The organism is Pedobacter superstes, from assembly GCF_037622515.1.
Lineage (GTDB): Bacteria > Bacteroidota > Bacteroidia > Sphingobacteriales > Sphingobacteriaceae > Paradesertivirga > Paradesertivirga superstes.
The window spans coordinates 1-57,671 of record NZ_JBBJCN010000007.1 but is presented as its reverse complement, the minus strand read 5'-3'; the positions used below and the strand labels follow the sequence as shown (position 1 = coordinate 57,671).

The 57,671-nt window shown below is 38.7% G+C and carries 63 protein-coding genes and 1 tRNA gene (1 of these 64 running past the window's edge); 10 read left to right on the top strand and 54 right to left on the bottom strand.

From position 1 onward, the window contains the following. From WG906_RS16705 to WG906_RS16690, 4 genes are all read right to left on the bottom strand, one after another. Positions 1–2,042 carry the 5' portion of a PKD domain-containing protein gene (locus WG906_RS16705; protein WP_339993983.1) on the bottom strand. The gene continues 505 nt to the left of window position 1, outside the view, so the window shows 2,042 of its 2,547 coding nt (coding positions 1–2,042); it begins with the start codon at positions 2,040–2,042; its stop codon lies off the left edge, out of view. A gap of 204 nt (positions 2,043–2,246) precedes the next feature. Then, positions 2,247–4,517: an aconitate hydratase gene (locus tag WG906_RS16700; protein ID WP_339993982.1), complete on the bottom strand. Its 2,271-nt coding sequence runs from the start codon at positions 4,515–4,517 to the stop codon at positions 2,247–2,249. Positions 4,518–4,703: 186 nt separating this feature from the next. Then, positions 4,704–7,475: a bifunctional aconitate hydratase 2/2-methylisocitrate dehydratase gene (locus tag WG906_RS16695; RefSeq protein ID WP_339993981.1), complete on the bottom strand. Its 2,772-nt coding sequence runs from the start codon at positions 7,473–7,475 to the stop codon at positions 4,704–4,706. Between the two features lie 421 nt (positions 7,476–7,896). Further along, positions 7,897–8,514, bottom strand: a complete 618-nt coding sequence (locus WG906_RS16690) for a polysaccharide deacetylase family protein (RefSeq protein WP_339993980.1) — start codon at positions 8,512–8,514, stop codon at positions 7,897–7,899. Between the two features lie 120 nt (positions 8,515–8,634). Between WG906_RS16690 and WG906_RS16685 the strand changes: the two genes are divergently transcribed. Together WG906_RS16685 and WG906_RS16680 are read left to right on the top strand one after the other, a co-directional pair. Beyond that, positions 8,635–9,639, top strand: coding sequence for an NAD(P)H-dependent glycerol-3-phosphate dehydrogenase (locus tag WG906_RS16685; protein ID WP_339993979.1), 1,005 nt, complete (start codon positions 8,635–8,637; stop codon positions 9,637–9,639). Between the two features lie 52 nt (positions 9,640–9,691). Beyond that, complete coding sequence (locus WG906_RS16680; RefSeq protein WP_339993978.1) at positions 9,692–9,964, top strand: hypothetical protein; 273 nt, start codon at positions 9,692–9,694, stop codon at positions 9,962–9,964. Positions 9,965–10,011: 47 nt separating this feature from the next. Here the strand turns inward: WG906_RS16680 and WG906_RS16675 are convergent, their stop codons facing one another. Both WG906_RS16675 and WG906_RS16670 read right to left on the bottom strand, forming a co-directional pair. Further along, positions 10,012–11,847, bottom strand: coding sequence for a DEAD/DEAH box helicase (locus WG906_RS16675; RefSeq protein ID WP_339993977.1), 1,836 nt, complete (start codon positions 11,845–11,847; stop codon positions 10,012–10,014). Positions 11,848–11,947: 100 nt separating this feature from the next. Then, on the bottom strand, positions 11,948–12,415 hold the full coding sequence (locus tag WG906_RS16670) for a DUF4293 domain-containing protein (RefSeq protein ID WP_339993976.1): 468 nt from the start codon (positions 12,413–12,415) through the stop codon (positions 11,948–11,950). A 77-nt stretch (positions 12,416–12,492) separates the two neighbouring features. On the opposite strand from WG906_RS16670, the gene truA reads away from it, so the two are divergent. The 3 genes from truA to WG906_RS16655 all read left to right on the top strand — a co-directional run bounded on the left by truA (position 12,493) and on the right by WG906_RS16655 (position 15,500). Next, positions 12,493–13,242, top strand: coding sequence for a tRNA pseudouridine(38-40) synthase TruA (gene truA / locus WG906_RS16665; protein WP_339993975.1), 750 nt, complete (start codon positions 12,493–12,495; stop codon positions 13,240–13,242). 64 nt (positions 13,243–13,306) lie between these two features. Next, on the top strand, positions 13,307–14,416 hold the full coding sequence (locus WG906_RS16660; RefSeq protein WP_339993974.1) for a M42 family metallopeptidase: 1,110 nt from the start codon (positions 13,307–13,309) through the stop codon (positions 14,414–14,416). 184 nt (positions 14,417–14,600) lie between these two features. Further along, a complete protein-coding gene (locus tag WG906_RS16655; RefSeq protein WP_339993973.1) occupies positions 14,601–15,500 on the top strand; it encodes a nucleotidyltransferase family protein in 900 nt (299 codons plus the stop codon). 68 nt (positions 15,501–15,568) lie between these two features. Here WG906_RS16655 and rplQ read toward each other — a convergent pair whose 3' ends face one another. From rplQ to rplC, 29 genes are all read right to left on the bottom strand, one after another. Then, positions 15,569–16,123 carry a 50S ribosomal protein L17 gene (rplQ, locus tag WG906_RS16650; RefSeq protein ID WP_339993972.1) on the bottom strand — a complete coding sequence of 185 codons (555 nt, stop codon included), beginning with the start codon at positions 16,121–16,123 and terminating at the stop codon, positions 15,569–15,571. Between the two features lie 76 nt (positions 16,124–16,199). Next, positions 16,200–17,192: a DNA-directed RNA polymerase subunit alpha gene (locus WG906_RS16645; RefSeq protein ID WP_339993971.1), complete on the bottom strand. Its 993-nt coding sequence runs from the start codon at positions 17,190–17,192 to the stop codon at positions 16,200–16,202. A 62-nt stretch (positions 17,193–17,254) separates the two neighbouring features. Further along, a complete protein-coding gene (rpsD, locus tag WG906_RS16640; protein WP_339993970.1) occupies positions 17,255–17,863 on the bottom strand; it encodes a 30S ribosomal protein S4 in 609 nt (202 codons plus the stop codon). 61 nt (positions 17,864–17,924) lie between these two features. After that, positions 17,925–18,314, bottom strand: coding sequence for a 30S ribosomal protein S11 (gene rpsK, locus WG906_RS16635; protein WP_339993969.1), 390 nt, complete (start codon positions 18,312–18,314; stop codon positions 17,925–17,927). 12 nt (positions 18,315–18,326) lie between these two features. Then, positions 18,327–18,704, bottom strand: a complete 378-nt coding sequence (gene rpsM, locus WG906_RS16630) for a 30S ribosomal protein S13 (RefSeq protein WP_255903589.1) — start codon at positions 18,702–18,704, stop codon at positions 18,327–18,329. 78 nt (positions 18,705–18,782) lie between these two features. Beyond that, positions 18,783–18,899 carry a 50S ribosomal protein L36 gene (rpmJ, locus tag WG906_RS16625; protein ID WP_008506259.1) on the bottom strand — a complete coding sequence of 39 codons (117 nt, stop codon included), beginning with the start codon at positions 18,897–18,899 and terminating at the stop codon, positions 18,783–18,785. Between the two features lie 8 nt (positions 18,900–18,907). Further along, entirely contained in the window at positions 18,908–19,126 is a 219-nt protein-coding gene (gene infA / locus WG906_RS16620; protein ID WP_021071231.1) for a translation initiation factor IF-1, read from the bottom strand. A gap of 70 nt (positions 19,127–19,196) precedes the next feature. Further along, complete coding sequence (gene map / locus WG906_RS16615) at positions 19,197–19,982, bottom strand: type I methionyl aminopeptidase (RefSeq protein ID WP_339993968.1); 786 nt, start codon at positions 19,980–19,982, stop codon at positions 19,197–19,199. Positions 19,983–19,991: 9 nt separating this feature from the next. Further along, complete coding sequence (gene secY / locus WG906_RS16610; RefSeq protein WP_339993967.1) at positions 19,992–21,314, bottom strand: preprotein translocase subunit SecY; 1,323 nt, start codon at positions 21,312–21,314, stop codon at positions 19,992–19,994. Between the two features lie 3 nt (positions 21,315–21,317). Continuing rightward, positions 21,318–21,764 carry a 50S ribosomal protein L15 gene (rplO, locus tag WG906_RS16605; protein WP_339993966.1) on the bottom strand — a complete coding sequence of 149 codons (447 nt, stop codon included), beginning with the start codon at positions 21,762–21,764 and terminating at the stop codon, positions 21,318–21,320. A gap of 2 nt (positions 21,765–21,766) precedes the next feature. After that, positions 21,767–21,946, bottom strand: a complete 180-nt coding sequence (gene rpmD / locus WG906_RS16600) for a 50S ribosomal protein L30 (protein ID WP_339993965.1) — start codon at positions 21,944–21,946, stop codon at positions 21,767–21,769. Positions 21,947–21,951: 5 nt separating this feature from the next. Continuing rightward, complete coding sequence (gene rpsE, locus WG906_RS16595) at positions 21,952–22,470, bottom strand: 30S ribosomal protein S5 (RefSeq protein WP_431844488.1); 519 nt, start codon at positions 22,468–22,470, stop codon at positions 21,952–21,954. A 96-nt stretch (positions 22,471–22,566) separates the two neighbouring features. Next, on the bottom strand, positions 22,567–22,920 hold the full coding sequence (gene rplR / locus WG906_RS16590; RefSeq protein ID WP_339993964.1) for a 50S ribosomal protein L18: 354 nt from the start codon (positions 22,918–22,920) through the stop codon (positions 22,567–22,569). A gap of 5 nt (positions 22,921–22,925) precedes the next feature. Then, positions 22,926–23,483: a 50S ribosomal protein L6 gene (gene rplF / locus WG906_RS16585; protein ID WP_339993963.1), complete on the bottom strand. Its 558-nt coding sequence runs from the start codon at positions 23,481–23,483 to the stop codon at positions 22,926–22,928. A 17-nt stretch (positions 23,484–23,500) separates the two neighbouring features. Continuing rightward, positions 23,501–23,899 carry a 30S ribosomal protein S8 gene (rpsH, locus tag WG906_RS16580; protein WP_339993962.1) on the bottom strand — a complete coding sequence of 133 codons (399 nt, stop codon included), beginning with the start codon at positions 23,897–23,899 and terminating at the stop codon, positions 23,501–23,503. A 144-nt stretch (positions 23,900–24,043) separates the two neighbouring features. Continuing rightward, complete coding sequence (gene rpsN / locus WG906_RS16575) at positions 24,044–24,313, bottom strand: 30S ribosomal protein S14 (RefSeq protein WP_339993961.1); 270 nt, start codon at positions 24,311–24,313, stop codon at positions 24,044–24,046. After that, entirely contained in the window at positions 24,306–24,872 is a 567-nt protein-coding gene (gene rplE / locus WG906_RS16570) for a 50S ribosomal protein L5 (protein ID WP_339993960.1), read from the bottom strand. The genes rpsN and rplE overlap by 8 nt, the downstream gene beginning before the upstream one ends. Continuing rightward, the gene (gene rplX, locus WG906_RS16565) at positions 24,869–25,213 is read right to left on the bottom strand and encodes a 50S ribosomal protein L24 (RefSeq protein ID WP_339993959.1); all 345 of its coding nucleotides are present in this window, start codon (positions 25,211–25,213) and stop codon (positions 24,869–24,871) included. Before rplX ends, rplE begins: the two co-directional genes overlap by 4 nt. Position 25,214: 1 nt before the next feature. Next, positions 25,215–25,583, bottom strand: coding sequence for a 50S ribosomal protein L14 (rplN, locus tag WG906_RS16560; RefSeq protein ID WP_339993958.1), 369 nt, complete (start codon positions 25,581–25,583; stop codon positions 25,215–25,217). Between the two features lies 1 nt (position 25,584). Further along, complete coding sequence (gene rpsQ / locus WG906_RS16555; RefSeq protein ID WP_339993957.1) at positions 25,585–25,839, bottom strand: 30S ribosomal protein S17; 255 nt, start codon at positions 25,837–25,839, stop codon at positions 25,585–25,587. A 13-nt stretch (positions 25,840–25,852) separates the two neighbouring features. After that, complete coding sequence (gene rpmC / locus WG906_RS16550; protein ID WP_339993956.1) at positions 25,853–26,062, bottom strand: 50S ribosomal protein L29; 210 nt, start codon at positions 26,060–26,062, stop codon at positions 25,853–25,855. A gap of 21 nt (positions 26,063–26,083) precedes the next feature. Then, positions 26,084–26,506: a 50S ribosomal protein L16 gene (gene rplP, locus WG906_RS16545; protein WP_255903619.1), complete on the bottom strand. Its 423-nt coding sequence runs from the start codon at positions 26,504–26,506 to the stop codon at positions 26,084–26,086. A 41-nt stretch (positions 26,507–26,547) separates the two neighbouring features. After that, positions 26,548–27,426, bottom strand: coding sequence for a 30S ribosomal protein S3 (gene rpsC, locus WG906_RS16540; RefSeq protein WP_339993955.1), 879 nt, complete (start codon positions 27,424–27,426; stop codon positions 26,548–26,550). Between the two features lie 3 nt (positions 27,427–27,429). Continuing rightward, complete coding sequence (gene rplV, locus WG906_RS16535) at positions 27,430–27,792, bottom strand: 50S ribosomal protein L22 (protein WP_339993954.1); 363 nt, start codon at positions 27,790–27,792, stop codon at positions 27,430–27,432. A 3-nt stretch (positions 27,793–27,795) separates the two neighbouring features. Continuing rightward, positions 27,796–28,062 carry a 30S ribosomal protein S19 gene (gene rpsS, locus WG906_RS16530; RefSeq protein ID WP_339993953.1) on the bottom strand — a complete coding sequence of 89 codons (267 nt, stop codon included), beginning with the start codon at positions 28,060–28,062 and terminating at the stop codon, positions 27,796–27,798. Continuing rightward, positions 28,062–28,886 (bottom strand): 50S ribosomal protein L2, encoded by an 825-nt coding sequence (rplB, locus tag WG906_RS16525; protein WP_339993952.1) that lies wholly within the window; start codon positions 28,884–28,886, stop codon positions 28,062–28,064. The genes rpsS and rplB overlap by 1 nt, the downstream gene beginning before the upstream one ends. 7 nt (positions 28,887–28,893) lie before the next feature. Then, positions 28,894–29,184 (bottom strand): 50S ribosomal protein L23, encoded by a 291-nt coding sequence (gene rplW, locus WG906_RS16520; protein ID WP_339993951.1) that lies wholly within the window; start codon positions 29,182–29,184, stop codon positions 28,894–28,896. A 1-nt stretch (position 29,185) separates the two neighbouring features. Further along, on the bottom strand, positions 29,186–29,815 hold the full coding sequence (gene rplD, locus WG906_RS16515; RefSeq protein ID WP_339993950.1) for a 50S ribosomal protein L4: 630 nt from the start codon (positions 29,813–29,815) through the stop codon (positions 29,186–29,188). A gap of 4 nt (positions 29,816–29,819) precedes the next feature. Continuing rightward, positions 29,820–30,437, bottom strand: a complete 618-nt coding sequence (rplC, locus tag WG906_RS16510; RefSeq protein ID WP_339993949.1) for a 50S ribosomal protein L3 — start codon at positions 30,435–30,437, stop codon at positions 29,820–29,822. A gap of 329 nt (positions 30,438–30,766) precedes the next feature. On the opposite strand from rplC, the gene WG906_RS16505 reads away from it, so the two are divergent. Beyond that, on the top strand, positions 30,767–31,318 hold the full coding sequence (locus WG906_RS16505) for a hypothetical protein (protein ID WP_339993948.1): 552 nt from the start codon (positions 30,767–30,769) through the stop codon (positions 31,316–31,318). Positions 31,319–31,379: 61 nt separating this feature from the next. Here WG906_RS16505 and WG906_RS16500 read toward each other — a convergent pair whose 3' ends face one another. Both WG906_RS16500 and WG906_RS16495 read right to left on the bottom strand, forming a co-directional pair. Then, a complete protein-coding gene (locus tag WG906_RS16500; RefSeq protein WP_339993947.1) occupies positions 31,380–32,636 on the bottom strand; it encodes an NAD(P)-binding domain-containing protein in 1,257 nt (418 codons plus the stop codon). A gap of 42 nt (positions 32,637–32,678) precedes the next feature. Beyond that, positions 32,679–33,770 carry an alkaline phosphatase family protein gene (locus tag WG906_RS16495; RefSeq protein ID WP_339993946.1) on the bottom strand — a complete coding sequence of 364 codons (1,092 nt, stop codon included), beginning with the start codon at positions 33,768–33,770 and terminating at the stop codon, positions 32,679–32,681. Between the two features lie 104 nt (positions 33,771–33,874). Here WG906_RS16495 and WG906_RS16490 point away from each other — a divergent pair, with 104 nt between their 5' ends. Then, the gene (locus WG906_RS16490; RefSeq protein WP_339993945.1) at positions 33,875–34,657 is read left to right on the top strand and encodes a hypothetical protein; all 783 of its coding nucleotides are present in this window, start codon (positions 33,875–33,877) and stop codon (positions 34,655–34,657) included. 68 nt (positions 34,658–34,725) lie between these two features. Here WG906_RS16490 and rpsJ read toward each other — a convergent pair whose 3' ends face one another. The 4 genes from rpsJ to rpsL form a co-directional block, all read right to left on the bottom strand. Next, the gene (rpsJ, locus tag WG906_RS16485) at positions 34,726–35,031 is read right to left on the bottom strand and encodes a 30S ribosomal protein S10 (RefSeq protein ID WP_040627320.1); all 306 of its coding nucleotides are present in this window, start codon (positions 35,029–35,031) and stop codon (positions 34,726–34,728) included. 74 nt (positions 35,032–35,105) lie between these two features. Further along, entirely contained in the window at positions 35,106–37,217 is a 2,112-nt protein-coding gene (gene fusA, locus WG906_RS16480) for an elongation factor G (protein ID WP_339993944.1), read from the bottom strand. Positions 37,218–37,316: 99 nt separating this feature from the next. Continuing rightward, a complete protein-coding gene (gene rpsG, locus WG906_RS16475) occupies positions 37,317–37,784 on the bottom strand; it encodes a 30S ribosomal protein S7 (protein ID WP_339993943.1) in 468 nt (155 codons plus the stop codon). A gap of 18 nt (positions 37,785–37,802) precedes the next feature. Next, the gene (gene rpsL, locus WG906_RS16470) at positions 37,803–38,225 is read right to left on the bottom strand and encodes a 30S ribosomal protein S12 (RefSeq protein WP_339993942.1); all 423 of its coding nucleotides are present in this window, start codon (positions 38,223–38,225) and stop codon (positions 37,803–37,805) included. Between the two features lie 385 nt (positions 38,226–38,610). Between rpsL and WG906_RS16465 the strand changes: the two genes are divergently transcribed. Further along, positions 38,611–41,055: an HRDC domain-containing protein gene (locus WG906_RS16465; RefSeq protein WP_339993941.1), complete on the top strand. Its 2,445-nt coding sequence runs from the start codon at positions 38,611–38,613 to the stop codon at positions 41,053–41,055. A 374-nt stretch (positions 41,056–41,429) separates the two neighbouring features. Here WG906_RS16465 and WG906_RS16460 read toward each other — a convergent pair whose 3' ends face one another. From WG906_RS16460 to WG906_RS16435, 6 genes are all read right to left on the bottom strand, one after another. Beyond that, on the bottom strand, positions 41,430–43,409 hold the full coding sequence (locus tag WG906_RS16460; protein WP_339993940.1) for a M1 family metallopeptidase: 1,980 nt from the start codon (positions 43,407–43,409) through the stop codon (positions 41,430–41,432). A 115-nt stretch (positions 43,410–43,524) separates the two neighbouring features. Next, the gene (locus WG906_RS16455; RefSeq protein WP_339993939.1) at positions 43,525–43,869 is read right to left on the bottom strand and encodes an ArsC family reductase; all 345 of its coding nucleotides are present in this window, start codon (positions 43,867–43,869) and stop codon (positions 43,525–43,527) included. A gap of 28 nt (positions 43,870–43,897) precedes the next feature. Then, entirely contained in the window at positions 43,898–44,458 is a 561-nt protein-coding gene (gene pth / locus WG906_RS16450) for an aminoacyl-tRNA hydrolase (protein ID WP_339993938.1), read from the bottom strand. A gap of 127 nt (positions 44,459–44,585) precedes the next feature. Next, positions 44,586–45,167, bottom strand: a complete 582-nt coding sequence (locus WG906_RS16445) for a 50S ribosomal protein L25/general stress protein Ctc (protein ID WP_339993937.1) — start codon at positions 45,165–45,167, stop codon at positions 44,586–44,588. A gap of 92 nt (positions 45,168–45,259) precedes the next feature. Continuing rightward, on the bottom strand, positions 45,260–46,207 hold the full coding sequence (locus WG906_RS16440) for a ribose-phosphate pyrophosphokinase (protein WP_339993936.1): 948 nt from the start codon (positions 46,205–46,207) through the stop codon (positions 45,260–45,262). A 93-nt stretch (positions 46,208–46,300) separates the two neighbouring features. Beyond that, positions 46,301–46,371: transfer RNA gene (locus tag WG906_RS16435), tRNA-Gln, on the bottom strand. A 201-nt stretch (positions 46,372–46,572) separates the two neighbouring features. Between WG906_RS16435 and WG906_RS16430 the strand changes: the two genes are divergently transcribed. Then, a complete protein-coding gene (locus WG906_RS16430; protein WP_339993935.1) occupies positions 46,573–49,590 on the top strand; it encodes a glycosyltransferase family 117 protein in 3,018 nt (1,005 codons plus the stop codon). An 82-nt stretch (positions 49,591–49,672) separates the two neighbouring features. On the opposite strand, the gene WG906_RS16425 is transcribed toward WG906_RS16430, so the two are convergent. Further along, positions 49,673–50,626: an acetyl-CoA carboxylase carboxyltransferase subunit alpha gene (locus WG906_RS16425; protein ID WP_339993934.1), complete on the bottom strand. Its 954-nt coding sequence runs from the start codon at positions 50,624–50,626 to the stop codon at positions 49,673–49,675. 136 nt (positions 50,627–50,762) lie between these two features. Between WG906_RS16425 and WG906_RS16420 the strand changes: the two genes are divergently transcribed. Beyond that, on the top strand, positions 50,763–51,743 hold the full coding sequence (locus WG906_RS16420) for a glycoside hydrolase family 43 protein (RefSeq protein ID WP_339993933.1): 981 nt from the start codon (positions 50,763–50,765) through the stop codon (positions 51,741–51,743). A 109-nt stretch (positions 51,744–51,852) separates the two neighbouring features. Here the strand turns inward: WG906_RS16420 and phoU are convergent, their stop codons facing one another. From phoU to WG906_RS16390, 6 genes are all read right to left on the bottom strand, one after another. Further along, positions 51,853–52,530: a phosphate signaling complex protein PhoU gene (gene phoU, locus WG906_RS16415; protein WP_339993932.1), complete on the bottom strand. Its 678-nt coding sequence runs from the start codon at positions 52,528–52,530 to the stop codon at positions 51,853–51,855. A 12-nt stretch (positions 52,531–52,542) separates the two neighbouring features. Beyond that, the gene (gene pstB / locus WG906_RS16410; RefSeq protein WP_339993931.1) at positions 52,543–53,295 is read right to left on the bottom strand and encodes a phosphate ABC transporter ATP-binding protein PstB; all 753 of its coding nucleotides are present in this window, start codon (positions 53,293–53,295) and stop codon (positions 52,543–52,545) included. A gap of 8 nt (positions 53,296–53,303) precedes the next feature. Further along, positions 53,304–54,161: a phosphate ABC transporter permease PstA gene (gene pstA, locus WG906_RS16405; protein ID WP_339993930.1), complete on the bottom strand. Its 858-nt coding sequence runs from the start codon at positions 54,159–54,161 to the stop codon at positions 53,304–53,306. After that, complete coding sequence (gene pstC, locus WG906_RS16400) at positions 54,154–55,032, bottom strand: phosphate ABC transporter permease subunit PstC (protein WP_339993929.1); 879 nt, start codon at positions 55,030–55,032, stop codon at positions 54,154–54,156. Before pstC ends, pstA begins: the two co-directional genes overlap by 8 nt. A gap of 104 nt (positions 55,033–55,136) precedes the next feature. Then, positions 55,137–56,156 carry a PstS family phosphate ABC transporter substrate-binding protein gene (locus WG906_RS16395; protein ID WP_339993928.1) on the bottom strand — a complete coding sequence of 340 codons (1,020 nt, stop codon included), beginning with the start codon at positions 56,154–56,156 and terminating at the stop codon, positions 55,137–55,139. Positions 56,157–56,603: 447 nt separating this feature from the next. Beyond that, positions 56,604–57,017: a DUF4890 domain-containing protein gene (locus tag WG906_RS16390; protein WP_339993927.1), complete on the bottom strand. Its 414-nt coding sequence runs from the start codon at positions 57,015–57,017 to the stop codon at positions 56,604–56,606. Between the last annotated feature and the right edge of the window lie 654 nt (positions 57,018–57,671).

Sequence of the window (57,671 nt, the reverse complement as noted above, 5' to 3'; positions counted from 1 at the left end):
GAACTAAATGCTGCGGTAGGATTTTTTAAGATTGGAGGAATTATGATGGAATCAGGCCTTGTACTACATCTCCCCATCGAAACAACCAATGTATATCGGCCAGCTACCCCATATCCGTTCACTGGTATCCTTACAGCTGGTTCGCTCGAACTAAAATTATTAGGGCCCCTCCATTGATATGTTGCACCAGCTTGGACTTCGGTACTCAAGAAGATAGTGTCCTTTAAACAAAAGTCTGGCTTATTTGACGAAATAACAGGTTGCTGAGGAACAGCGGGAACTTCCAGAGTTTTAACAAGGGATACAACGCAGCCTGCATCGCCTTGAGCTTCAAGACCAATACTTCTTACACCGGGCGAGTTGTACGTGATGGTAAAAGGACCCTGACCGGTACCACTAGCCTGGCTGGCCCCGCTTCCAAAATCCCACTTTAAGCTATTGAAATCCGTTGATAAATTATTAAAAGTAAACGATTGCTGATTTGTGCAAGAATTGTTTTCGGTAATACTAAAATTGTTAACCGGGGTCTTACTTATTGGGGGAATGATAATTGTCTCAGCATCACTTGTACATCCAAATATAGTTACAGTTAAGGAATAGACGCCTGCAACATTATAGGTGGCTACCGGTATCAAGACCTCCCGTAAGGACGAGATAAAACCATTAGGGCCAGTCCATTTGTAAACGGCATTTGTCTGATTTGGGGTATTGAGTGTAATGATTTCACCGAGGCAATAGCCAGATTTGGTATTATTTATGATTGGTAATGGAGGCTTAAAGCCAACACTAAAAGTTTGGGACGATACAGTAAAACAGCCTTTGTCACCTATTGCTTCGAGTACAACGGTTTTAATTCCAGGGGTAGAATAAGTAATAGTATGAGGACCAGGGTCTGTCGAATTCGGGATATTGGCGCCGCTTCCAAAAGTCCACCTTAAGCTGCCATAATTAGTTGACTGATTAGTAAATACATAATTCTGGCCTGAGGTGCATGGTTGATTAATATCTAAACTAAACTTGGATTCCGGGCCAAGGAATTGTCCGGTCCCTGAAAAATCTATCGTAAACCCATTATTTGAACTCGAGAAATTATCCACAAGTAAGGCATAGACATGTCCCTGCTGCATATCAATGTATTTAACAAAACCATTTTGACCGGCTCCACAACCACCGGCCTCGTTAAAATCGGTCTCTGTCATATTTAAACCAGTTTTATAATAAAGCGCTTCATTTCTGCAACCCGAATTATCAACTCCATGCCCGGCAGCACAGCGGATTGCATTAGCAGCAGTGACGTTACCACAATTCCCTATGATTCCTAAATCATACAAAATCCAGTCAATATCATCATTGGAAACTGTTGGAGTGATAGTAAAAGCAAGCGTTCCATTATTTTCAGCCGTCCATTTATACCATGCACTATTTGCTTCGGTCCCCAGACAAGTTCCCGCAGCTTCATGATTATTTATACCGGCTCCTGTAACATTCAACTCCGTAAAACTTGTGCGGCTGCACAAAACAGCCGCTGTAGAACAGTCCTGTCCGGGCTTAAGAATGGGGTTGTAATTGTTTACACAAAGCTTAAAAGTACCAGTACTGTTCGATGAACTTATCCGGATGTAATACTCGCCTCCTATCGTTAATCCACCTTTGTAAAAAGTGGCTGCATTATTAGCTGAAGACATATTACCGACTATTGTGCTGAAGTTCTGACAATCGGGAGTTGAATACAACGCTACCAGAGGCGACTGAAGCGTTCCGCCCGTACTTCCCCCTCCGGTAACGTTTCCACTGACAGAAATGTTAATATCGTAAGCTATTGCAGTAAACTTTAACCATATATCTTTCCCCGCGCCAGGCCAATTAGGGGCTGCAGGCAGTCCGCTTTCCGTAGCGTTTACTGTAGTAAACTGGGCGTCAGCAGAGCAGTAGTTGCGTATGTTGTTTAATACGATGGCTGTACTGCATTCATCATTTGGATGCTGCTGTGCCCGAACAATTATACTTAAGAAAACCAATGCCAGAAGGCAAACGTATTTCACAGATATCTTAAAATTAGTTAACTAACATACGAATAATTAATGCCATGCGATACACTTCATAACACTTACACCATTCCATCCAGCAAACAAGGATATTAAATAAAAACGTCGCACAACCCTCCTTCAATGAACTCAGAATCTAAATCTAACAAGAAACCCCAGCCGTCTCCGATTGGGGTTTCCATTAAGCCTGAAATCTTATGATTAAGCCTGTTGTTGGTTCATTCTGATAATGTTCAACGCGGCACCAGCCTTAAACCATTCTATCTGCTGCTCATTATAGGTATGATTCACATGGAATGAATCTTTAGATCCATCAGCGTGGTGTAAAATAACCTTGAGCTGTTTACCAGGGGCAAAACTAGTTAATCCTTCAACATCAATCACGTCATCTTCATAAATCTTGTCATAATCAGCAGGATTTGCAAAAGTTATACCCAACATACCTTGTTTTTTAAGGTTAGTTTCATGAATACGGGCAAAAGATTTAACCAATATAACCCTCACTCCTAAATGGCGGGGCTCCATTGCAGCATGCTCACGAGATGACCCTTCTCCGTAATTCTCGTCACCAACTACAATCGTTCCGATTCCGGCTGCTTTATAAGATCTTTGTGTAGCCGGAACAGGTCCATACTCACCCGTTATCTGATTCTTAACTAAATCGGTTTTGTCGTTGAAATAGTTAACAGCACCAATTAGCATATTATTCGAAATATTATCAATGTGACCACGAAATTTCAACCATGGGCCAGCCATTGAAATATGATCGGTGGTACATTTACCTCTGGCTTTAATCAGCAGGCGTAACCCTTTTAAATCGGTTCCCTCCCAGGCTGGGAAAGGCTCAAGAAGTTGCAAGCGGCTTGACCGAACATCAACCAATACACTTACACCACTTCCGTCTTTTGCGGGGGCCTGATAACCTGCATCTTCAACGGCATATCCTTTAATCGGCATTTCCAATCCCTGAGGCTCATCTAATTTAACCTGTTGGCCATCCTCGTTTGTCAGTGTATCAGTCATTGGATTAAAAGTAAGATCCCCGGCAATAGCCAAAGCCGTTACAATTTCCGGAGAAGCTACGAAAGCGTGGGTATTAGGATTTCCATCCTGACGCTTAGCAAAGTTTCTGTTGAACGACGTAATAATAGAGTTTTTACGGGTCGGATCATCCGTGTGACGAGCCCATTGTCCGATGCACGGACCGCATGCGTTCGCCAATACAACCCCACCTATTTTATCAAAAGTATCTAAATACCCATCGCGTTCTACAGTATAACGAACAAGCTCAGAGCCCGGTGTAACTGTATATTCAGCTTTAGTTTTAAGGTTTTTATCAACTGCTTGCTGCGCCAGAGAAGCCGCACGGGTAATATCTTCGTATGAAGAATTGGTACATGAACCAATTAAGCCAACTTCTAGTTTTGCCGGCCAGCCGTGCTCTCTTACTGCATCTGCGAATTTAGAAAGAGGCCATGCTAAATCCGGAGTAAACGGACCATTAATATATGGTTCAAGTTCTGATAGGTTTATTTCAATTACCTGATCGAAATATTGCTCAGGATTTGCATATACTTCATCATCACCTGTTAAATGTTGTTTTACCTGATTTGCAAGTTCAGCGATATCGCCTCGCTCTGTTCCACGTAAATAAACTTCAGATTTTTCATCATATCCAAAAATAGATGTAGTGGCGCCAATTTCAGCACCCATATTACAAATAGTCGCTTTGCCTGTTGCGGACAGAGAACGGGCCCCTTCACCAAAGTATTCTACTATTGCACCTGTACCACCTTTTACGGTAAGAATACCTGCTACTTTTAAAATAATATCCTTAGCTGAGGTCCAGCCAGAAAGTTTACCCGTTAATTTAACCCCAATAAGTTTAGGAAATTTAAGCTCCCACGCAAAACCTGCCATTACATCGCAGGCATCTGCTCCGCCAACTCCGATCGCTATCATACCCAAACCACCAGCATTAGGTGTGTGTGAGTCAGTGCCAATCATCATTCCTCCCGGAAAAGCATAGTTTTCAAGAACAACCTGATGTATAATACCTGCACCTGGTTTCCAGAAACCAATGCCATATTTATTAGATACAGATGCAAGGAAGTCATACACCTCTTTATTTGTATCATTAGCTATTTGCAGATCTTCGGCCGCTCCAACCTTTGCCTGGATTAAGTGATCGCAATGTACTGTTGATGGTACCGCAACCTGAGGCCTTCCCGCCTGCATGAATTGCAAAAGAGCCATTTGAGCGGTAGCATCCTGCATAGCTACTCTGTCCGGAGCGAAGTCAACATAAGAGGTGCCACGAGCATACGCTTGTTGGGCATTACCTTCCCACAAATGGGAATAAAGAATTTTTTCAGTTAAAGTAAGTGGTTTACCAACTGCTTTTTTAGCCGCTTCTACTCTATCGCCGAAACGAGAATAAACAGCTTTAATCATTTCCAAATCAAAAGCCATAATCTACTTCAATATAAACAAAAGTATTAACCATTGAACACAGAAAAAGTTGCAGACGAAAAACCTGCGATAAAAAATGACATTATTTTCGCAATAGCTTTAAAAAAAACACAAAAAAAACCATTCTGTTTTTCAGAATGGTTTTGGAGATATTATACTCAGGCTCTCACCTGATGTATACTAAATTTAGTTTACTAACTCCTTGTGGGAAGGTGCAAACTTAGTAAGGTTGATACCTTCTACCGCTGTTCTATATTCATCAATTGTAGGAGTTCTGCCAAGTATTGTAGAAAGAACCACAACCGGCGTAGACGAAAGCAAAGATTCTCCTTTTTTACCCTCAGTATCTTCCACCACTCTTCCCTGGAAAAGACGTGTCGAAGTTGCCATTACGGTATCTCCTTTAGCTGCTTTTTCCTGGTTACCCATACAAAGGTTACATCCCGGACGCTCGAGGTACAACATCTTTTCGTATTCGGTACGTGCCGCACCTTTAGGGGCATTATCGTCAAATTCGAAACCCGCGTATTTCTGTAAAACATCCCAGTCGCCTTCAGCCTTCAACTCATCTACAATATTATAAGTAGGCGGAGCTACTACAAGAGGAGCTTGAAACACTACCTTACCTTGTTGTTCTTCGATGTTTTTAAGCATTTGAGCAAGAATCTTCATATCTCCTTTGTGAACCATACAGGAGCCGATAAATCCAAGATCTACTTTTTTATCTCCACCATAAAAAGATAGCGGTCTGATTGTATCGTGAGTATATCGTTTAGAAACATCAGTGTTGTTCACATCCGGGTCAGCAATCATTGGTTCTACAATCAGATCAAGATCAACAACCAGGTCAGCATAATACTTCGCATTTGCATCTGGAGTAAGCGCTGGTTTTTCACCAGATTTAATTTCCGCAATTCTCTTATCTGCTTTATTGATCAATCCCTGAAGAACTTGCTTCTCGTTGTCCATTCCCTTATCGATCATGATCTGGATTCTACCCTTCGCAATTTCCAATGATTCGATCAACGTGTCATCTTCAGAAATACAGATGGAAGCTTTTGCCTTCATCTCTGCAGTCCAGTCGGTAAAGGTAAATGCCTGATCAGCTGTAAGCGTTCCAATGTGCACCTCAATGATTCTACCCTGGAAAACATTCTCGCCACCAAATTTCTGAAGCATCTGAGCTTGTGTTGCGTGAACAACATCACGGAAATCCATGTAACTTTTCATTTCTCCCTGGAACGTTACTTTCACAGATTCAGGAATTGGCATAGAAGCCTCGCCAGTAGCAAGAGCCAAAGCAACAGTCCCTGAGTCGGCACCAAAAGCAACACCTTTAGACATTCTCGTATGCGAGTCGCCACCGATGATGATAGCCCACTCATCCACAACAATATCATTAAGAACCTTGTGAATTACATCCGTCATCGAGTGATAAACGCCTTTCGGATCACGAGCAGTGATCAAACCGAAGTCGTTCATGAATTTCATCAGTTTTGGAATATTTGCCTGAGCTTTTTTATCCCATACTGAAGCAGTATGGCAACCTGATTGATATGCACCATCAACTATTGGCGAAATTACTGTAGCAGCCATAGACTCCAATTCCTGAGCGGTCATCAAACCAGTAGTATCCTGAGAACCTACTATGTTAACCTGCACACGAACATCCGAACCAGCGTGCAACACTTTGCCTGAAATCGTGCCAACAGCGTTTCTATTAAATATTTTTTCTACTGCTGTAAGACCTTGTCCCTCATAAGAAATCTCTTTTGATGGAGCAAATACAAGAGGAGTTTCGATTTCCAGAAGCTTAGCAGCGAATGTCTGTAGTTTTTTACCAAATACAATTGCGTATGAGCCACCAGCTTTGATGAACTCCATCTTTTGAGGAGTGAATGCCTTAGAGATGTCAATCAGCTCTTGGTCGCCATTGTAAAGTTTCTTCGTTTTAGTATTGATTGTAAGAACAGTTCCAGTAGCTACAGAGTACGTCTGTTCAAGAACTGGCTCACCTTTTTCATTCCGAACAACGTTTCCCTCTGCATCCAGCTTTTTCACCCAGTTTTTCAGGTCAATGCCGATACCACCGGTAACATCAACGGTTGTAAGGAAAATTGGAGATATGCCGTTTGTGCCTCCAACAATTGGAGCGATATTTACAAACGGAATGTATGGACTTGCTTGTTTACCAGTCCAAAGAGCCACGTTATTTACGCCCGACATTCTTGATGAACCAACACCCATGGTGCCTTTCTCAGCAATCAACATCACACTCTTGTCGGGATGCTGTGCCTGCAATGCCTTAATTTCAGCTTGTGCCTGAAGAGAAATCATGCATTTACCGTGCAATTCACGATCTGAACGGGAGTGAGCCTGATTACCCGGAGAAAGCAAATCAGTCGAAATATCACCTTCGCCAGCAATAAAAGTTACTATTTTAATTTCTTCAGCTATCTCAGGAAGTTTGGTGAAAAATTCGGCCTGAGCGTAACTTTCAATAAGTTCTTTAGCTGTTTCATTACCGTTTTTGAATGCCTCCTTTAACCGATCTGCATCGGCGTCATAAAGGTAAACTTGTGTTTTAAGTACGTTTCCAGCTTCTTTTGCAATAGAGGCATCATCACCTAATGCCAGATCTAACAAAACTTCAATAGAAGGTCCGCCTTTCATGTGAGATAATAACTCAAATGCAAAAGCAGGTGTGATTTCGTTTACTACAGACTGACCAAGAATGATTTCTTTTAAAAATTTAGCTTTCACACCAGCAGCACTCGTAGTACCTGGTAAAGTATTGTAGATAAAAAAGTTAAGAGAATCTTCGCGATAGGCGTTACCTGGATCTTTAATTTGCGTAATAATTTCGCTTAATAATTCAGCACCGTCAATTGGCTTTGGATGAAGGCCCTGGCTTGCTCGTTCTTCGATCTCTTTTATGTAATCCTTATAAGTGTTCATATATAATTATAGAAAGGCTTTCAATGTTAAAAAACAGTATTATTAACAGCGCAGTACAGCTAATTTTCTCGATAAGAGCCTGCGCATACTGCATTGCGAAACGGCCAGGAACAAAATCATCCTAAAAAGCACCTTTTTGGCATAGCTTGTCAAGCCTTTCCTTCCCACAACTGAGAATAAAGGTGATTTAAGTTAATGTTAGTGCTTTGCCTACAGTTTTTCTTTCCGCTTCTTCGCGACCAGCATGATTACTGTAAACTTTCTGACCCTTTTCTATATCAAATTCCTTTTGTAGCTAACTTTTAATAAATAAAAATGAGCCATAAGGATAGATTTTGGCAAAAATACAAAAAATGACCAATAGATATTGTCTAAATCATATCAATTTTTATTTAGAAAAATTCTAAGGTGTGGATGTATATTAATTTAAGTTCTTAAACAAAAAGCCTCTGTCACTCCAATAATCTAGCGCCTTAGGCAACACATATTTCAACCTGTCAAATGCTTTTAAACTATCGTGAAAAACAATTATAGAACCCGGAACTGTTGTACTTAACAGATTCTTTAAACATTTTTCCGGTGATACATTCTGGTCAAAATCTCCACTCAAAACATCCCACATAATAACTTTAATTTCGGGACGTAGAATTTTCAGCTTCATAATTTGCGATTTTTTGATTTTCCCGTAAGGCGGCCTAAATAAATCAGATGTTACATAATCTGCACATTCATCAATATTTTCAAGATACTTTTCATCATCAGTATTCCAACCATTTAAATGGTTAAAGGTATGATTTCCGACCGAATGGCCTGCTTTAATAACTTCCTGATAAATCTCAGGATGCTTTCTTACATTATCTCCTATGCAAAAAAAAGTGGCTTTTGCATTGTGTTCGGCCAGGGCTTTAAGTGCAAAAGGTGTTACTTCGGGTATAGGCCCGTCGTCAAAAGTAATATATATGCTATTTGCAGATGGCTTTTTCCAAACAAGTCCGGGATACATCCATCGCAAAAAGAAAGGAGTTTTAACAAAATACATCTTCGTCAGGTCTAGCTTTTATCAATTGCCTATTCTTCTTATTAAAGCTTTGTAAGGTTGATTCTGTTAATATTTTCTTAAACTTGTTTCCTGTTAAAATCATTACTTGTTAAGTATTACATGAACGAAGCTACAAAAATAGCAGTTATAGGTGGAGGAAGCTGGGCAACGGCAAATATAAAAATGCTCCTGGATAATTCTTCTGATAAAGAAGTGTTTTGGTGGATGCGTAATGAGGCCAGCATTGAGCATTTAAAGAAGTATAAACATAATCCCAATTATTTAAGCTCTGTCGAAATCAGAGTTCCAAAAGAAAATATAAGCAGTAATATCATTGAAATTATAGCAAATGCCGATATGATTTTACTGAACATACCGGCTGCCTTTTTAAAAGCTACCTTGCATGATATAGGCCCGGATGCTTTAAAAGGGAAGAAAATCATCTCTGCTATTAAAGGAATTGTGCCCGAGGATAATATGATTATTGCTGAGTTTATGCACCACACCTATGGAATTCCACTACACGATCTGGTTGTTATTAGCGGGCCATGTCATGCTGAAGAGGTTGCACTTGAAAAGTTATCCTATCTTACTATTGCATCCCTTGATGTTAAGCTTGCCACACAATTTGCAAATATGATCAGCACCCGTTATATTAAAACAAATGTTTCTGATGATATTTGGGGAACAGAGTACGCGGCTGTTCTTAAAAACATCTATGCCGTGGCTAGCGGTATCTGCAACGGTATTGGATATGGCGACAACTTCCAGGCAGTATTAATTTCCAATGCTATACGTGAAATAAAAAACTTTGTCGACACTGTACATCCCATTAATCGGGACATCAAAGAATCAGCCTATTTAGGAGATTTACTGGTGACTGCTTACTCTCAATTTAGCCGTAACCGGATGTTCGGTAATATGATTGGGAAAGGTTATACCGTTAAATCTGCTCAATTGGAAATGAACATGATTGCCGAAGGCTATTATGCTATAAACTCCCTTCACCAGATTAATAAAACGTATAAAGTTCATATGCCAATCTGCAGGGCTGTTTATGCCATTCTTTATGAGAAACATTCGCCAGCTATTGAAATGAAATTACTGTCTGAACAATTATCCTGATTTTTTTCAAACCCGCAGGATCAAATGTTGTTCTTCATACAAACACTACAATATGAAGAATACAACACTATGGGGTATTGTTGCCGGAGCAGCTGCGGCAACTGCCATACTTTATTATAAACGAAACGAGGTTTCACGAATGAGTGGAAACGTTATGGACTCCGCCAAAGATTGGGGAGACAAAATAACGCAGTATGGTTCTCAACTTAAAGACAGACTATTGAATAATGTTAAAGGTCCTAATGGAGAACCGGTTTATCTGGATATGTACGACAGACAATTTTACGAAAATGATATGGGGCACCGTGTCTATTTAGAAAATTAAGCTCTTAAAAAAAAAACCCGGCTAGTGCCGGGCTTTTTTATGTCTGATTACGAACGTCTTCTTCGCTCTCCGCCTTCTCTGCGCGCACCACCTGTACCCGATCCGCTTCGTTCTTCCCGGCGTTTACCTGAGAAGTCGCGAAAACCGCCACCCCCGCTGCTACGTTCACGGCTACCGCCGCCATCACGACGACCGCCGCCTGAGAAACCTCCGCTGCGCTCTCTTCCGCCACCGGCTTCACGTTCACCTGCTAATTCAATTCTTACATCACGACCATTAAAATCAACCCCTTTAAAGTTTTGTTGAATTTGTTCGGCCAAACTATTTTCCACTTCAAAGAAAGTGAATACACCTTTTAAGTCGATTTTACCAACAGCTTTCCCACTTATTTTACCATTATTACAGATAAAACCAAGCATATCACCCCGTGTGAAATCATCCACCGATCCAAGGTTAATAAAGAAACGTGTATAATCGCTGTTACTGCTCGAGCGTCCTGTACGTTCGGATCTTTCACCCCTTTCCCCACGCTCTCCACGATCACCACGGTCATCTACCGGAGCATTTAAATCCGGAGCATTCTTGTAATAATCCAGGAAACGGTTAAATTCAAGTGAAGCGAAGCGTTTTATTACTTCTTCTTTACTTAAATCCTTAAACTCGTCCATAATACGTGGAATGTATTGTTCGATTTGCTCTGCATTAACTTCCACATTATGTACTTTATGTACAAGTGCAAATAGTTGCTTCTCGCAAACGTCAAATCCACCCGGAATTTCAACTTTGGTAAATTTCTTACCAATGATACGTTCTATCTGTCTTATTTTACCTACCTCTTTAGAGTTGATGATGGAGATAGAAACACCCGACTTGCCAGCACGGGCTGTACGACCGCTTCGGTGGGTATAGTTTTCTATTTCATCAGGTAAAGAATAATTAATTACGTGAGTAACGTCATTTACATCAATACCTCTTGCTGCAACATCTGTAGCAATAAGTAATTGTAAACTACGCTCGCGATAACGCTTCATGACTTTATCACGCTGTTGCTGAGATAAGTCACCATGCAATGCATCAGCATTATAACCGTCTTTAATCAAAGATTCAGCAATATCCTGAGTTTCAATTTTAGTACGGCAAAAAACAATACCAAAAATCTCCGGGTTAAAATCAACGATACGTTTAAACGCTGCGTATTTATCACGGGCTCGCACCACATAGTATTCGTGATCGATATTTACGTTTCCGGTATTTTTTGTACCCATGGTGAGCTCGAATGGATTATCCATATACTTTTTGGCAATCCTTCTTACTTCTGTAGGCATAGTTGCTGAAAACAACCATGTTTTTTTATCTTCCGGAGTAGTAGATAAAATCTGGTCTATATCTTCCTGAAAGCCCATATTGAGCATTTCATCGGCTTCATCTAAAACCACATAACGTACTTCTGAAAAATCAATCGCTTTACGATTAATAATATCTAACATACGGCCCGGAGTTGCTACAACAATCTGAACACCGCGTCTGATTTGACGTAACTGGTCAGAAATATTAGCACCACCGTAAACGGCAACTACATTAACATTTTTAACATTTTTGGAATAATTGTTCAGATCATTTGTAATCTGTAAACAAAGTTCGCGGGTTGGACACAAAATAAGTGCCTGAGGATAATTCTTTTCAAAGTCCAGTAATTCTAATAAAGGCAGGCCAAATGCTGCCGTTTTACCGGTTCCTGTTTGAGCTAATCCGACAAAATCGTTGCTGCCTGAAAGTAATACCGGGATTGCTTGTTCCTGGATTGGTGTGGGATTTTCAAATCCCAATTCAGCTATGGCATTAACAATATCATGACGGATACCCAAGGTACTAAATGGGTTCATGATAAAAATAAATTATCCGGCTTAATTGCCGGAAGCCGCAAAGGTACGCTTAATTTTCTAGAGATTGTTTGTAAAATGAAAAGCAATTAAAAACCACCAGCTAGCCTCGTAAGCGCTCCGTTGATTTAATAAGCTTCTCATCTTTCCTGATTCCTTTTATTGCAAAAATCAGTAAAAGTATAGTTATTGAGGGAAGAAAAATTCCGATTCCATAATTTTCGGGCTGAAGCTGAAAGTCGCCGATAACCTCTTTTGTGGTTTTATATAACCAAAAAAAATGGCCAAGAACAGATACAATTGCAATGTAAGCCAATCCAATCTGCCTTTTCCTGTTCTTGAAAAGAAATATTGCAACGAAAGGAAGTATCCCTATTAAAACGGTTCCTATTGTTAATGCTAAAAAATCCTGGGTAGAGACTACCTCTCCGGCTCGATTTTCATAAACACCGGTAACTTTCAGGGCTTTTGCAACACCATTTTCGCTAAAATGAATAAAGGCGAATAAAAACAGGGAAAAGAAAGTTATAGTCGCTAAAAAAAACCAGATTGTTTGAATACGTTGTATCATAATGTTAAATAATGTGCAAATATAGAAAAGTGTTTCGGCTCAGCTAACAATCACGAGACTATCATTAACTTTGGAGATTGACAACAAGAAAAAAATATTTCATAGAGCTTTCTTACAAAGGGACTAATTATCATGGCTGGCAGATTCAACCCAATGCCCTTACTGTACAAGAAGTATTAGATAAGGCGCTGGGCATTTTTTTCAGACAAAAAATAGAGACATTGGGCTGCGGAAGAACCGATACCGGAGTACATGCTTCTCAATTTTTCGCACATTGTGAAATCGACATCTCCAGTTTTAATCAGGACAAAGCGATTCAAAGTATAAACTCTATTCTGCCGTTTGACATTTCGGTTAAACGTTTCATTGAAATGCCTCCTCAATCTCATGCCAGGTTCGATGCGACTCTTCGGTCTTATGAATATCATATCCATTATGCTAAAGACCCTTTTTTGCATGATTTTTCATGGCTAATCAGAGATCGGCTGGATGTTAAAACTATGAACATTGCCTCAGCTTATCTCTTAAATTATACCGACTTCAGCTGCTTCAGCAAATCTAACACCCAGGTTTTTACAAATAATTGTAAAATTTCACAGGCCGAATGGATAGAAGTAAATGATGGTCTTATATTCTATATTTCAGCGGACCGATTTTTAAGAAATATGGTAAGGGCAATAGTTGGCACCATGGTTGATATCGGACGGGGGAAAATCGGCCCTGATGAAATACATACTATCATCCGGAGTAAGAACCGTTCAAATGCAGGCACTTCTGTACCAGCTTGTGGACTATATCTTACTAAAGTAAATTATCCCTATATCTAATAATCATAAAAACGCAGACTTATAGCGGGTTTATTATATTTGTGTCCTCGCAAGAATTAATCATATGAGTGATAAAGAAGAAGAAAAAAAACATATTCCTGTAGTAACAGAAGAATCGCTGAAATTTTTAGAAACATATATAAATAACCCATCCCCAACAGGGTTTGAATGGGAAGGACAACGTTTATGGTTAGAATATATTAAACCATTTATTGATGAACATTATGTTGATAATTATGGAACTGCAGTAGCTGTTATTAACCCAAAGGCAAAATACAAAGTTGTAATTGAAGCTCATTCGGACGAAATCTCCTGGTTTGTGAATTACATTACTAAAGATGGATTAATCTATGTTATTCGTAACGGAGGATCTGATCACCAGATTGCACCTTCAAAACGTGTAAATATTCATACCGATAAGGGAATTGTCAAAGCTGTTTTTGGATGGCCGGCTATTCATACACGCAATGGTGAAAAAGAAGAAGCGCCTACATTAAAAAATATATTCCTGGATTGCGGTTGCACTACAAAAGAAGAGGTTGAAGCATTAGGTATTCATGTGGGTTGCGTAATTACTTATGAAGATGAATTCATGGTTCTTAACAACAGATATTATGTGGGAAGAGCATTAGATAACCGTGTTGGAGGCTTTATGATTGCCGAAGTAGCCAGACTTCTTAAAGAAAACAATAAAACTCTTCCTTTCGGATTATATATTGTTAATGCTGTTCAGGAGGAAGTTGGACTGCGTGGAGCAGAAATGATAGCAAACCGCATTAAACCTAACCTGGCAATAATTACAGATGTTACCCACGACACTCAGACTCCGATGATTAACAAAGTAGTTCAGGGTGATTTAGCATGCGGAAAAGGACCAGTTGTATCTTATGCGCCTTCAGTGCAAACGAACTTAAACAAGTTGCTTATAAGAGCCGCAGAACAGGCACAGATCCCTTTCCAGAGACAAGCATCGTCACGCTGGACAGGAACGGATACTGACGCTTTTGCTTATTCGAATGATGGAGTTGTTTCAGCCCTAATCTCATTACCATTAAGGTATATGCACACTACTGTAGAGATGGTACATAAAGAAGATGTAGATAATGTGATCCGTTTGATTTATGAATCTTTATTAACAGTAACGGTTGACCATGATTTTAGAAATGTGAAATAAATTATCACTTGATAAAATAAACCATAACAAGGGCCGTTTATATTTATTCATAGGACCCAAAGAAAAGGCAGCGGAATAATTATTCTCGCTGCCTTTTTGCTTTCGCATAAAACAAATCTTTCAAATTTTCCTTTAGGTTTTCAATAATAGTTATTTAATAAACAGGAATTTATAATTTAGCAGAATGAAACCAACTTTACTAATACTTGCCGCTGGAATGGCCAGCCGTTATGGAAGCATGAAACAGGTGGACGGATTTGGTCCAAACAATGAAACTATTATTGATTATTCTATTCACGATGCCATTAAAGCAGGCTTCGGAAAAGTAACCTTTATAATCAGAGAAGAATTTCACGAGAGCTTTAAAAATATTTTCGAGCCTAAACTTAAAGGGCAAGTTGAAATTGATTATGTGTTTCAAAGCTATGATTTGACAAAATATGGTATTAACAAAACCATTGAACGCCAAAAACCCTGGGGAACAGGTCATGCGGTCTTAGAAGCAAGCAATCAAATCAATGAGCCATTCTGCGTAATTAATGCGGATGATTATTATGGATATGATGCTTTCGAAAAGATGGCTAATTTCTTAAACAATGAAGTTCGCGATGATTATTTCTCTTTAATGGGCTATGAAGTTGATAAAACTTTGTCTGATTACGGATCTGTATCTCGCGGAATCTGCAAAGTCTCAGCGGATGGTAACCTCGAGGAAATCAATGAGCGAACAAAAGTTTACGCTAAAGATGGAGTAATCGTTTATGAAGATGATAATGGTAACACTACTCCTTTAGATAGCGACGCACGTGCTTCAATGAATTTCTGGGGCTTCACACCAGCGATTTTCAGGCTTGCCGAACCAATGTTCAAACGATTTGTAGAGGCTAATGAAAACAACCCTAAAGCTGAATTCTTTATTCCATTAATGGCTGAAGAATTAGTTAAGACAGGACAGGCCCAATTTAAAGTAATCCCGACTTCTTCAAAATGGTTTGGAGTTACTTATAAAGAAGATAAACCTATTGTTCAGAAAAGTATAGCCGATCTGATTGAAAATGAAGTTTATCCAAATAAGCTTTGGTAACAAAATTAACGAGCATAAAAAAAGACCTTGTAAAATTTACAAGGTCTTTTTTTTGGATCAAAATAATATTAAGCTTTTTCTTCTGCTTGAGAATCCGCATCAGTTTCCGGAGCTTGAGGAGCCTCAACTTCTGCAGAAGCTTCAGGTGCTGATTCTTCAGTTGCAGCAACAGGAGCATCAGCTTCTTTTTTAGCTTTACCAGAACCACCACGTCTACGGGTAGCTTTCTTCTCTGGCTGAGCAGGAGCTTCACTTGTATATGTAGTGTTATAATCAACAAGTTCAATCATTGCCATTTCAGCGTTATCGCCAAAACGATTTTCTAATTTAATGATACGAGTATAACCACCCGGACGATTAGCAACCTTAGCTGCAACATCACGGAATAATTCGGTTAATACTTCTTTATTCTGAAGGTAACTAAAAACCACACGACGGGAATGCGTTGTATCATTTTTAGATTTAGTTATCAGTGGTTCTACATAAACACGTAAAGCTTTTGCTTTAGCTAATGTAGTAGTAATGCGCTTGTGTTCTATAAGCGATGACGCCATGTTAGCTAACATCGCGCGGCGATGGCTGGTAGTACGTCCTAAATGGTTGTGTTTTTTTCCGTGTCTCATTGTTTTTCTCGTTTTTCACGTGCATACCGTTCCCAACCAGCTGGCCGATCGGGAGGAATTATGCAAATCGCTTATTTTATTCTTCTTCTAATTTGAATTTTGAAAGGTTCATTCCAAAAGAAAGACCTTTTGATTTAACCAAATCCTGGATCTCAGTTAATGATTTCTTACCGAAGTTTCTGAATTTTAACATATCAGCAACATCATAAGAAACAAGATCGGCCAATGTACGGATGTCAGCTGCTTTCAAACAGTTTAATGCACGTACAGAAAGATCTAAATCAACTAATTCAGTTTTTAAGATCTTACGCATGTGAAGAATTTCTTCATCAACCTCTTTTGTCTCTTCTTTTGCCTGAGCTTCAAGCATAATATTTTCATCAGAGAATAGAAGGAAATGATGAATAAGAATCTTCGCAGCTTCTTTTAAAGCATCTTCAGGATGAATAGAACCATCAGTAGTGATATCAAGCACTAACTTCTCATAGTCAGTTTTTTGCTCAACACGATAATTCTCAATAGTGTATTTAACGTTCTTAATAGGCGTGAATATCGAATCTATAGCAATAACACCTAAAGGACCGTCAACACTTTTATTTTCTTCTGCAGGAATATAACCTCTTCCCTTGCTAACTGTTAACTCTAATTCAAGAGTAACCGAAGAATCCATGTTGCATACAACATGATCAGGGTTTAAAACAGTAAAGTTATTCGAGAAGCGAGTTATGTCACCAGCTTTGAATTGGTCCTGACCATTAATTATTACAAATATCTTTTCAGTATCGCCAGCTTCTTCAGATTTCTTGAAACGAACTTGTTTAAGATTCAGGATAATTTCTGTAACATCTTCTACAACACCTTTGATGGTAGAAAATTCATGAGAAACTCCTGAAAAACGAACAGACGTAATTGCGAAACCTTCTAAAGAAGATAAAAGGATACGACGTAAAGCATTACCAATGGTAATACCGAAACCTGGTTCTAGCGGACGAAATTCAAATGTACCGTCGAAATCCGTAGATTTCTGCATGATAACTTTATCAGGTTTCTGGAATGCTAATATTGCCATTTATGTTCAGTTATGTTTTTTAAACTGTAAATAGCTGCTCTAAACAGAGCAGCTTTAATTTATTACTTAGAGTATAACTCGACGATAAGGTTTTCCTTAATATTTTCAGGAATCTCATCACGGTTTGGATAGTTCAGGAATTTACCTGTTAAATTATTGGCATCCCACTCTAACCAACTATGTTTGTTTATTCTTCGGCCAGCTACTGAATTAGTAATAGCTTCCAGTGATTGAGAGCGTTCACGAACGGCAACAACATCACCAGCACGTAAAGAATAAGAAGGAATATTTACTAGCTCTCCGTTTACAGTGATATGCTTGTGACTAACCAATTGGCGAGCACCTGAACGTGTAGGAGCAATACCTAAACGATAAACAGCATTATCTAAACGAGCTTCTAAAAATTTCAATAGATTTTCACCGGTAATACCTTCTTTAGAAGATGCTTTGTGAAAAAGGTTTTCGAACTGACGCTCTAACACACCATAAGTGTATTTCACCTTTTGTTTCTCCATCAACTGAACTGCATACTCAGATTTTTTACCTCTGCGTTTTGAAACGCCATGCATCCCAGGAGGATAATTTTTTCTTTCTAATGCCTTGTCAGGACCAAAAATTGGTTCCTTGAACTTACGCGCGATTTTGGACTTCGGTCCGGTATATCTAGCCATTTTGTGTACTTAAAGTATCAGGCGGCCCGCAGCCGCTGAATCTTATCTTTAAAATAATTAATTAAACTCTTCTTCTTTTAGGAGGACGACAACCATTGTGGGGAAGCGGAGTAATATCTTTAATAGTTGTTACTTCAATTCCGGTTGTTTGTAGTGTACGTATAGCGGATTCACGACCAGAACCTGGTCCTTTTACAAAGACTTCTACTTTACGCAAACCTAAATCAAATGCAACTTTTCCGCAATCGGAAGCTGCCTGACCTGCTGCATAAGGAGTATTTTTCTTAGAGCCTTTGAAACCCATTTTTCCTGCAGATGACCATGAAATGGTCTGTCCCTGAAGGTTTGTTAACGTTACTATAATATTATTGAACGTAGCATTGATGTGTGCCTCACCAACTGGCTCAATAACAACAACACGTTTTTTGGTAACTTTTTTAGTCTTAGCCATTATTTATCGGTATTATTTAGTAGCCTTCTTTTTGTTAGCAACTGTTTTACGTTTTCCTTTACGGGTACGAGTGTTATTCTTGGTTCTTTGTCCGCGTACAGGTAATCCCTTACGATGACGAAGCCCGCGGTAACATCCAATATCCATTAAACGTTTAATGTTTAATTGAACTTCAGAACGTAGAGCACCTTCAACTTTAATTCTATCGTTGATGATTGTACGGATTGCTGTTAATTGCTCATCGGTCCAGTCTTGTACTTTTACATTCCAGTCGATACCAGCCTCAGTTAAAATATTCTGAGCCGTAGTACGTCCTATACCGAAAATGTAGGTAAGTCCGATTTCTCCTCTTTTGTTTCTTGGTAAATCAATACCTGCTATCCTTGCCATATTTTTTTAATAATTGAATGATTGGAGGTTTGAATGAAGAATGATTAAACCATCCATTCCTTCAGCCCTTCAAAATTTCTATCCCTGACGCTGTTTATACTTTGGATTCTTTTTGTTAATCACGTAAAGTTTTCCCTTACGGCGGATTATCTTGCAATCAGCGCTACGTTTCTTTATTGATGCTCTAACTTTCATCTCGTATCTTATTTATATCTATAAGTAATTCTGCCTTTGGTTAAATCATAAGGAGACATTTCTAATTTTACTTTATCTCCAGGTAGAATTTTAATGTAATGCATTCGCATTTTACCCGAAATATGCGCAATTATTTCATGCCCATTTTCTAACTCAACACGGAACATTGCATTTGATAATGCTTCCTTTATAATACCGTCTTGTTCAATAGAGGCTTGTTTAGCCATATTTTATTGATTTCTATTTATTTACGCCCCTACATTTGGGGTTGCAAAATTAAATAAAAAATTTAATATTTTATTTTTTTTGTTTTAAAACTTCTTCGATAAAATCAAAAGTGGATAAAACATCCGATTTTCCTTTTCTTATCGCAACCGTATGTTCAAAATGAGCAGAGGGCTTATTGTCTATTGAACTCACTGTCCATCCATCCTTCCAAAACTTAACACCGGCTCTGCCCATATTAATCATTGGCTCGATGGCAAGCACCATTCCATCTTCAAGTTTAATTCCGGATCCCCGTTTGCCATAATTAGGAACCTCAGGCTTCTCATGCAGCTTAAAACCAACCCCATGCCCCACCAGCTCCTTTACTACGCCATACCCATGCTTTTCAGCGTGTTCCTGAACAGCATAGCTTATATCACCTACACGTAATCCAGTTACAGCCTTCTCTACTCCAAGATTCAGACATTCCTTCGTCACTTCTAACAGGTTTCTGATCTCCGCGCTAACTTCACCAACTTCAAAAGTATAAGCAGAATCACCGAAAAACTTATTTAAAATGACACCACAATCGACTGAAATTATATCTCCGTCTTTCAGAGCATAATCGCCCGGAAAGCCGTGTACAACCTGTTCATTGGGCGAAATGCACAATGAATACGGAAAGCCATTATAATTTAAGAATGCAGGCACTCCTCGATTATCCCGGATGTAGGTTTCTGCTAGTTTATTAAGCTCTATAGTTCGAACTCCGGGTTCTATTACCTTTGCTACTTCTGCTAGTGTTTTGGATACAAGTAAGGAACTTTGTCTGATAAGTTCAATCTCCTCATCCGTTTTGTAATACACTTTTGGCATGATAAAAAGTTATATTACAGACCCTGAAGCTACCGGAGTACGGCCCTTCAATCTGCCGGTTTTCATTAATCCATCATAATGACGCATTAATAAATGACTTTCGATCTGTTGCAAAGTATCTAATACAACCCCTACTAAAATCAATAAAGATGTTCCGCCAAAGAAGTGTGCAAATTGACTGTTAACACCTAAGATAATAGCCAGCGAAGGTAGAATTGCTATAATTGCAAGAAAAACCGAACCGGGTAAAGTAATCTTTGAAATTACAGAGTCTATATAATCACCTGTACTTCTACCAGGTTTAACCCCGGGAATAAACCCACCATTCTTTTTCATATCATCAGACATTTGTACCGGATTAACGGTTATGGCTGTATAGAAAAATGTAAATGCGATTATAAGAAAGGCAAAGGTTAGATTATATGTTAACGACGTATAATTACTCAATGACGCAAGAAAATCTCCTTGTAAAGAAGGGAAAAAGCCGCCAATACCAGCCGGTACAAACATGATAGCCTGTGCAAATATTATGGGCATAACGCCTGCTGCATTCACTTTAAGAGGTATATACTGACGTACCCCTCCGTATTGTTTATTCCCTACAATTTTTTTCGCGTATTGAACAGGGATCCGTCTTACCCCCTGTACTATCAGGATAGTAAATATTACAACAAAAAACAATGCTACGATTTCCACGATAAATGGAATAATACCACCCTGACCAGCCATTCTGGATTGCAGTTCAGTAACTAAACTACCAGGAAGCTGGGCTATAATACCCACCATAATGATCAGTGAAATACCATTTCCAATACCCTTATCAGTAATCTTCTCACCCAGCCACATAACAAACAGAGTTCCTGCGGTCAGGATGAACATACAGGCAATTGAAAACAATGGGTCTGACATCATCTTGGCATCTGCAGGTATCTGAGTACGAACATATCCTACTGACTGTAGCAAAGTGATCGCAACTGTAAGGTATCTGGTAATCTGAGTAATTTTTTTCCGACCACTTTCACCCTCCTTTTGCATCTTCTGGAAATATGGAACAGCAATTCCTAACAACTGAACTACAATAGATGCAGAAATGTAAGGCATCACACCCAAGGCAAATATCGACGCCCGAGAAAATGAACCACCAGCAAACATATTCAGAAGGCCGAGGATTCCCTCTTTTCCCTGAGATTGAAGTGCAAGAGGGTTAACACCCGGTAATACGATAAATGAGCCTATACGATAAATTAAAAGAAATAAGAGTGTGTTTAAAATACGCACTCTTAAATCATCTATTTTCCAGATATTGGAAAGTGTAGTGAACAGCTTCTTCATTAATTATAATTTAACAATTGCACCACCTGCTGCTTCAATAGCCTTTTGAGCCGTAGCTGTAAAAGCATGAGCAGAAACATCTAATTTCGCTTTTAATTCTCCACGGCCAAGAATCTTAACCAGGTCATTTTTCGAAATTAATCCGTGTTCTTTTAATGAAGCAAAGTCGATAGTTGTTAAACTAAATTTCTCCGCCAAAGCTTGTAATACATCCAGGTTAACACCTACATAATCAATGCGGTTGATGTTTTTAAATCCAACCTTTGGTACGCGACGTTGTAAAGGCATTTGACCACCTTCAAAACCAATTTTTGTTTTTTTACCTGAACGAGAACCAGCTCCTTTATGTCCGCGGGTTGATGTACCACCACGGCCAGAACCGGTACCTCTACCGATACGTTTTCTATTTTTTGTAGAACCTTCTGCAGGTTTTAAATTACTTAAGTTCATGATTAGATACTTTCTACTGCTACTAAATGATTCACTTTTCTTACCATCCCGATAATTGCGGGGGTAGCTTCTACTTCAACTGCGTGGTTAATTTTCTTCAAACCAAGAGCCTGCATAGTTAATTTCTGACGCTCGCTTCTGTCGATAACGCTTTTTATCTGTGTTATTTTGATCTTCGCCATGGTTATTATCCGTTAAAAACTTTTGAAAGTTCCACACCACGATGTTGAGCCACAGTATAAGCATCACGCATTTGTGATAATGCTGAAATAGTCGCTTTAACCACGTTGTGAGGGTTAGATGAACCTTTTGATTTTGCTAATACGTTATGAACTCCAGCACTTTCCAAAACCGCACGCATCGCACCACCGGCGATAACACCAGTACCTGTAGATGCAGGTTTAATGAAAACAAAACCACCTGAAAACTTTCCGTATTGTTCGTGAGGTACAGTTCCGTTAATAATTGGAACTTTTACCAGATTCTTTTTTGCATCATCGATACCTTTAGCAATTGCTTCAGTAACTTCTTTTGCTTTTCCAAGTCCGTAACCTACTACCCCATTCTCATCTCCAACCACAACGATTGCTGAGAAACTGAAAGTACGACCACCTTTAGTAACTTTAGCTACACGCTGAATGCTTACTAAGCGATCTTTTAATTCGATTTCGCTTGATTTAACTCTTTTTATATTAATTGTTGACATTTTATATTTTTTGTGATCCCACTGATTTGTTTGATTTCACCGATTAAAAAAGTAATCTGTGTAATCTATTGTAAAATCCTTGTAATCTGTGAATCCTTAAAATTGTAAACCACCTTCACGTGCACCTTCTGCAAGTGATTTAACACGTCCATGGTATAAATAACCATTTCTATCGAAAACCACCTGGGTAATTCCTGCTGCAACTGCTTTCTCTGCAACTAGTTTACCGACTGCTTTTGATTGTTCTATTTTAGCACCGCTTCCAGAAAAATCTTTAGATGCAGATGATGCTGATACTAATGTTTTACCAGAAATGTCATCAATAATCTGTGCGTAAATACCTTTATTGCTTCTGTATACTGACAAACGGGGACGCTCAGCAGAACCAGACAATCTTTTTCTGATGCCTTGTTTAATTCGCTCTCTGCGAGATAATTTAATTCCTGCCATGATTATTATTTTTTAGCTGCAGATTTACCTGCTTTTCTTCTTAACTCTTCACCTACAAACTTGATACCTTTACCTTTATAAGGTTCAGGAGCGCGTAGCGAACGTATCTTTGCAGCTACTTGTCCTAATAATTGTTTGTCGATACTCTCTAATATAATTGTAGGGTTCTTTCCTTTTTCTGCAGTTGTAGCTACTTTAATTTCTTTTGGTAACTCAAATACATAATGGTGAGAATAACCTAATACAAGGTCCAACGTATTACCGGTATTAGTAGCACGGTAACCCACACCTACTAATTCCTGCTCTAACTTGTATCCTTCAGTTACACCTTTAACCATGTTGTTTAAAAGTGAACGATATAAGCCATGTAATGCTTTATGACGTTTTTGTTCAGAAGGACGTTGAACAATGATTTGTCCGTCTTCCTGAGAAATTGTAATATCTGAATCAACCTTCTGGGTTAACTCTCCTTTTGCACCTTTGATGGTTACAACATTATCAGAAGATATTGAAATTGTAACTCCACTTGGGATGGCGATTGGGGCTTTTCCTATTCTTGACATCGTTTAATCTCCTATGATTAATAAACGTAACATAAAACTTCACCACCGATGTTCAAGTTGCGGGCCTCTTTATCTGTCATTACTCCTCTGGAGGTAGAAACGATAGCAATCCCTAAACCGTTTAATACTCGTGGCATTTTGTCAACACCTGCATACTTTCTCAAACCTGGCTTACTCACACGTAATAGCGTGCGAATAGCAGAAACTTTAGTAATCGGATGATATTTTAAGGCGATTTTGATTGTGCCTTGTACAATATTATCGTCAAACTTATAGTTGGCGATGTAACCTTTATCAAAAAGTACTTTTGTCATTTCCTTTTTGAGGTTTGATGCAGGAATTTCTACAACCCTGTGGTTGGCCTTAATGGCATTCCTTACTCTCGTAAGATAATCTGCTATTGGATCTGTATTCATTATTATGGATTATGATAGCGGTTTCCTTCTACCTCGGGCAGACGACCTTCTATCGGTTAAAAATTCAAAATGCAAAAGTAAAAATTCAAAAGGGATTTAACGCCTATTTTTGAATTTTTACTTTTGACTTTATTTCTTATCAGCTTACCAGCTTGCTTTCTTAACTCCGGGTATTTTACCAGCAAGAGCCATTTCACGGAATGTTACACGTGAAATACCAAACTGGCGCATATATCCGCGGGGACGACCTGTTAATTTACAACGGTTGTGTAAACGTACAGGTGAAGAGTTTTTAGGTAATTTGTCTAATCCAACAAAATCACCCTCAGCTTTTAATGCTGCTCTTTTGTCTGCGTATTTGGCAACTAATTTCGCACGTTTAACTTCGCGTGCTTTTACACCTTCCTTAGCCATTGTTTACTGCTTGATTTTTAAATGGTAAACCAAATTGTTTAAGTAACTCAAGTGCTTCAACATCGTTATCAGCAGAAGTTACAAATGTGATATCCATACCCATGATTTTATTGATCTTGTCAATATTGATTTCAGGGAATATGATTTGCTCTGTTATACCTAAAGTATAATTTCCGCGTCCGTCGAAACCTTTATCGTTGATTCCTTTGAAATCACGGATACGTGGTAAAGCAACTGAAATTAAACGGTCAAGGAACTCATACATTTGAGTATCGCGTAATGTTACACGTACACCAACAGGCATTCCTTTACGTAATTTAAAGTTCGAGATATCTTTCTTTGATTTTGAAGCAACTGCCTGCTGACCAGTGATGGTAGTTAGCTCGTTGATAGCAACCTCAATTAATTTTTTATCTGTAGTTGCAGCACCAACACCCTGGTTGATAGCAATTTTTTCAAGCTTAGGAACCTGCATTACGCTTTTATACTGAAATTTATCTTTCAGTGCCGTGCGGATATCCTCTTTATATTTAGCTTTTAATCTTGGTACGTATGTCATAACTTAATTTCCTCTCCAGATTTTTTGGTTATACGAACCGATTTGCCTTCAGCATTTTTCTTCTTTCCAACACGGCTTGGCTTACCAGTTTTAGCATCAATAACCATTAAGTTAGATACATGAATTGCAGCTTCCATTTTAACGATACCACCGTTTGGATTAGTTGCACTTGGCTTAGTGTGTTTAGATACCATATTAGCACCTTCAACAATCGCTCTGTTAGTTTTAAGAATTACTTCTGTAATCTTGCCTTGTTTTCCCTTTGAATCCCCGGCCATTACCTGCACTAAATCTCCTTTACGGATTTTAAGCTTAGGTATAATATTTAATTTCTTTTGCATTTTATAGTACCTCCGGTGCTAATGATACAATTTTCATGAATTGTTTTTCACGCAGTTCTCTTGCAACCGGGCCGAAGATACGTGTTCCACGTGGTTCGTCCTGTGCGTTTAATAATACTGCTGCGTTATCGTCGAAGCGGATGTAAGAACCGTCTTTACGTCTTACTTCTTTCTTTGTTCTAACAACAACTGCTTTTGAAACAGTTCCCTTCTTAACGTTACCTGATGGAAGCGCACTCTTAACAGTGACAACAACTTTGTCGCCTACTGATGCATAACGCTTTCCGGTACCGCCAAGAACACGGATAACTAAAACTTCTTTAGCTCCGCTGTTGTCAGCAACATTCAGTCTTGATTCCTGTTGTACCATGTTACTTAGCCCTTTCTAAAATTTCAACTAATCTCCAGTTTTTAGTTTTACTCAGCGGACGAGTTTCCATAATTAACACTGTATCACCGATACCACAAGTGTTAGTTTCGTCATGAGCCATAAATTTGGTAGTTTTCTTCACGAACTTACCATAAATCGGGTGCTTCACTTTTCTTTCTACAGCAACTACGATAGATTTCTCCATCTTGTTGCTAACCACAAGCCCGATACGTGTTTTTCTTAATTTTCTTTCCATTTGGACTCTAAAATTATTTTGTTTCAGAAGCGGACTGCACCTTGCGGTTAGTCAATTCTGTGTTTAAACGAGCGATATCTTTTCTTACTTTATTGATCCTTGTAGGGTTTTCAATAGCAGATACCGTGTGTGCGAACCTTAATTTTGTAAGATTTGCTCGTTCTTCATTAATTCTCGCAACGATCTCTTCAGTAGATAGCTCTAAAATTTCTGAGTTTTTCATTTTTGTTTCTTTCTTTAGAGATTAAGCCTCTACGTAATCTCTACGTAAGACGAATTTAGTTTGAACGGGTAATTTTTGAGCGGCTAAACGCAATGCTTCTTTGGCAACTTCCAAAGGCACACCTTCAGCTTCAAATATCATTCTACCTGGGCGTACAACTGCCACCCAGTATTCTGGAGCACCTTTACCTTTACCCATACGTACTTCCGCAGGTTTCTTGGTAACGGGTTTATCAGGAAAAATACGGATCCACACCTGACCTTCACGTTTCATAAAACGGGTAACCGCAATACGAGCCGCTTCAATCTGACGACTGGTGATCCAAGCTGGTTCTAATGATTTTATTCCAAAAGAACCAAATGCTAGTTCTGCACCACGAGTGGCCAGACCTTTCATTTTGCCTTTTTGCATCTTCCTGAACTTCGTTCTTTTTGGCTGTAACATGTTCTTATATATTTATCGAAAAACGATGTCTAAAATTTAAATTATTTCTTTCCTCTGAAGCCACCTGCTCCAGCACCACCACCACGGTTTTGACCACCGCCGCGATTTTGACCCGGACCACCGCCACGGTTTTGACCACCGCCACGATTATCGCCACCACCACGTCTGTCATTACCACCGCCGCGTCTTTCATTACCTCCGGCACGTCTGTCTGCACCACCGGCAAAACCAGCTTCTGCACCATCTCTGCCTCTTACACCAGTAGTTTGACCAATGTTCGGAGATAAATCACGTTTTCCATAAACTTCGCCTTTGCAAATCCACACCTTAACACCTATTTTACCATAAGTTGTAAGAGCTTCTGCTAATGCATAGTCAATATCTGCACGGAAAGTATGCAAAGGAATTCTTCCTTCTTTATATTGCTCGGTACGTGCCATCTCAGCACCACCTAAACGGCCAGAACACATTATTTTAATTCCTTCAGCACCCATTCTCATGGTTGAAGCAATTGTTGTTTTCATCGCACGACGGAAAGAGATACGAGCCTCTAATTGTTTAGCGATACCTTCGCCTACCAACTGAGCATCTAACTCAGGACGTTTGATTTCAAAAATGTTGATCTGAACGTCTTTCTTAGTTAGTTTTTTTAACTCTTCTTTTAGTCTGTCTACTTCCTGACCGCCTTTACCAATAACGATACCCGGGCGAGCCGTATGTATAGTAACTGTAATGCGTTTTAGAGTACGCTCAATGACTACTTTAGAGATACCGCCTTTAGAAATACGTGCAGCGATATATTTTCTGATCTTTTCATCTTCAACTAATTTATCGGAGTAGTTGTTGCCACCGAACCAGTTAGAATCCCAACCTTTGATGATTCCTAATCTGTTACCTATTGGATGTGCTTTCTGTCCCATTCCTTATTTAGTTTCAGTTTGAACGTTTTTTGTATCAACTACAAGAGTTACGTGATTTGAACGCTTGCGAATTCTGTGACCACGACCTTGAGGAGCTGGTCTAAGTCTTTTTAACTGGCGACCTCCGTCAACAGTGATCGTTTTCACAAACAATTCGTTGTCTTCAGGGCGCTGACCTTCGTTCTTAGCTTCCCAATTTTTTATTGCAGACAATAACAGTTTCTCAACTCTTTGTGCTGCTTCTTTATTTGTATACTTTAAGATGTATAACGCTTTCTCTACACGTTCACCACGGATCAGGTCAACAACCAATCGCATTTTACGAGGTGAGGTAGGGCAATCATTTAATTTTGCTACTGCTTCCATTGCTTATTTTCTCTTTTCAGCGTGACCTCTAAATGTTCTGGTTGGAGCAAACTCGCCCATCTTGTGACCAACCATGTTTTCTGTTACATATACCGGGATGAATTTATTCCCGTTGTGTACTGCAAATGTGTGTCCTACGAAATCCGGAGAAATCATTGAACGACGAGACCAGGTTTTGATTACTGATTTCTTATTGCTTTCTGTCATAGCAACCACTTTAGATTCTAAATTGTGGTCTATGTAAGGGCCTTTTTTAAGTGAACGAGCCATTATTTCTTCCTCCCTTCGATTATGTAACGGTTAGAGCTTTTTTGTTTATTACGAGTTTTGTAGCCTTTAGCCAATAAACCTTTTCTAGAGCGAGGGTGACCACCAGATGATCTTCCTTCACCACCACCCATAGGGTGATCTACCGGGTTCATTGCAACACCTCTTACTCTTGGTCTTCTACCCAACCAACGATTTCTACCTGCTTTACCTAACACTTCGTTAGCTTTTTCAGAATTTGAAACCGTTCCGATAGTAGCCATACAAGTAGACAAAATCATTCTGGTTTCGCCAGAAGGCATTTTGATAATTGCATATTTACCATCACGAGCTGAAAGCTGAGCGTAAGTACCTGCACTACGTGCGATAGTTGCGCCCTGACCTGGGTTCAATTCAATATTATGAACTATAGAACCAAGAGGAATGCTTTTCAACGGAAGCGCATTACCAACCTCAGGAGCTACGGCCTGACCTGAAACCACAGTTTGTCCAACTGTCAATCCTTCAGGAGCAATGATGTAACGTTTTTCACCATCTACGTAATTCAATAAAGCAATACGTGCGGTACGGTTAGGATCGTACTCGATTGTGGCAACTGTTGCGGGGATATCTTGTTTATCGCGTTTAAAATCAATCAATCGGTATGACTTTTTATGTCCCCCACCGAGATAACGCATAGTCATTTTACCGGAATGGTTTCTACCACCTGATTTCTTAATAGAAACCACTAACGACTTTTCGGGTACGTTTGTAGTTACATCAGAATAATCACCTCCAACGCGGAAACGAGTACCAGGGGTAACCGGTTTAAATCTTCTAACTGCCATGTCTTAATTATATATTGCTGTAAAAGTCAATAACTTCACCTTCTTTCATCGTTACAATTGCTTTTTTGTATTTAGGAGTACGTCCCGATACTAAACCTGCTTTTGTTTGACGATTCTTTGATTTACCAGATACCACCATTGTATTGATAGCAACGATGCTAACACCATACATTTGCTCAATTGCAGCTTTGATCTGCAATTTGTTGGCCCTGTGATCTACCTTAAATGAAAAGCGGTTCAGCTTTTCTGTTAAAGCAGATGCTTTTTCGGTTAAAATAGGTTTCTTTAAAATTTCCATATTACTTGGCGAACGCCTCCTCCAACATTTTAACAGAACCTGTTGTTAATAAAAGCTTTCCTGCATTTAATACATCGTGTGTATTTAAATCAGCTGCAGTTACAACTTTTGCTTTCTTAAGATTTCTGCTTGATAAATAAATATTGCTGTCGGCTGCTGGTAAAACCAATAAAGTTTTCTCACCGCCAACGTTTAGATCTGTAATCAGCTTTAAGTAGTTTTTTGTTTTAACCGCATCGAATGAGAAGTCTTCAAGAACTACTATATTATTATCTATTGCTTTATATGTTAAAGCTGATCTACGCGCAAGTTGCTTTAATTTTTTATTCAACTTAAAGCTGTAATCACGTGGCTGAGGACCGAATACACGACCACCTCCATTAAACAAAGGCGATTTGATACTACCTGCACGGGCACCACCTGTACCTTTTTGTTTATGTAATTTACGGGTTGAACCGGCTATTTCGTTACGTTGCTTAGACTTGTGAGTACCTTGACGTTGATTAGCCAGGTATTGTTTAACATCTAAGTAGATTGCATGATCATTTGGCTCTACACCAAATATCGCATCAGGAAGCTGCACCTTGGCACCTGTTTCTTTACCTGCTATGTTTACTACGTTAACTTCCATCTCCTTATTTATCAACGATTACGTAAGAACCTTTAGCTCCCGGGATTGAACCGCTAACTACTAATAAATTTTGCTCAGTGTAAATTTTCAAAACCTGAAGATTCTGAATTTTAACTCTGTCGCCACCAGTACGACCCGCCATGCGCATTCCTTTGAATACACGTGAAGGCCATGAAGAAGCACCCAATGAACCTGGAGCTCTTAACCTGTTGTGCTGACCGTGAGTCTGCATACCTACACCACTAAATCCGTGACGCTTTACAACACCTTGAAAACCTTTACCTTTTGAAGTACCAACTACATCAACAAAGTCGCCTTCGGCAAAAATTTCTACAGTAACTGTATCGCCCAAACTTTTCTCATCTTCAAACGTCTTAAACTCAACAAGCTTGCGCTTAGGAGTTGTGTTTGCTTTTGAGAAATGGCCTTTTAGTTGTGCAGATGTGTTTTTTTCTTTCTTTTCATCGAAAGCCAACTGAACTGCCTCGTAACCATCTTTCTCAGAGGTACGAATCTGCGTTACTACGCAAGGGCCAGCTTCAATAACCGTACAAGGGATGTTTCTCCCTTCGGCATCAAAAATGCTGGTCATTCCTACTTTTTTTCCAATAATTCCTGACATTTTCTTTTTTTTCTCTATTTGTGCCCATCGAAGCAGTAGGGCTTCGTTCAAGGCATGGTAATCCCGTTAAGGGAGGGCAAAGATAGAAACAATTGATTAATAATCAAATAGTCAATGAGTTATTTTTATTAAGATTTTTTTAATATTTATCAGCAGCCTTAATATATATATTAGATTGGGAGAATTTTACTTCTAAAGTCTTCTCTTTTCAGTGAGATATTTGAGAATAATTATCTAATAATTCTCAGTTCTCTCCTTGCATGTCAACCAATTAAAACCTTTTGCACACATATGCTGTTACTTGCTAAACCAATAAAAACAAATAAATTATGAAAACGACTGTTTTAAGATCCGTTGGAATACTGTTAATTCCGGCATTCATGGCATGTAACAATACATCCAATGATAACGCAAACGCCGATTCAACTGCTACGGATATGAATACTTCTGAGGCTTCTTATGTAAACCTAAGCACCGGAGAACCTGTGACTATTGTACGTGATACTGAAAAAGGCCATTATGTATATAGCGATACGAAACAACCAATTGAAAAGGACTTATTCTTTGTTGATGTAAATACCAGGGATACTCTTTATGGTACAAGTGGCGTTGTTGTAAACAATGCTGTTATTAAATCTCCGGAAGGCAGCTGGACTCTTAATGAAGAATTAGTAATACGCGATGGCGATAATATTAAAATAAAAACCGCCGATGGCAAGTTAAAGATGGATGGCGACGAAATGAAATATAAAGAAGGCGATACCAAGGTAAAAGTAGACGGGGATGAATCTAAGACTAAAACCATAGATTCAAAGACCAAAACTGATGGTGATGAGTCAAAAACTAAAACTCCTGACACTAAGGTTAAAGTGGATGATTAATCAACTGAAATAATCCATTGCGAAATAAAAAAGCTGCTCGATTGAGCAGCTTTTTTTATTTCTACAAACTTAATTTCTCTATTAACCGGCTACTTTGCCGCGCACCATCCTGTAATCTGTCAGAAAAAAAATCTTTTACCTGGTTAAAATGGGTGATATAACCATCCATATCACCATATTCTATTATAGAAGCCCATTCTCTCACAGCCGAATGGAATTCCAGATCGTCAGCCCGGATACCTTTATCATATAAAGCAGCTTGGATAGTTTCTTCTAATAAATCTTGATTTTTAAAAAGATATTCGGCAATACCTAAGCGTAATCTGAAAGGTGGCGTTTGACAAATTAGATTTTCATAGGGATTAACTTTCATCTGATACCAGGAATCTACCATGGCCAGTAAGCTTAAATGAGAATTGGGCATGTGCGTATCTCCTTCTTCTGCCATTTTAAAATCCTTCATTACCTCAACATCAAGTGTAATAAAATCCCGTTCTCCATGAAATACGAATTCATTCGCTGCTTTAATCCTTTCACGAAACTCCTTTTCCTGCTCACAGATCATCATCTTAAATAACTCAGACTCTGACCTCGCATATTGCCTGACCTGCTCTCTTGCAAAAGGATTCAAAATAGCCAATCCAGCATACACGTGAGCTTTGTAGCTGAATATACGAAGCGTAGTGAGAATTTTTACATTATCTATACCAGTGGAATAGGCCCCATGATCCCAAGGATAAAAACCCGCATTTTTCCATGCCGTACCCATGCTTTCAAAACCCATATGAGTTACAGCCTGTGTATCGGCCATAATTTTATCATGCTGTATATAGCTTTCTACTTCTATTATCTCTGAATCTAGAGATTTGTAGATCTTCATCCCGTCATTATACGCTTTCTCACTTACGCGATGAGGGACTACAATCAGTTTCTGGCCTTCAGTTGAGAATGAAGGTCCGTGAAGCGAATGACAAGTAAATACATATACATCTATAGACAGATACTTATCGAATGCTTCGATCTCGGGAAATTTGACAGATGTTTGTCCGGCAACAATTGCCCCTGGCTTTACGAAATCGGCAACTTCAGCCACCACGGCGCTTATATTCGCTGTCTCAACAGAGAAAAGCAGAAAATCAGCTCTTTCAGCAACTTCTTTTGCTTCTTTTAAAACAGTTACCGGCGAATCCTGAAAAGACTCAATAAAACTTTCATAATTCTCGGGCAAATCGCACCCGAACACTGAATATCCTTTTCCGGCCCATTTACGGGCACATAAGGATCCCATATCTCCTAAACCAATAATGCCAATATCCATGGGGTAAATATAAGAAAGATGCTGAGCTTGCTATAGCGCTTATTACCTTGCAAAAGCATTGTAGACAGGCGCTCCTCCCGAATTGGTCTCAGGATAATTAAGATTCAAAAACGCTGCTATAGTATTTGCGAGTTGGGTTGTATAATAATGATTCTTTGTTTTAATCTCACCCAAAGCTTTGGTATCAGGCCCCATTATCGCGAACCATGTTTGATTCGAGCCAGCGCGCCCGATTCCGTGGCTTTTCCATGAATGATTCCCTGCTCCCCTTCCATGGTCGGTGGTTATAATAAGGGTGGTCTTATTTCTATAGTGATCGCTCGCCTGAATCCACTCCCAAATTTCCTTTATGTAATTATCCGCCTGTTGAATAGCCTGGAGATACTTATCGTATTTTCCCTGATGTGCAAACTCATCTGTTTCGCCGTAGGCAATTAAAAGTAACCTGGGTAAATTCTTTTCTAAGTATTCCTTTGCATAGCTGTGGGTGAATCTATCAAAACGGGTTGCTTTCCATGGACTCGGAGTGCCAGCCTGCATATGATTTAAATACTTCTCCCTGGCTGTAAGTCTGAGCTTTGCTGTATCATTTCCAGCATTTAGATGTATTCCTGAACGCAAGGGATTTATGATATAGTGGAATACGTCCCAGGATGCAAATACGGCTACTTTATTTTTGAAATCAACTTGCTGATTGGCAAACTCAAGAATGGTTTCATTCTTGTTGAACTTTCTGGCGTTGCCGCGAATATTTCTGTCGCGTCTTCCTGTCAACAGCTCATTGTAGCCAGGGTAAGAAAACAGGTACCTGTTGGTTAAATTTACCTTATTCCCCCAATTGCGATTACCGTAAATCTGACCGTTGCCAACAAGTGATGACCATATAAATGGAAAAAGTTTTTGCCTTCTCAAGTGCTCATCATTGTTCCAGAAGGAATTCATCGTATTCACAATACTGTTCACATATCTCTTGTTCTTTATTATATCAGGATCTGCACCCATAAATAATTCCTGCCAGCGTAAACCATCAACAGTAACCAGAATAACATTCTCCGTAATTTGCCGCGCAAAAGCATTGCTGACTAACAGTATAATATACACTGTACTAATTAAAGAGGCTTTATAAAAGTTCATAATTAAGGCGGCTATAATGGTATAACATTCATAAGTGAAATGAGGTTTAATTTTTTCTATTTAATAAAATGTCTACTTTCACGATATTATAACACACCATTTCTATGAGACAGACATTACTCAAGCGCCTGCTTATCCTCTTTATCAATCTGTGTTTTATCGCTTTAAGTTCCAAAGCTCAGGATTCGACTAAAACTGTAAGCCCGCAACCTTCAAAAACAACCATTACTTCACCGGTTAAGAAGCCTGTTAAACCGGCAGCTGCTATTCAGACTACCCCACCAACTGCTATAGTGAATAAGCCAGTTAATCAAGTTGTTAAAATTGCTGACAAACCATTCAATGGTTCACTGAAGGGGCAATATGAAGATTTATTAAAACACTCATGGATGCAGCAGGGATATAAAGTCGTCAACCCCACACGACTAAGTGTACTCTGGCAAAACGTCACTGATTCTTTGAAAAAAGCCAATAAGGAATTGGCTTCTGCAAAACAAAAACTAAGCGAGCAGGAAAAGCAAATCAGTGAATTAAAAAAACTGACAGGTTCAGAAGGTGCTACCATCTCAGAGAGCTCTGCCCCATCTACACAGATTCAAGTTTTAGGGACTTCTGTTGACACCACTACTTATAACTGGATAGTTTGGGGAGCGATAGCGGTATTAGGAGTTGGCCTGGCAGCAGTATTGTTTTCAACGGCCAGAAATTCGAGCGAGGCAAAGCACAATAAAGAGTTATACGAGGAAATTGCATCAGAATATCAATCCTACAAAACTAAAGCTAAAGAAAAAGAACAAAAACTTTCACGAGAGCTTCAGACCGAGAGGAATACACTTGAAGAATTACTGCAAAAGAAGGCTGAAGAAGATGCAGGAAAGAGGAAGTAAAATCTAATAAGCAAAAAAGGCCTGTCCAGATAAACTGAACAGGCCATTTTATTAAAATCCTTCTGTACTTAAACTTTGATTTCTACTTCAACACCGCTAGGTAATTCAAGTTTCATTAAAGCATCTACAGTTTTAGAGTTAGAGCTGTAAATGTCTAACAATCTCTTGTAAGAACAAAGCTGGAACTGCTCACGTGCTTTTTTGTTTACGTGTGGTGAACGTAACACTGTGAAGATTTTCTTCTCTGTTGGAAGAGGAATCGGTCCGCTAACTACTGCACCTGTGGGCTTTACAGTTTTAACGATTTTCTCAGCTGACTTATCAACCAAGTTGTAATCGTAAGATTTTAATTTAATTCTGATTCTTTGGCTCATTTTATTTTTAGTTATATCCTCAATAAGAGCTATTAGTTACTAAGGACTGATTTATTTTTATTAAGATGCTTAAATTACACTCCGGCTTTTTTACCTTTTACTTTAGCAATTACTTCATCCTGCACATTTCTTGGAGCTTCTTCGTAATGATCAAATTCCATTGTAGAAGTTGCACGGCCAGAAGTAATAGTACGTAACTGAGTTACATAACCAAACATTTCTGAAAGAGGCACAGTAGCTTTAATTACTTGTGAACCAGCACGAGAATCCATACCTAAAAGTTGACCACGACGACGGTTCATATCACCAATTACATCACCCATATTTTCTTCAGGTGTAAGTATTTCTACTTTCATAATTGGCTCCATTAATACCGGGCGTGCTTTTGGCAATGCTTCACGGAAAGCTGAACGTGCACAAATCTCAAAAGATAAAGCATCTGAATCGACTGCGTGGAATGAACCATCAATCAAACGAACTTTCATATCAGGAAGAGGATAACCGGCTAACACACCATTTGCCATAGCAGCAGCAAATCCTTTTTCAACAGATGGAATAAACTCACGTGGAATAGAACCACCTGAAATTTCATTCACAAACTGAAGACCACCTTTTTCGAAGTCAGGATCAATCGGAGAAATGATAACCTGGATATCAGCGAATTTACCACGACCACCAGTTTGTTTTTTATACGTTTCTCTGTGTTGAACAGTTCCTGTAATCGCTTCTTTGTATGCAACCTGAGGAGCTCCCTGGTTAACTTCAACTTTAAATTCACGTTTTAAACGATCCATTAAAATATCTAAGTGAAGCTCTCCCATACCTGAAATCACAGTTTGACCTGTTTCTTCATCCGTTTTTACGTGGAATGTAGGATCCTCTTCAGCTAATTTACCTAAAGCCATACCCAATTTATCTACGTCGGCCTGAGTTTTAGGCTCAATAGCTAAACCGATAACGGGCTCAGGGAAATTCATAGATTCTAAAACGATCGGGTGTTTCTCATCGCAAAGTGTATCTCCTGTTTTGATATCTTTAAATCCAACTACAGCAGCAATATCACCAGCACCTACGTTAGGGATAGGATTTTGCTTGTTTGCGTGCATTTGGAAGATACGTGAAATACGTTCTTTGTTTCCTGAACGCATATTGTATACGTAAGAACCAGCATCCAGATTACCTGAGTAAACACGGATAAAGCACAAACGCCCTACAAACGGATCTGTAGCAATCTTGAATGCTAAGGCTGCAAAAGGTTCTTTTACATCCGGTTTACGAAGAATTTCTTCTCCTGTATCAGGATTGTGTCCAACGATTCCCTCAACATCCATCGGTGAAGGCAATAACTCCATCACGTAATCAAGCATGGTTTGAACACCTTTATTTTTGAAAGATGAACCACAAACCATAGGAACAATCTTAGCGTCTAAAACTGCCTGACGCAAAGCGTCTAAAACTTCACGTTCAGTAATCGTTTCAGGAGCTTCGAAGAATTTCTCCATTAAGCTCTCATCATATTCTGCAACAGATTCTAACAATTTCTCTCTCCACTCAGCAACCTCATCAAGCATATCTTCAGGAATAGGCACTTCTGTAAAGGTCATTCCTTTATCGTGCTCATTCCAAACAATACCACGGTTATTAATCAAATCAACCACACCTAGAAAACCATCTTCGGCACCGATAGGTAGTTGCAGAGGAACTGCATTACTACCCAACATATCTTTCACCTGCTTAACAACTTTTAAGAAATCTGCACCAGAACGGTCCATCTTATTAACGAAGCCAATACGGGCAACGTTATAGTTGTTAGCCAGTCTCCAGTTAGTTTCAGACTGAGGCTCAACACCATCAACCGCAGAAAACAAGAATACCAATCCATCCAAAACACGTAATGAACGATTTACCTCAACGGTAAAATCCACGTGACCCGGTGTATCGATAATATTGATGTGATACGTTTGATTTCTGTATTTCCAATCAACAGTAGTTGCGGCAGATGTAATGGTAATACCACGCTCCTGCTCTTGTGCCATCCAGTCCATTGTTGCAGCACCTTCGTGCACTTCACCAATTTTATGACTAACACCAGAATAGTAAAGAATACGCTCGGTTGTTGTGGTTTTACCAGCATCAATGTGAGCAGCGATTCCTATATTTCTTGTAAATTTTAAATCTCTTGCCATTATATTTTGATTTGGATTTCACCGATTTAAAGGATTACACCGATTATTGATAACAATCGGTGTAAAAAAAATCTGTGTAATCTGTGTAATCTCCTTTATTTAGAAGCGGAAGTGTGAAAACGCCTTGTTAGCTTCAGCCATTTTGTGAGTATCTTCTTTTTTCTTCACAGCAGCACCTTCACCTTTAGAAGCAGACATAATCTCTCCAGCCAATTTCTCCATCATGGTTTTTTCACCACGACGACGAGCGTAAAGGATCAACCATTTCATTCCTAAAGCAATTTTACGCTCCGGACGAACTTCGGTTGGAACCTGGAAGTTAGCACCACCTACACGACGAGACTTAACCTCAACAGCAGGCATAACATTGTTTAAAGCTTTTTTCCATGCTTCTAATCCGCTTTCGCTGGTTTTTTTCTCAACCAGTTCAACAGCATCATAGAAAATAGAATAAGCAATTGATTTTTTTCCGTCGTACATCATATTGTTTACGAAACGGGTTACCATCACGTCGTTAAACTTCGGATCTGGCAGAAGGATTCTTTTTTTTGGTTTTGACTTTCTCATTTCTAATATCCTCCTTAATTATTTCTTTTTACCTTTTGCTGCGCCTTTAGCAGGAGCTGCAACTTGTCCTGGTTTCGGTCTCTTAGTTCCGTATTTAGAGCGGCGTTGGTTACGTCCGGCAACACCGGAAGTATCTAAAGCACCACGGATGATGTGATAACGCACACCTGGTAAATCTTTAACACGACCACCACGAATCAATACGATTGAGTGCTCTTGTAAGTTGTGACCTTCTCCAGGAATGTAAGCATTTACCTCCTTTCCGTTTGTTAAACGTACACGGGCAACTTTACGCATTGCTGAGTTTGGTTTTTTAGGGGTAGTAGTGTATACACGGGTACACACGCCTCTTCGCTGTGGACAGCTGTCCAACGCTGGGGATTTACTTTTATCCTCCAGAGCTACTCTACCTTTCCTAACTAATTGTTGAATAGTAGGCATTTAGTTTTTTTAGCAGTTTTTTTTATTAATTACCCCATATCAGGCCACACCTATGGCAGATAAAATTGGGACTGCAAAAGTAGGGAAATAAATATGATAATCAAGGGGTTGAAAGAAAAATTAATACAGGGCTTTTGTGAAGTAAAAATTTAGAAAGTTTAGAATCGTCTATATGACGGAATAAATTGATAATTAACCCCTTATTGGAAAACCATAGCTTGCGGTATTATCGACGTGAAGACCCGCATTCCGCTCATACTGCGCTGGCATTAGGACTATAAACCGGCCCTCGTATCAATAAAAGGGACATACAACTACTAATTATTTTAGTTTTTTCGGAAAATATTTTTTTTATCTTGCCTGTCTGAAACCTATATTTAATCTTATGATACAAAATCCTCAGCTGGATTTAGCTTACAACTTTGTTCAATTCACAGATAAAAATATCTTTTTGACTGGTAAGGCTGGTACAGGGAAAACAACATTTCTTCATAATTTGAAAAAATCATCGCTTAAGCGGATGGCTATTGTTGCTCCAACCGGAGTAGCTGCTATTAATGCCGGAGGCGTAACTATACATTCCTTTTTTCAATTACCTTTCGGGCCCTTTATTCCCGAAAACAAAAATCAGCAGCTAAAACGGTTTCACCGTGAAAAAATAAATCTTATTAAGAGTCTTGATTTACTTGTTATTGATGAGATAAGCATGGTTAGAGCCGATACTCTGGATAGTATTGATGAAGTTTTAAGGCGATTTAAAGATCACGGAAAGCCTTTTGGCGGAGTGCAGCTTTTAATGATCGGAGATTTACATCAGCTTTCGCCGGTTGTAAAGGATGAAGACTGGCAGATTTTAAAAGACTTTTATCCAAACTTATACTTTTTTAATAGCAGGGCGCTAAAAAAAACCTCGCATGTAAATATTGAGCTTAAACACATCTACCGGCAGTCTGATACATATTTTATCGACCTTTTAAATCGCGTAAGAGAAAATAAAATAGATGAGGAAGTTTTAACTCAATTAAATCAACGTTATGTGAAGGATTTTAAACCGTCTGAAGATGAAGGTTATATAACGTTAACTACTCATAACAGCTCGGCGCATGAAATTAATGAGCGAAAGCTGGCAGAGATACAAGAAACGGCATATAAATTTAATGCCACTATTGAAGGAGATTTTCCTGCCTATTCTTTCCCAACAGTACCAGAACTTGAGATAAAAACCGGATCGCAGGTGATGTTCGCTAAAAACGATCCTTCTCGTGACCGACTTTTTTATAATGGCAAAATTGGAAAGGTAGCCCGAATTAACGAGGGAGTGATTTATGTTAAATGCCCGGGAGACTTTAATGAAATTGCCGTGGAACCGATTGACTGGACAAACATCACCTACGAATTAAATTCCGAAACCAAAGAGGTTTCAGAAAAAGTTGTAGGCCGGTTTATTCAATATCCATTAAAACTTGCCTGGGCAATAACGATACACAAAAGTCAGGGTCTGACTTTTGAACGGGCTATAATTGATGCTAATGCAGCCTTTGCCCACGGTCAGGTTTATGTGGCATTGAGTCGTTGCAAAAGTTTTGAAGGCATGGTACTCCGTTCTCCGATATCTTTTAATAGTGTTCGTACAGATGGAACAGTTGCGACCTATACTAAAAACGCAAATGAGAACGAGCCTGATGAAATGCATTTAAAGGCCTCTAAAGTTGATTTTCAGAAATCTTTACTATATGAATTGTTCGATTTTAATTCTTTGAAAAGCAAGCTCTTTTATTTAAAGAAAGTAGCAGAAGATAACTATGCAACTGTTTCTCCTCAATTGACTGAAGAATTAAAATCTATAAAACAAGCGGATGAAAAAGAGATCTATGAAGTTGCAGACACATTTAAAAAGCATCTGAATAACTTATTTTGCTCTGATAGCTTACCTGAAGATAACGTCGAACTGCAGGAGAGAGTTAAAAAAGGATGTACATACTTTCTTGAAAAGACAGAGAACATTCTATACCTCGGTTTAAAAAAACTAAATACCGATTCGGACAATAAGGCTGTGAGATCCAGCCTGAAAGAAGCACTGGAAAATCTTCAAAAAGAAGTATTTATTAAAAGAGCAGGACTTAAAGCGGGATTAAACGGATTCAGTACCTTGTCTTATCTTCAAATCAAAGTAAACGCCGAAATAGATTATACTTCAGAAACTAAAAGTGCACAAACAAATCATGTCCGGGTCGCGGAAAAAATACCTCATCCAGAACTCTACTCAACTGTTAAAAGCTGGCGTGACACCCTGGCCACTGAGAGAAATGTTCCGGTGTATATTGTATTACCGCAAAAGTCATTAGTTGAGTTAGTAGAAAAATTACCTTCAAACTTTGCCGAACTGGAATCTATTAAAGGCATTGGCAAAATGAAAGTGAAACAGTATGGCCTTGAAATTCTCGAAATGATAAACTCCTACTGTAATAAAAAAGATATCGAAAGATCACCTATGCGAATTACAATTATAGAGGAGAAGAATAAGATTGACACAAAGAAAGTTTCGTTCGATTTATATAAAGAAGGAAAAACGATTCTCGAAATTGCTCAACTAAGAGGATTCAGCGCTACTACTATAGAAGGACATCTGGCACATTATATTGGTTCGGGTGAGATATCGGTTTTTGAGCTTGTATCCAAAGTAAAAGTCGCCAAAATCATGGCGCAAATCATTCAACATCCCGGATTAACTACCGGAGAAACAAAAACAGCATTGGGGCCTGACATATCATACGGAGAATTGAAAGCCGTTATGAACCATTTGGATTTTGTAAACGCAGACGCTGTTTAAATTTATTCGAACCGCATGAGTTGATTTTAAATACTATTTAGATCAACAACCATCTCTTATTTACCAGCTTAAATTTAAAATATTTAATTTTTGCCAACGGCACATCTAAATAAGGGATAAAACAATAATCATCCTGTGGTTTTGCGTAAAGCTTAATTCTTTCTCTTGCTAATTCCATCAACTCCACTTCATCAATTCTTTTTGTCTTTAAAAGCACTCTGATCTCCTCCTCTTAGATAAGTACGAAGGTATCATCGATTTAGTTTCTCTTCTACTACAAAGAATTAATAGCAGTAGGATATTTACCAGGTAAATGATCCCTTTAAGCGAGGAAGTGCGATATCAGAATCAGACTTCTCCGGTTAACCCCATCCTTATTGCGCCTTCCATACATCATTACCGCTATTATGATCAGGAAATACATGATCAGGATCTGATGTAACCGAAATAATTTCTTCGGTAGAAGGGTATTGGAAAGTCCAGCTAACGTTCCTTTGCCAGATTTCTACGGGCAAAGTTGTGCGTGAAATTTTTCCACTTTTGGTTTTAATTTCCAAAATCATTGGAAAAGGCATTTTATCGTAATTCGCAACCGTTATTAATGATCCATTGCTGGGATTGTTCTTAACATAAGTCACGCTTAAAACACCCTGATCTAATCGCCAGTTATGAAGAAACCAGCCACGCCAAAACCACGACAAATTTTCTCCTGCCACATTTTCCATAGTCCTGAAAAAATCATTCGGAGTTGGGTGCCTATAAGCCCAACGATCAATGTACGCTTTAAAAGCCCTGTCGAATCTTTCGGGTCCCAAAATCTGCTCTCGCAACAAGGTTAATCCTAAGGCTGGTTTGTAGTACGCAAGCAAGCCAATATTTGATTCTTTCATGTTATCAGGACTCGTCATTACAGGCTCCAGTTGAGGATTAGTAAGAATTGCTGCCCATTGATGCATATCGCGGGGTTTCTCTTTATACTCACCTTTATTAAAGGCATCAGCTGCTGATGAGTTTATAAAAGTATTAAACCCTTCATCCATCCAGGCATGAAAACGCTCGTTCGACCCCACAATCATAGGAAACCAGGTATGCCCGAATTCATGATCGGTAACTCCCCAAAGTGCACCGTTTTTTGCCTTCCAGTCGCAAAAAACTATTCCGGGATATTCCATACCACCAACAATACCCGCAACATTTGTTGCAGCTGGATAAGGATAATCAAGCCATTTTTGCGAATTTATTTCTATCGATGCTTTGATATATTCGGTAGATCTGCTCCATGCATTGTTCCCTGAACTTTCTGCAGGATAAGCAGAGATCGCCAGAGATTTCTTATTACCGGAAAGATTTATACGTGCAGCATCAATAATAAATGACGCCGACGAAGCCCATGCAAAATCACGGGAATTTTCAATTCTAAATTTCCAGGTTAATTCGGATTTACCTGATGGTCTTGATGCGGGTTTCGTAACATCTTTCGATGAACGCACGATTATTGTTTTATCACTTTTCGCGGCCTCTTCCCACAACTTTTGTTGTTCAGAGGTGTACACGTCTTTAGGATTCAGAAGTTCACCCGAAGCAACCACAATATGACTTGCAGGAGCGGTGATACTTACGTCATAATTTCCGTAATCAAGATAAAATTCACTCGGGCCAACATAAGGGACAACATTCCATCCCGCCACATCATCATATACAAACATTCTTGGAAACCATTGCGCTACGGTAAATATCTTTCCGTTTTTAGTATCCTGAACCCCCATGCGGTCAGATCCATAATCCGGAGAGATGAATGAGAATTCAACTCTTACTTTGACCTGTCCGCCTTTTGCTTTAAGATCTGAGGGTAAGAACACTTGCATTCTCGTATCATTAATGGTGTATTTCAAGTCGGTTTCCGATGAAACGAGCTTAACCGACTTTATCTTAAATCCACCATCAAATACCTGCCCCTTTGCACCATTCCTGCTCCCGGTGGTTGGAATAATCGCATTTCCCTTAGAATCCTGTTTAAATAAATTCTGATCGAGCTGCATCCATAAAAACTCCAGGTTATCGGGACTGTTATTGGTATAAGTTATAACTTCAGTTCCTGAAATCTCATTGCTAATTTCGTTTAACCGTACATTGATTTGATAGTCGGCACGATTCTGCCAATACAATGGTCCTGGTTTACCACTTCCCGTCCGGTATTCATTACCGTTGGTAGTATAAAATAATGGGCCAAAAGCATCATTGTATTGATATCTGCTTTGTATCTGAGTATTTGTAGAGGTATTTGTTTGCTGGGCAAATGAGGATGTGATTATAAACAACAGCGAAACAAGAGCATTAAAATTCAATCTGAACATAGTTTAACTTAAAACGAGCAAAAAAATACAATTAATTTCTGCTTTCAATATAATGTAATCCCGATTTTACTAAATATAAGGGTTTAGAATAAAGTCATATTTTAAAATATTGTTTTTAGCCCAGAGTATCCTGGTAAGTAGCTTCGTCAAAACCCATCACCACTTTTTCTTCGGTTTCCAGCACCGGCCGTTTAATAACCGAAGTTTTATCCCGCATTAATCTGAATGCATCCACCTTGTTATTAATCTGACTCTGAGTTGCGACATCTAACTTTTTCCAGGTAGTTCCACGTTTATTTACTAAGGATTCCCATCCAATCTTAGCAGACCATTCCTCTAATTTCTCTTCTGATATTCCTGATTTTTTAAAATCGTGAAACTCATACCTAACATTATGATCATCTAACCATTTCAGGGCTTTCTTAACGGTATCGCAATTTTTTATTCCGTAAACTTTCATTAAATAAGATTAAGAGAATGATCAATTTTTATTTATTATACCGCGTCATTGTCAGCCCGATACCCACTGTTACAAAACTTTCAATCATTTCAATACATCTATCAATTAGCGCCGGCAAAGCGGGCAGTTCGTCATCATCAAAAGCACTTAGTACATAATCAACCTGACGTCCTTTTGGATAATTATCCCCAATGCCAAAGCGTAAACGAGCATAATCTTGTGTGCCCACTGCAGCCTCTATACTCTTTAAGCCATTATGCCCGGCATTACTTCCTTTTGGCTTTAATCTTATTGATTCAAAAGGTATTGCCAGATCGTCAATAATAACCAAAACGTTTTCTAGAGGAATTTTCAACTGCTGCATCCAGTAATTCATGGATTTTCCGCTCAAATTCATATAGGTGGTAGGCTTAATAATATGGATGCTTCTTCCCTTAAAATTGTATTCTGCGTAATAGGCTAATCGCATATTCGAAAATTGTACAGAAGCTTTTTTAGCAAGTGCATCTGCCACCATGAAACCAATATTATGGCGGGTATCAGCATATTCGGAACCTATGTTTCCTAAGCCGACGATGAGGTATTTCATATCGTAAAGGTAAAAGGTATAAGATAAAAGGAGAAGGAAAAAGATTCATCTTCAAAAGCAAAAAGCTCCCTTTAAAAGGAAGCTTTTTTTATTCGATTTGCACCCACCTTTAAGAGGTTGGCGAGGTTTATTTTTTACCAGCTGCTTCCTGCTCTGCTTGTCTTAAAGCACGAGAAGTAGTTACTGATACAATAGTATCCTCGGGAGTGTTAGTGATTTCGAATTTATCAAATTTCAAATCACGTACACGTACAGATTTACCTACTTCTAAAGGCTCAATGCTCACTTCAACATACTGTGGCATATCTTTAGTTAAAGCCTTAACACGAAGCTTACGTAATTTCTGCACTAGTTTACCACCCATTTTAACACCAGGAGAAGTTCCGGTTAATTTAACAGGGATTTGCATAACCAAGGGCTTGTTTTGATCAAGCTGAAAAAAATCAATGTGTAAAATTTCTTCAGTTAACGGATGAAACTGTGCATCCTGAAGAATAGCTTGAACTTTAGTTCCGGCAACATCAAGATCTACAAACATCACATCAGCAGAGTAAATCAAGTCTTTTAAAGCAGTTTTCTCTACTGCAAAATGTAATTGTTGTTTTCCGCCATACAAAACTGCTGGTACTTTTCCTTCGTAACGCAGCTCTTTAGCATCGCGTTTCCCTACGTTCTCTCTAGGAGAACCGCTAATAGCGATAGAGTTCATGATAATTAAATTAAAGTTAAAATTAAAAATTTAAAAAAATCTATAGGCAGCCGCTGTGGTCACTTTGACTTCAGCATTTGCCTTTATAAGTATTATTCTTCTACTCTAAACAGATCCGAAATAGACCCATGCTCATTCACATTAGCAATTGCTTTTGCAAATAAATCTGCTGTTGAAAGCACTCTGATTTTTTCCGACTGCTGTTTCAACGGGATAGTATTTGTAACTATTAATTCTGTTAATACAGATTTCTCAATAGTTTCATACGCTTTTCCAGATAAAACCGGATGCGTACACACTGCTCTAACGCTGTTCGCACCACTTTCCATAATAAGGCCAGCGGCTTTTGACAATGTGCCTGCAGTATCACAAATGTCATCGATCAACACAACATCACGTCCGGTCACATCTCCAATAATTGACATCGACTCTATCTCATTGGCTCGCTTCCTGCGCTTATCGCATATGATAACTTCAGCGTTAAAAAACTTCGCAAATGTTCTTGCCCGATATGAGCCACCCATATCCGGAGATGCAATGGTAATATTAGGTAGATTAAGGCTTTTAATATAAGGAACGAAAATAACTGATGCGTCTAAATGATCTACCGGGATATCAAAAAATCCCTGGATCTGGGCTGCATGAAGATCCATGGTCATTATTCTATGAGCACCGGCAGCTACAATTAAATTCGCAAATAATTTAGCACCAATTGCAACCCTGGGCTTATCCTTTCTATCCTGTCTGGCCATTCCGAAATATGGAATTACCACGGTGATATAGTGAGCTGAGGCGCGTTTAGCTGCATCCGTTAACAGAAGAAGCTCAATAAGGTTATCGTAAGGCTGGCAAGTAGACTGGATAAGGAAAACATCGCAACCACGAACGGTTTCATCGAAAGAAGGCTGGATTTCGCCATCACTAAATCGTGATAACTTCACATCGCCTAACTGTTTTCCATATGCGTTAGCTATTTTATCAGCAAGTTCGGTTGTTCCAGAACCTGCAAATAACTTAACTGGATTAAACTGCAGTGGCATAATTTATTTCGGATTTGCAAATTTTAGATTTCGGAAATATTTTCAGATTAAAAAGAAGCATTCAGTTGCTATCCGAAATTCGGAATTTTAATGTTGCCCGACCAGGATTCGAACCTAGACAAACGGTACCAAAAACCGTCGTACTACCTTTATACTATCGGGCAATCTCCAAACAAAAGCGTCCTTTTGAAATGGTGTGCAAATATAGAGGGATAAAATGATAACAGCAAAAGTATTTTGTTTTTTATTTTTATTGGAATTAGCAATTCTTAAAAAATGTTAAACCTTAATAATCTGGATTGGTATTTAAATACTATTCACTATTTTCGGCGTCTATATCGCTTTAGCGAGTATGATAATAAACTATGCAATATACTAAAATCAATAATCTTCTTGGCTGGCTGTGCTTTCTTATAGCAGCGATTACCTACACATTGACCTTAGAACCGACTACCAGTTTCTGGGATACCGGCGAGTTTATAGCTTCTGCGTATAAATTACAGGTGGTTCATCAACCGGGAGCTCCATTATTTATTATGATTGCCAAAGTTTTTTCTCTGCTTGCCAGCGATAAAAGTCAGGTAGCATTCTGGATGAATATGAGCTCTGCATTAGCGAGTGCAGCCACAATTTTATTTCTTTTCTGGACCATTACCGCATTAGTTCGAAAAGTTTACCGATCTAAAGACGCTGAATTATCAAAAACTGAATTAATTACCATAATGGGCTCGGGCCTGGTTGGTGCCCTGGCTTATACTTTTTCTGATACATTTTGGTTCTCTGCCGTTGAGGCCGAAGTTTATGCCCTATCCTCTCTTTGTACAGCAATAGTTTTCTGGGCGATTTTAAAATGGGAACACCATGCGGAGGATTCTGATGCAGACAAATGGCTGATATTTATTGCATATATCATGGGCCTGTCAATAGGTGTGCATTTATTAAACCTTCTTGCAATTCCGGCAATTGCCCTGGTTTACTATTTTAAACGGACTCCTAAACCTACTTCCAAAGGAACGCTGCTAACTCTCTTAATTGGTATAATCATTTTAGGAGTAATACAATATGGTATTATACAATACCTGGTAAAATTCGCAGCCTATTTCGATCTGTTTTTTGTAAATACGCTCGGCCTCGGCTTTGGTTCTGGATCTCTTTTATTCGCTTTATTAGTTATTGCCGGAATAACCTATGGAATTTTTTACTCGATTCGCAAAGCAAAACCGATTCTGAATTTAGCACTAATCTGTACAGTGTTCATTTTGTTAGGATATAGTTCTTACGCAATGATTGTTATCCGTGCTAAAGCTAATCCAACCTTAAATAACAGCGATCCTGACAACGTTTTTGCATTATTAAGTTATTTAAACCGCGAACAATACGGAGACAGACCCTTATTGTATGGCCAGTATTTTGACTCTCAACGTGTTGATTATAAGGAAAAAGGAAATATCTTTCGTAAGGGAGATCAAAAATATGAAGTTGCGGGTAAAAAGTATGATTACGTATACGACCGAAATACTTTGTTACCGAGAATGTATAGCGACGACCCACAGCATGTGAGTTTTTATCGTGAATGGATGAAATTAGATGAGGGTCAGTCACCAAATTTTGCTCACAACCTGGGATTCTTATTTAGTTATCAAACAGGCTTTATGTACGCCAGATATTTTTTCTGGAATTTTGTAGGCCGCCAAAATGATGATCAGGGACATGGAAATAATACTAGCGGGAACTGGATAAGCGGAATTAAGCCACTCGACGCTCTGCACCTGGGTTCGCAAGACGATCTTCCCCCGAGCATTAAGGATAATAATGCGCATAATACCTTTTACTTCCTTCCTTTGATTTTAGGTTTGATCGGGGCCTATTGGCACTTTAAACGAGATCAAAAAGATGCGGGAGTTGTAGGCTTACTATTTTTCTTTACAGGTATTGCCATATTATTGTACCTCAATCAGAATCCATTGCAACCTCGTGAACGTGACTATGCCTATGCGGGGTCATTTTATGCTTTTACTATCTGGATTGGTTTGGGTGTCGCTGCTATTGCAGAAATGCTCAGGAAAAAGCTTACGGCTTCTACTGCAGGGATAGCAGCCACAGTTATAGGATTACTGGCTGCACCCGTATTAATGGCAAAAGAAGGCTGGAACGATCACGACCGATCTGAAAAGACAACCGCCAGAGACTTTGCAATAGATTATCTTGAATCATGCGCTCCAAATGCTATTTTATTCACTTACGGCGATAATGACACCTACCCTCTTTGGTATGTTCAGGAAGTTGAAGGAATCCGTCCGGATATAAGAATAGTTAATTTAAGTTTATTGGGAACAGACTGGTATATCCGTCAGATGAAGGAAAAGGTGAACCAGGCGGAGCCGCTGCCTATCACCATGCCCGATAATAAATTTGTTCAGGGCGTAAGAGATGTTATCCGATTTTATGATTATAAAATAGATGGTGCGGTAGAGCTGAAGACCCTTTTTGATGTCCTTACATCCGACGAAGAAAGTGACAAAGTGCCTATGCAGGATGGCAGCAAAGAAAATATTCTTCCAACAAAGAATTTAAAAATCACAATCAATCCAAATCAGGTACTTGCGAGCAAGACCGTAAAAGCAAGCCAGCAGGCAAACATTCTTTCGACTCTGGAGTGGACATATAACAAAGATTATGTTAGCAAGGCAGAACTGGCGATGTTTGACATACTTGCTCATAATAACTGGAAACGTCCAATATATTTTGCCGTTACTGTACCTGCCGACAACTATATCGGCTTGCAGAAATACTTGTATAATGAAGGTTTTGCCTATCGATTATTGCCGTTAAAACCCATTGAGGCAGTAGATTCCACCGGCCGTGCTGAGGAATTAATTGAAACCGAAGCCATGTATAATAACATGATGAATAAATTCAAGTGGGGCAATATTAAGGATGCTTCCTACCTGGATCCTGAATCAACACGCATGATTGCTATCATCATCAAAAGCTTTAACCAGCTTGCAGAAAGCCTTTTAAAAGAGGGCAAAACCGAGGAAGCAAGAAAGGTAATGTTAAGATCGCAGGAAGTAATACCGGAGAAGAATTATTTATTCTATTTTATTCTTCATAAATACTATACAGCTGATTTACTTTATCAGGTAAATGAAACCCAGCGGGCAAATAAACTCGTTGAAAATACAGCAAATTATATTCTGGCCGAGCTTAACTACCTTGTTGAGGCTAAAGGCGGACAGTCATCGAATGATATGCAACTGGGTGCCTCTGTATTTAATGAATTGATTAAAGTAACAGAGAAACATAAACAGACGGCATTAAACACCAAACTCAAGAATCAATATAAATCTCTTGAATCAAGATTAATGGGAAGCCTGCAGTAAATCAATGCTCAATAAGAATAAGCTATAAAAAGAGAATGCCCCGGAAATTTTCCGGGCTTTTGTCTTTTTAACGAGTTTTATATTATTCTGATACCACTCCCATGGCACAGAATTTTTCTATGCGTTCATTAATAACCTGATCAATATCTTTATTTCTCAGGATAGCAAAATCCTCTATTATTTTAGCTTTAATTGTTTCGGCCATAGTTTGAGGATCATGATGAGCACCTCCCAGTGGCTCAGGTATTATTCCGTCTACCAGGCCGTTAGCATACATATCTTCGGCTGTAAGCTTTAATACTTCAGCTGCTTTCTCCTTATAATCCCAGCTGCGCCATAAAATAGAAGAACATGATTCTGGTGAGATAACAGAATACCAGGTATGTTCGAGCATGTACACTTTATCGCCAATACCTATTCCTAAGGCTCCTCCTGATGCACCTTCACCCACAACAAAACAAAGAATTGGAACCTTCAAAACCGACATTTCAAGCAAATTACGTGCAATTGCTTCACCTTGTCCGCGCTCTTCGGCTTCAAGCCCAGGAAAAGCGCCCGGAGTATCAATAAAGGTAACCACAGGCTTATTGAATTTTTCGGCAAGCCGCATCAGGCGTAAAGCTTTACGATATCCTTCAGGATTCGCCATACCAAAATTTCGGTACTGTCTAAGCTTTGTATTGGTCCCTTTCTGATGGCCGATAACCATAACTGTCTGACCATTAATTGTTGCGAAGCCGCCCACAATAGCTTTATCGTCTTTTACAGTGCGGTCGCCATGCATTTCGATAAAATCATCGCATATCATTTCAATATATTGTAATGTATATGGACGTTCCGGATGCCTCGATATCTGAACATTTTGCCATCCGTTAAGATTCGTATAGATATGCTGCTTTGTTGCTTCCAACTTTTCTTCAAGTTCGAGAAGCGTGGCAGACATGTCGACCTTAGCTTTTTCAGATACCTGCTTTACTTTCTCTATTTGCTGCTGCAGATCAGCAATAGGCTTTTCAAAATCAAAAGATGTATTCATTTACAAATCTGTAAGACAAGTTGGCTAAGTTAGGAAATTCGCTTGCAAAAGGGAAAAGCTAATTTTTATTTGCTAAAAAAGATACAATGTCTATATTGCGATCAATAAGCGTAAAACTGACACTTAAAAATAAACCATGAAATTTAATTTTTCCTGCATCGTGCTTTTAATTTCGGGAAATATCGGTATTGCTCTTGGAAATGAGAGAGATACGATTATCAAATCTGGCGGAAATCCCATTTTTTCGCATAAATATACGGCCGATCCGGCAGCACTGGTTTATAAAGATAAGGTATATTTATATACAGGACATGATGTGGCCCCTCCCAGAAGAGAAGGGTATGTTATGCATGACTGGCTGGTTTTTTCTTCGAAAGATATGCTTACGTGGACGGAGCACGAGGTCCCTTTACGTGCAAAAGATTTCTCATGGGCTAAAGATGATGCCTGGGCTTCGCAAGTTATTGAAAAAAACGGAAAATTCTATTGGTTTGCTACAGTGTCTCACAATACTATTCCGGGTAAATCTATCGGCGTAGCAGTTTCTGACAGCCCTACAGGACCTTTCAAAGATGCCAGGGGAGCTGCCCTGATTACTAATGACATGACAAAAAAGGCAAAAATAAGCTGGGATGATATTGATCCTACAGTTTTTATTGACGATGATGGCCAGGCTTATTTGTTTTGGGGAAACACTACACTGCATTATGTAAAGCTGAAAGACAACATGATTGAAATCGATGGAGACTTCAAAGAAATTCAACTTCCAAATTTTACTGAGGCTCCATGGGTACATAAACGTAAAGGGTGGTACTACTTATCGTATGCCTACCAGTTCCCTGAAAAAATTGCATATGCAATGAGTCGCAGCATTCATGGACCATGGCAGTACAAAGGCATTCTAAACGAAATAGCCGGAAATTCAAATACCAATCATCAGGCAATAATTGAATTTAAAGGTAAGTCGTATTTTATTTACCATAACGGAGGTATTCCCACGGATGGAGGAAGTTTTAGACGATCTGTTTGTATTGACTATTTGAAGTACAATCGCAATGGCACAATGAAGAGGGTTTTGATGAGTTCGGAAGGTATAAAACCGGTTAAAAGTAAATAAAGAGCCGTGTGTTTTATCTCAGCATAGAATAATGATCCATACCTGCAAAAAACAAAAGCGCTACCAGATATGACCGGTAACGCTTTTTGATTCTGCAAAACTATTCTGCTTATTCCTCAAGTTTCTTTGCTTTTTTAATGTGCTTTAATATTTTTGCTTCCATATGGAAGATAATTTCTTCAGCAATATTAGTTATGTGGTCACCTACCCGCTCCAATTTTCTAATAATTGTTAACAGATACAAAGCCTGGTGAATATTTGGAGATTTCCCTTTTAAATACGTCGCAATTACATCGGTTGCGCTTTTGTTAATATCATCTAATATATTATCCTGGTTAAATATGGTGCGGGCAAGTTTTGTATCACCATTTGCATAAGCCTGCGATATAGATTGAAGCATCATATTCACAGTATCAGCCATTTCAGAAAACCGGCATATTTTCAAAAGATCTTTATCGAAACATTCGCCTGTCATCAAAATATATTGGGCGATACCCTCAGCGCTATCTCCAATTCTTTCAAAATTGCTGTTAATTTTTAGCGTGGCAAACACAAAACGCATATCGGTAGCAAATGGATTAAGGAGAGCAAGAATATTTTCGCATTCTTTATCCAGAGAAAGTTCATACGCGTTTACGCGCTTTTCATTAAAAATAACTTCGCTGGCTAAATCTTTATCTCCTTCAATTAAAGCTGTCAGGCTTTTTTGAATTTGAGAGGTCACCAGATCTGCCATTCCGGTCATTTCATGCTTTAAATTTTTCAACTCTTCTTCTAAATGCGTCATAATATCAAAGATTTATCCAAATCTGCCAGTAATATAATTATGTGTCTGCTCCTTTTTAGGATTGGTAAAAATTGTTGTAGTAGTATTATATTCAATAAGTTCTCCTAAATAAAAGAACGCTGTTTTATCGCTTATTCGTGCAGCCTGCTGCATATTATGCGTAACAATTACTATAGTGTATTTGCTTTTAAGCTCATAAATCAGCTCTTCTATCTTAGCAGTAGAAAGAGGATCGAGGGCGGAAGCGGGTTCATCCATTAATATAACAGAAGGTTCAACAGCCATCGTGCGAGCAATACATAAACGTTGTTGCTGACCTCCGGAAAGAGACAATGCTGATTTTTTTAAGTCATCCTTCACTTCTTCCCATAAAGCAGCCTGTTTTAGAGAACGTTCAACCGTTTCGTCCAGAATGGCCTTATCATTAATTCCTTTTATTCTCAAGCCAAAAGCAACATTTTCATAAATACTTTTTGGAAAGGGATTCGGCTTTTGAAAAACCATACCAATCTTTTTACGATGTTCGTCAACATTAATTTTGCTTTTATAGATATTTCTACCGTCAATTAATATGTCGCCGGAAATTTTCACGTTGTCGATCAAATCATTCATCCTGTTAAAGCATCGCAGGAATGTGGATTTACCGCAGCCCGACGGACCAATAAAAGCGGTTACGGTATTGGCTTCTATAGAAATACTTATATCTTTCAAAGCCTGCTTCTCACCATAGAATAAATTTATATTTCTTGCTTCAAGTTTGTGCATTTCCGAATTTAAAACCTATTTTTTTTATTATATCTGTTCCTTAAAAACACAGCTATCCCATTCATCATAAAAGTAAATAAAAGAAGGATGATAATTGCTGCAGCCGCGTTGGTAACAAAGCCGGCCTGCGGACGGGTTACCCAATTAAATATTTGTATTGTCAGAACGGTAAACTCATCCATTGGACTGGCAGGAGCAAACGGTACGTAAACCAATGCACCAATTACAATAAGAGGAGCTGTTTCACCGATGGCTCTGGAGATAGCGAGAATCAGACCTGTTAGTATCCCGCCGAATGATGAGGGCAGCACAATTGAATAAATTGTTTGCCATTTTGTAGCTCCTAATCCGTATGCTGCTTCCCGCATAGATTTTGGAACGGCTTTTATTGCTTCGCGTGTGGAAACTATAATTAAAGGCAAAACTAGTAAGGACAATGTTAAACTTCCGGTAAGGATACTATTGCCGAATCCCATAATACGTCCAAAAAATTCCAGTCCTAAAATACCGTAAATAATAGAGGGTACACCGGCAAGGTTGGCAATATTAATTTCTATAAAATTTGCAAAACGGTTTCTTTTTCCATATTCCTCAAGATAAATCCCTGCCGCTATGCCTATAGGAAAAGCTATTAATACGGTAAGCATCAAAATCCATATCATACCCAAAAGAGCCGTATAAATTCCCGCATTTGCCGCTCTGCGCGAAGGCAGATTTGTAATGAAGTCAAAATCAAGACGGGAAAGCCCTTTTGACAATATATCGTATAAAAGGACAGCCAGAACCAGCAATCCAAAGAAGGTACAGGCGATGGCAAAGAATTTAAATGCCGTATCTTTTATTCTGTTAAGCTGCGAATTATTCATACTTCTGATAATATTTCCTCTTAATCCAGAAACTCACGTTGTTTAAAAGAAAAGTAAAGACAAATAATGTCATCCCGGCTGAAAAGATTGTGCTGTATTCTATCGAATTTCTGGGCACATCACCCATGCTTACCTGCACTATATAAGTGGTAATGGTTTCGAGAGAGTTAAGAGGATTTAAGGTAAGTTTCGGTTGTTGTCCGGCTGCTATTGCAACAATCATCGTTTCGCCTATTGCCCTGGAAATTGCCAGTATTACAGAAACAATAATACCCGATGATGCGGCAGGAACCATTACTTTAAAAGCGGTTTGTAAACGGGTCGACCCCATTCCATAAGCGGCCTCCCGTAATGATTTAGGGACAGCCCTTAGTGCGTCCTCACTTAATGAAGAGATGTAGGGAATAATCATAACGCCCATCACCAGACCGGCTGACAATGCATTAAAACCAGACATATTGGGTAAAAATCGCTGCAAAAGTGGAGTTACAAAGGTTAAAGCGAAAAAGCCATAAACTACCGTAGGAATGGCTGCTAAAATCTCAAGTAAAGGCTTCACAACAGCGGTAAATTTCTGATTAGCATATTCATTTAGATAGACCGCAATAGTAAGACCGAGCGGCAATGCAACCAGAATAGCAATAAATGTTACCAGCAGAGTACCAGTAACAAGAGGCAGAATACCGAATTTTTTACTTGCAAAAAGTGGAGTCCATTCAGTTTCTGTAAAAAATTCGATGAAAGAAACTTCTGTAAAGAATTTAATTGATTCTGATGCCAGAACTATAATTATCCCGAGTGTAATTAGTATGGTCAGGAAACTACAGATAAAAAGGAAAGCTTCTATTAATCTTTCTTTTATGCTTAACATGTCTATATAATGAGTGAATCAGTTAATTTCAAGCAGCAATGAAAGTATTAATTAAAGAGAAAACGCCTGACTCAACCAAAGATTTTCTCTTTAATTAACAAAATTTATTTAACCGATTCCGCCTTTAACAGGTCTTCCATATTTACACCAATTGTGCTTATTCCGTTAGCAAAAGCTGAGCCAGTTATCTTCTTATCAAATCTTTCCTGAACCAACTTATAAACTTCTGGCCTTAAAGGTACCGAACCAATCTCTTTGGCTAATGTTTGAGCATTTTCTAAATAAAAGGTTATGAAGGATTTCACTTCCGGACGATCTGCAGACTTTGCATTTACATATATAAATTCAGGTCTTGATAAAGGAGTGTATGTTCCGTTACTTACAGTTTCCTGGGAAGGAATAATTCCACCCTTTCCGTTAGAATCGTCTTCATCATCAATAGGCACAAGTTTTAGCTTGTCGGCATTATTCTCATAATATGCAAGGCCAAAATATCCCAAGGCATTTCTATCCGAAGACACTCCTTTAACTAAAACATTATCATCCTCACTGGCATTATAATCACCACGTGATGATTTTGCTTTGCCTACTACAGCCTCAGTAAAATAGTCGTATGTTCCCGAAGCGGTACCAGCTCCATATAAATTAATTGGCTGATTTGGAAAACCGGTACGGATCTGGTTCCATGTTTTGATCTTACCCTGCGCAGCAGGCTCCCAGATTTTCTTAAGTTCGGCCACTGTTAAATAATCAACAAAATTATTTTCCTTATTAACAACTATTGCAAGACCATCATACGCTACGGGAAGCTCAATGAAATCTATACCGCTTTCTTTACATGACTCAATTTCACCCGCGGTTATTGGCCTGGATGCATCATTTATATCAATCTCGCCTCTGGAGAATTTTTTAAACCCCCCACCGGTTCCTGATTCGCCTACAGTTACCCTCACGCCGGCTTGCTCTGTTCTGAACTCTTCAGAAACCGCTTCCGATAAAGGATACACAGTACTTGATCCATCAACCTTAATTTCGCCGGACTGATCACCGACGCTTTTTTTATTACTTCCACCACATGAAGCTAAGAAAGCTACAATGGCAATTGACAAAGCGATTTTTTTCATTTCAATTAATTAACACTCTAATTTGGAGATACAAAAGTATTAAGCGAATGTTAAATAATCACTTATGGCATGTTAAGTTTATGTTAACTAACAAGTGCTTTTGCTGAAAATAAAATTGAGCTTTTGACCCAAATCATCCATTCTTAATTATCCTAAAGCTACCTTTCAATAATTAAAAAAAGTTTCAAGAAAAAACTATTATTAATTTGATAATAAGGAACTTATGCAGTAAATTTATTTAACTAAATTAAACTCCTCAAATATGAAAGCAAACTCTATTATTAACCACGTTGCTACTGCTACAATTGTTGTAGAAGTAATTCTTCTCTTAATCGCAATTTTCCTTGGAATTAAAATATTCTTAGGATAACCTCTACTTACAGCGCAAAAAAAAAGCCATCCTTTTTGGATGGCCCCTTAACAGATCTGTTGCTGTAGGTGACAAGGTTAATTTCCCTGAGGAGGACGCTGTCCACCACCGCCACCTCCAAAACCTCTGGCACCACGTTCCTGAACGTAGGCATTATAGGCTTTTTTTTGCTCTTCACTTAAAAGCACCAGTACTTTTTTATCTGTTGCGGCGGACATCTCTGTCATTTTTGTACGCATAACCTCGCGGTCGCCGTTTGGACCTATAGCTGTAAATAGGCTATCCCTGGATTTTGCCTGGCCTAGATAGATTGCAGAAATTTTCGTTTTCTGATCATCCGTTAATTTAAGAGTTTGCGGCAAACGCTCCAATTGCATTTTAACCCTTTCCTCTGGAGTTCTTTGTTGAAAGCCGCCCTGGCCACCACCTTGTGCTTTGCTAAAAGAAACTGATGCAGCAAGCATGAATAAAGCAATTACTAAATTTTTCATAATACTTAATTGTTTTTAAATGATTTGAATCCTCCATTATGTGAGCTCTTTTGCACTTCACATAGTAAACTTTCATCTGGTTAATTATAATACCAAGGTAGGTAAGCTGAGTTGGAATGCCAGATTTTTGACTACTGAAACGTCGCTTTTTTGGAGCCTTATGTAGATTTAAAACAGCTGTTTGGCTACATATATCATTTTGGCCTAAATTTCAAAGTAAAAACACGGCGTAAAACTCAACTGACCAAATCAAAACTGAAATTTTACATCGTTTAGTTAATGACTAATGAGACAATCAAACTTTAATTCTCCTTTACCGTTAATAAATTTAAACTGTAAAAACAAATTAATATGAACAACTTATTCAGAACACTGATTGCAGGCTACGGTGCTAAAAAACTAGGTGGAGGATGTCTCTCAACAATATTAATTTTTATACTAATCTATTATGCACTAGGCCATTGTTAATTGAGCATTTTAAATATCTATATTAAAACATCCTTTTAAGCATTGCTAGATATAAAATAAAGCTGGCCTTCTCTTAAGAAAAGGCCAGCTCATTATCTTATAAATTTCGCTAAATTATATTAAATGCAAATGACAGAACTACAGCTTCTCATTCACATTAATGCAATTCAAATCCTCGAAAGCCTG

Coding starts and splice junctions, on each gene's coding strand:
- WG906_RS16455 (WP_339993939.1), bottom strand. CDS start 43,869: ATGAAAGTTTACGGAATAAAAAATTGCGATACCGTTAAGAAAGCCCTG.
- WG906_RS16495 (WP_339993946.1), bottom strand. CDS start 33,770: ATGAACTTTTATAAAGCCTCTTTAATTAGTACAGTGTATATTATACTG.
- rpsL (WP_339993942.1), bottom strand. CDS start 38,225: ATGCCTACTATTCAACAATTAGTTAGGAAAGGTAGAGTAGCTCTGGAG.
- rplD (WP_339993950.1), bottom strand. CDS start 29,815: ATGGAAGTTAACGTAGTAAACATAGCAGGTAAAGAAACAGGTGCCAAG.
- rplC (WP_339993949.1), bottom strand. CDS start 30,437: ATGTCAGGAATTATTGGAAAAAAAGTAGGAATGACCAGCATTTTTGAT.
- WG906_RS16695 (WP_339993981.1), bottom strand. CDS start 7,475: ATGAACACTTATAAGGATTACATAAAAGAGATCGAAGAACGAGCAAGC.
- WG906_RS16680 (WP_339993978.1), top strand. CDS start 9,692: ATGAAGAATACAACACTATGGGGTATTGTTGCCGGAGCAGCTGCGGCA.
- rpsQ (WP_339993957.1), bottom strand. CDS start 25,839: ATGGAAAGAAAATTAAGAAAAACACGTATCGGGCTTGTGGTTAGCAAC.
- rpsC (WP_339993955.1), bottom strand. CDS start 27,426: ATGGGACAGAAAGCACATCCAATAGGTAACAGATTAGGAATCATCAAA.
- fusA (WP_339993944.1), bottom strand. CDS start 37,217: ATGGCAAGAGATTTAAAATTTACAAGAAATATAGGAATCGCTGCTCAC.
- rpsM (WP_255903589.1), bottom strand. CDS start 18,704: ATGGCAAGGATAGCAGGTATTGATTTACCAAGAAACAAAAGAGGAGAA.
- rpsJ (WP_040627320.1), bottom strand. CDS start 35,031: ATGAGCCAAAGAATCAGAATTAAATTAAAATCTTACGATTACAACTTG.
- WG906_RS16645 (WP_339993971.1), bottom strand. CDS start 17,192: ATGGCAATATTAGCATTCCAGAAACCTGATAAAGTTATCATGCAGAAA.
- pth (WP_339993938.1), bottom strand. CDS start 44,458: ATGAAATACCTCATCGTCGGCTTAGGAAACATAGGTTCCGAATATGCT.
- WG906_RS16690 (WP_339993980.1), bottom strand. CDS start 8,514: ATGTATTTTGTTAAAACTCCTTTCTTTTTGCGATGGATGTATCCCGGA.
- rplB (WP_339993952.1), bottom strand. CDS start 28,886: ATGGCAGTTAGAAGATTTAAACCGGTTACCCCTGGTACTCGTTTCCGC.
- rpsE (WP_431844488.1), bottom strand. CDS start 22,470: ATGTCAACAATTAATATAAAAAGAGTTAAATCAAGCGAAATCGAATTA.
- rplR (WP_339993964.1), bottom strand. CDS start 22,920: ATGGCAGGAATTAAATTATCTCGCAGAGAGCGAATTAAACAAGGCATC.
- pstA (WP_339993930.1), bottom strand. CDS start 54,161: ATGAATAATTCGCAGCTTAACAGAATAAAAGATACGGCATTTAAATTC.
- rpsK (WP_339993969.1), bottom strand. CDS start 18,314: ATGGCTAAGACTAAAAAAGTTACCAAAAAACGTGTTGTTGTTATTGAG.
- rpmC (WP_339993956.1), bottom strand. CDS start 26,062: ATGAAAAACTCAGAAATTTTAGAGCTATCTACTGAAGAGATCGTTGCG.
- rplP (WP_255903619.1), bottom strand. CDS start 26,506: ATGTTACAGCCAAAAAGAACGAAGTTCAGGAAGATGCAAAAAGGCAAA.
- rpsH (WP_339993962.1), bottom strand. CDS start 23,899: ATGAATACAGATCCAATAGCAGATTATCTTACGAGAGTAAGGAATGCC.
- rplQ (WP_339993972.1), bottom strand. CDS start 16,123: ATGAGACACGGAAAAAAACACAACCATTTAGGACGTACTACCAGCCAT.
- WG906_RS16700 (WP_339993982.1), bottom strand. CDS start 4,517: ATGGCTTTTGATTTGGAAATGATTAAAGCTGTTTATTCTCGTTTCGGC.
- WG906_RS16490 (WP_339993945.1), top strand. CDS start 33,875: ATGAGACAGACATTACTCAAGCGCCTGCTTATCCTCTTTATCAATCTG.
- infA (WP_021071231.1), bottom strand. CDS start 19,126: ATGGCTAAACAAGCCTCTATTGAACAAGACGGTATTATAAAGGAAGCA.
- pstB (WP_339993931.1), bottom strand. CDS start 53,295: ATGCACAAACTTGAAGCAAGAAATATAAATTTATTCTATGGTGAGAAG.
- WG906_RS16505 (WP_339993948.1), top strand. CDS start 30,767: ATGAAAACGACTGTTTTAAGATCCGTTGGAATACTGTTAATTCCGGCA.
- rplV (WP_339993954.1), bottom strand. CDS start 27,792: ATGGAAGCAGTAGCAAAATTAAATGATTGCCCTACCTCACCTCGTAAA.
- WG906_RS16670 (WP_339993976.1), bottom strand. CDS start 12,415: ATGATACAACGTATTCAAACAATCTGGTTTTTTTTAGCGACTATAACT.
- WG906_RS16465 (WP_339993941.1), top strand. CDS start 38,611: ATGATACAAAATCCTCAGCTGGATTTAGCTTACAACTTTGTTCAATTC.
- secY (WP_339993967.1), bottom strand. CDS start 21,314: ATGAAGAAGCTGTTCACTACACTTTCCAATATCTGGAAAATAGATGAT.
- WG906_RS16685 (WP_339993979.1), top strand. CDS start 8,635: ATGAACGAAGCTACAAAAATAGCAGTTATAGGTGGAGGAAGCTGGGCA.
- rpsN (WP_339993961.1), bottom strand. CDS start 24,313: ATGGCTAAGGAAGGTGTAAAAGCACGCGAAGTTAAACGTGCGAAATTA.
- WG906_RS16395 (WP_339993928.1), bottom strand. CDS start 56,156: ATGAAAAAAATCGCTTTGTCAATTGCCATTGTAGCTTTCTTAGCTTCA.
- rpsG (WP_339993943.1), bottom strand. CDS start 37,784: ATGAGAAAGTCAAAACCAAAAAAAAGAATCCTTCTGCCAGATCCGAAG.
- WG906_RS16425 (WP_339993934.1), bottom strand. CDS start 50,626: ATGAATACATCTTTTGATTTTGAAAAGCCTATTGCTGATCTGCAGCAG.
- WG906_RS16440 (WP_339993936.1), bottom strand. CDS start 46,207: ATGCCACTGCAGTTTAATCCAGTTAAGTTATTTGCAGGTTCTGGAACA.
- WG906_RS16420 (WP_339993933.1), top strand. CDS start 50,763: ATGAAATTTAATTTTTCCTGCATCGTGCTTTTAATTTCGGGAAATATC.
- rplO (WP_339993966.1), bottom strand. CDS start 21,764: ATGAACTTAAGTAATTTAAAACCTGCAGAAGGTTCTACAAAAAATAGA.
- rpsD (WP_339993970.1), bottom strand. CDS start 17,863: ATGGCTAGATATACCGGACCGAAGTCCAAAATCGCGCGTAAGTTCAAG.
- rplF (WP_339993963.1), bottom strand. CDS start 23,483: ATGTCAAGAATAGGAAAAGCCCCAATCGCCATCCCAAGTGGAGTTACA.
- rplW (WP_339993951.1), bottom strand. CDS start 29,184: ATGGAAATTTTAAAGAAACCTATTTTAACCGAAAAAGCATCTGCTTTA.
- rpmD (WP_339993965.1), bottom strand. CDS start 21,946: ATGGCGAAGATCAAAATAACACAGATAAAAAGCGTTATCGACAGAAGC.
- phoU (WP_339993932.1), bottom strand. CDS start 52,530: ATGACGCATTTAGAAGAAGAGTTGAAAAATTTAAAGCATGAAATGACC.
- rpmJ (WP_008506259.1), bottom strand. CDS start 18,899: ATGAAAGTTAGAGCATCAATAAAGAAACGTAGCGCTGATTGCAAGATA.
- WG906_RS16675 (WP_339993977.1), bottom strand. CDS start 11,847: ATGAACCCATTTAGTACCTTGGGTATCCGTCATGATATTGTTAATGCC.
- rplN (WP_339993958.1), bottom strand. CDS start 25,583: ATGGTACAACAGGAATCAAGACTGAATGTTGCTGACAACAGCGGAGCT.
- WG906_RS16660 (WP_339993974.1), top strand. CDS start 13,307: ATGAGTGATAAAGAAGAAGAAAAAAAACATATTCCTGTAGTAACAGAA.
- rplE (WP_339993960.1), bottom strand. CDS start 24,872: ATGACATACGTACCAAGATTAAAAGCTAAATATAAAGAGGATATCCGC.
- map (WP_339993968.1), bottom strand. CDS start 19,982: ATGCCAAAAGTGTATTACAAAACGGATGAGGAGATTGAACTTATCAGA.
- rplX (WP_339993959.1), bottom strand. CDS start 25,213: ATGCAAAAGAAATTAAATATTATACCTAAGCTTAAAATCCGTAAAGGA.
- WG906_RS16390 (WP_339993927.1), bottom strand. CDS start 57,017: ATGAAAAATTTAGTAATTGCTTTATTCATGCTTGCTGCATCAGTTTCT.
- WG906_RS16460 (WP_339993940.1), bottom strand. CDS start 43,409: ATGTTCAGATTGAATTTTAATGCTCTTGTTTCGCTGTTGTTTATAATC.
- rpsS (WP_339993953.1), bottom strand. CDS start 28,062: ATGGCTCGTTCACTTAAAAAAGGCCCTTACATAGACCACAATTTAGAA.
- WG906_RS16500 (WP_339993947.1), bottom strand. CDS start 32,636: ATGGATATTGGCATTATTGGTTTAGGAGATATGGGATCCTTATGTGCC.
- WG906_RS16655 (WP_339993973.1), top strand. CDS start 14,601: ATGAAACCAACTTTACTAATACTTGCCGCTGGAATGGCCAGCCGTTAT.
- WG906_RS16445 (WP_339993937.1), bottom strand. CDS start 45,167: ATGAACTCTATCGCTATTAGCGGTTCTCCTAGAGAGAACGTAGGGAAA.
- WG906_RS16430 (WP_339993935.1), top strand. CDS start 46,573: ATGCAATATACTAAAATCAATAATCTTCTTGGCTGGCTGTGCTTTCTT.
- pstC (WP_339993929.1), bottom strand. CDS start 55,032: ATGTTAAGCATAAAAGAAAGATTAATAGAAGCTTTCCTTTTTATCTGT.